Below are 56,576 nucleotides of genomic sequence, written 5' to 3' on the forward strand. Positions count from 1 at the left end.
TTTAAAAGAGATAACGCATGGTTAACTATCTCAGCAATAACACTTTTATTATTTCTTATATTTTTAATCCTTATATCATCCCTAACAGATTCTATTTTTCCGATACCATCAATCCTTTCCATTCTATTTATCATTATTATCGCCATATCATTGAGTATGGTAGTTTATCTCCATGTGAATAATAATCGAAAGTTTACTTATTTTTTGTATGAAAGAGGCGTGCGTATTTTTGATCATGATAATGGCAATGTATTTTTCACTCCATTTAATAAAATACAATACATCCATAAATATCAGACAGGCATAAATCCTAATGGTAAAATTAATACCATGGCATTTCGCACATCAAAAAATAAGCGCTGGAATATTATCGTTAATAACATAAATAATGCTTACCCACTGATTAACACAATTATTCATCACCAAGTTATACATATTGGCATCATCAGCTTAAATAACTTATCGCTAGGTCAATGTGTTGTATTTGATCTGATTAAAAACAATAACTATTGGCTAAACCTTCCTATACTCAGCGATCTTTTAAATCTGATGAAGTTGAGATGGCTTCAGATGGATACAGTTCCAGTGTCGCTAAGTGCACACACATTAGTCACGATAGACAGAATTATTTGTATTGAAGATATTTTTCGTATCGAAATCGCCCGTGAAAAACGCCATGACAAAATAAGGTTATTTGACAAAGATGGTAACATACTATTTTCGTTGGATTATTCAGCATTGATAAACGCAGATCTTTTTATTGCGTTGATTGAGCACATGATTCAAAACCGTATTCCAGCCTATTACGAATAGAATAAGATGAGTGCTATTATTCTTGCTGAATACGAATTGCTGTAGGTGGTAGACCAATTTGTAAAACTGTAGGTTGATACTCACTTTGACTTTCAATTTTACTGGCTAATTTCTTGGCTAATAAAAAACCGACACTAGCTCCCATAAAAGCACCGAGAGCAGTAAAAGCATCGGTGATAAAGAGAGTCTGAAATAAGGCTCCACCACCAATTAACCCGACTAGTGGGGTTAAATAAACCAAAGAAGCAGAACGTAATAAGCTGCCCTCACTGATCCCAACTTCGACTTTCTGCCCTGGTTCTAGTGGTTGCAAAATTGCTATTTGTAGTTGGTGATCAGTTTCCGGTCCTAACTCATTTAATAGGTGGCCACCACACCCACTTCGGGCATGGCAACTTCCGCAACCTGCCTGAGGTTCACAACGTAAAAGCGCAATGCCATTATTCCACGAGATAACCGTGGCCCATTCTTTCATCATTTTGCTGACCCCAAAACCAAGCTATCAGCAATACGTTTCGCCGTTGCTGGAGGCAATTCACCGACGACAGTGATTTCGACATTATTACGAGCTTCCGTATGAACGGTACGACGCCCCTGACGCAAAGATTGTTCTGAAGGAACATCTTTACCCAGTGGATTTATATTCACCGAAAAACTAAATAAGCCATCGCTATACAACCGCGATTCTGTTGGCGTATCCATATTCGGCAATGTACGGCGACTACGCGAAACCTCGGTAACACCTTCGGGTAACCAACGCAGGGACCAAGCAAAATCCACTTTATTCTTAGCAGGTAACGCCAGTAAAGGGGGTAACGACAGTTTGACTAAATCTTTTAGAATCTCTTGGATCGGCTCTCCGACAGCAAAAGAAATCACCCGAAACTGTTCAAGCGTTTCACCATCTTTGTCTAACAGGTCGACCCGCATTGGAAGTTTAGTTGTTTCATCCATCCAAATAATATAGCTATACCGGGTGCTGTCTCGGGATACCACTCGAATAACCTGACAGGGTCTATCCGCGATACGAGCACGACCTAGCGCAATGTAATTATAGTATTTCGATAGTTTTTCAAAATCAGGGAAGACAACAGAGGGCAATGCATCAACGATATGCTCACCGGCAAGGGTGAAAGAGTCAAAACCTGGCTCGAAATAACTGATTTCATTTCCACGCTGTAGGATTTCAGTTCGTGGACCATCCATACGCAGTAATTGCGCCAAGGTTTTTTTATCTAAAATAGCATGTCGATAGCGAAGAGAATCAATCCCTTGCTTATTAACATTGATATACGATAGCTCATAGTTGAGCGACTGGCTGGCATTGCTCATTTCCTGCAACATAGCTATCGGCGTGGTTTCCGCCGAAGCTAGTGTTGGCATGAATAGGCTGCCCGCCAATAAACAAACGGAGAACCAAAATTGCTTCATTACTGCTGTTGCATTCCTAAGGACTGAGTTCCTGGGACTTGAATTGCAGCTTGCGTTGATGTCGAAGGCTGCTGCAACACATCAGTTTGTGGTAAACGACGTTGCAATTCAAAATCTTGCAACTGGGTCATCATATTGACGCGTCTACGTTGCTCTTGAACTTGATGCTGTTGAGATGTTCCGAAAGAACCATCAGCAGGCACACCAAAACTCACCGGTGAGGCTTTGCCCATCATCGGTAATGTATTAAACGCCGGTGACTCAGGCTGTAAATTGCCAGATGTAGGCTGGTTATACTGCTGTACCCCAACAATAACGGCAAGCGAAACACAAGCTGCCACACCCACTTGAGTAATCTGGCTGGCCCAAGGGCGAACTTTGTGCCAGAAAGGCATCTTCTGCCAAGTATGTGGTTGTGGCTGAGATTCAGGTACAGCAATAGGAACAAAACGAGTTGGCTCGTTTTTGAGCGCTTCTGCGACACGGCTGGCGATATCTAGGTGCAAGACTTCACCAACGTCCCCCCGCAGGGTGTCACGGATTAAGTGATAGCTCTCCCAGCTTTGCTGTAGCGTTTTATCTTTCGATAAAGACCCCAACAGCTCACTATCAAGAGTTTCTCCGTCCATCAGAGCGGAAAGCTTTTCTTTCTGCATGCCAAATACCCTTTATGTGTCCGCTTATCGCTGAATTAGCGGCTGAACTTTGTTATCGATAGCTTCTCTGGCACGGAAGATACGGGAACGAACAGTACCCACCGGACAGTCCATAATTTCGGCTATCTCTTCATAGCTTAGACCATCTAACTCCCTGAGTGTAATCGCCATCCGGAGATCTTCAGGAAGTGACTCTATGGTTTTAAAAACTATCTGCCTCAATTCTTCAGACAACATTAAGTTCTCAGGGTTCGATATTTCTTTCAATGCACCCGCATTTTCGTAATTTTCAGCATCATTTGCATCCACATCACTGGATGGCGGGCGCCGCCCCTGAGCGACTAAGTAATTTTTTGCTGTGTTAACAGCAATACGGTAAAGCCACGTATAAAAAGCACTATCGCCACGGAATGATGCCAATGCGCGATACGCCTTAATAAAAGATTCCTGCACGACATCAGGGACATCGCCCTGAGGTACGTATCGGGATACGAGGCTCGCAACCTTATGCTGGTATCGAACTACCAGTAAATTGAACGATTGCTGATCACCTTTCTGGACCCGTTCAACCAGCATCTGATCCGTTAACTGCTCGCTCATCCGAGGTGAACTCTCCCGAAATCTATCCCCATGCTAAAAATAGTACTGCCAGCCATAATGTTATTTTCCTGAGCAAGCACACGCTTGGAGTCCATAAAAATTGCAAAGTTCCATGTTGCCAGATTTTTTGTCTGAATATTATTTAGACATCTTATAGCCATAGCTTTTGCGCTGGCAGATAGGCTAACATGAAATTCACTCTTCTTCTGCACACATCATACGATATGCAATCATCATCTGAACACGTTAGCGATGTATTGATCATCGGGAGTGGCGCTGCCGGTTTATCATTAGCTCTGCGCCTCGCACCACATTGTAAAGTCACCGTTCTGAGTAAAGGGCCACTGAATGAAGGAGCCACTTTTTATGCTCAGGGAGGTATAGCTGCCGTTTTCGATGAAACCGACAGCATCAGTTCCCACGTTGATGACACCCTGATCGCCGGGGCTGGACTTTGTGACAAAGACGCCGTCGAATTTATTGCCAGCAATGCCCGCTCTTGCGTGCAATGGCTAATTGATCAGGGCGTGCTGTTTGATACTGAAACCAGTGCCAGCGGCGAAGAACGCTATCACCTCACTCGCGAAGGCGGGCATAGCCATCGCCGTATACTGCATACCGCTGATGCGACAGGTAAAGAAGTAGAAACTACCCTCGTAGGTAAAGCAAGTACTCACCCTAACATTTTAGTGAAAGAACGCTGCAATGCTGTCGATTTAATTACGTCGAACAAAATCGGCCTGACAGGGACTAAACGTGTTGTTGGCGCTTACATTTGGAACCGAGAGCTAGAAAAGGTTGAAACTTTTAGGGCCAAGGCCGTGGTGTTGGCAACTGGTGGGGCTGCAAAAGTTTATCAATACACCACGAATCCAGATATCTCCTCTGGTGATGGTATTGCCATGGCTTGGCGCGCAGGATGTCGAGTCGCCAATCTGGAGTTCAACCAATTTCATCCTACTTGCCTGTTTCATCCGCAAGCACGTAACTTTTTGCTGACTGAAGCACTACGTGGTGAGGGGGCTCACCTTAAGCGCCCTGATGGTAGCCGTTTCATGCCTGATTTTGATTCGCGAGGTGAGCTAGCGCCACGTGATATCGTCGCTCGCGCCATTGACCATGAAATGAAACGGCTGGGCGCGGATTGCATGTATTTAGATATCAGCCATAAACCCGCTGATTTCGTGATACAGCACTTCCCGATGATTTACGAAAAACTGCTGTCATTGGGTATCGATCTGACCAAAGAAGCTATCCCTATCGTACCCGCCGCCCATTATACCTGTGGTGGTGTGATGGTCGATCAGCACGGGCGTACCGATCTAGATGGGCTATATGCCATCGGTGAAGTCAGCTATACCGGTTTGCATGGCGCGAATCGCATGGCGTCCAACTCTCTACTTGAATGTTTAGTTTATGGTTGGTCTGCCGCTGAAGATATTCTCACGCGCTTACCGCATGCCAAGCTGGCTAAGCATTTACCGGACTGGGATGAGAGTCGAGTCGATAACTCGGATGAACGTGTTGTTATTCAGCATAACTGGCACGAATTGCGCTTATTCATGTGGGACTACGTCGGTATCGTCCGCACCACTAAACGCTTAGAGCGAGCCTTGCGCCGAATTAACACCTTACAGCAGGAAATTGATGAGTATTATGCCAATTTTCGGATCTCTAATAATCTGCTGGAGTTACGTAACTTGGTACAGGTTGCTGAGTTAATCGTGCGCTGTGCAATGGAACGTAAAGAGAGCCGTGGTTTGCACTATACACTCGATTACCCCGAGCAAATAAGCGATCCAAAACCGACTATCCTTCATCCTTAATCCATATCTGGGCGCAGTCAGCGGATTGCGCCCAACTTGCTTCTTATCTCATCAGCCTTAAAACATCACTAATAATTAAGATAAAAATCACTGATGAGTGCGCAGAATTCGGGTGAATAGACGCCTTCAGATTGGCGCAGATCCAAATGCTGGTAGTCTGTTGTTCCGAATTGACGCGATAACGTCAGTAACATCCGGTGCAATGGTTTACCAGGACGATCCCTAATATCAACCCGGGAACGGGTAAACCAGCTTTTTTGCTCTGCTAATCGCACGAGTTCGACACCTAAATCATGAGGTAACACGACACAAAACACGCCATCCTCAGTGAGGAGTTTCTCAGCGCAATCTAATAAAGCATCATGTGTTAGAGAACCGGTATAGCGTGCGGTATCGCGAGCTTCATCCCGACAAGCGACAGCCGGTGCAAAATAAGGTGGATTACTAACAATGAGGTCATATTGATGAAGGTGATTTTTGGCAAACTCATGTACATCTTGGGCATAGATATTTACCCGTTCAGCCCAAGGTGACAATGCCACGTTACTGCTTGCTTGTTGCGCTGCTTCAGGTTCCAATTCAACACCATCAATAATGACTTCTGGTGATGAACGTTGTGCAATCATCAAGGCAATTAACCCACTACCGCAGCCAATATCCAGTGCTTTGCGGGCTTTTTCTACCGGTACCCAAGCGCCAAGCAGCACACCATCAGTACCTACTTTCATTGCGCAACGATCGTGCGCCACAAAAAATTGCTTAAAAGTGAAGCCACCGCCACGCAATACTGGTTTTTTTTTCAATTGTTCGCTCACATTAGTCGCCAGAATCTATAACCGGCGTAGCATAGGGCAATATGATTGAAGGGAAAAGACATCAATACCGCTTAAACAGGTGAAGAATTCGGCTAACCCGTCTATAATCGGCGCCCCAAGTAGAGGAAGACCATGACTGTAACCAATTTTTCCGAACTCGATCTCGATGAACGCCTGATTGACGCACTGCGCGAAAAGGGCTATGAGCGCCCAACCGCTATCCAAGCTGCTGCTATTCCGCCAGCGATGGATGGGCGTGATGTTTTGGGTTCGGCCCCAACAGGTACTGGCAAGACTGCCGCCTTTTTGCTGCCTGCTTTGCAGCATTTGCTGGATTTCCCACGTAAAAAATCTGGCCCACCGCGAATTCTGATCCTAACGCCAACCCGTGAATTAGCCATGCAGGTGGCGGATCAAGCGCGTGAACTAGCCAAGCATACGCAACTGGATATCGCGACAATTACCGGTGGTGTGGCTTATATGAACCACGCGGAAGTCTTTAGTGAGAATCAGGACATTGTGGTTGCTACCACAGGCCGTCTGTTACAATACATCAAAGAAGAGAACTTTGACTGTCGGGCAGTAGAAACCCTGATTCTGGACGAAGCTGACCGTATGTTAGATATGGGCTTTGCACAGGATATCGAAACCATCGCGGCAGAGACCCGCTGGCGTAAACAAACATTGCTGTTTTCAGCGACGTTGGAAGGTGAGGCCATTCGTGAGTTTGCAGAGCGCATCCTTGAAGAACCAGTAGAATTAGAAGCCGACCCTTCTCGCCGCGAACGCAAAAAGATTCAGCAATGGTACTACCGTGCAGATAATATCGAGCACAAAACAGCGTTGCTAGTGCACCTGTTAAAACAACCCGAAGTGCAGAAATCCATTATTTTCGTGCGCACACGGGAAAAGGTACACCAACTCGTCAGTTGGCTACGTGAAGCTGGCATTAACGCTTGGTTCCTCGAAGGCGAAATGGTTCAGGCTAAACGTACCGAAGCCGTTATTCGTTTGAGTGATGGTCGTGTCAATGTATTGGTTGCTACTGACGTCGCTTCACGTGGTTTGGATATCGATGATATTAGTCACGTATTTAACTTTGATCTGCCGCTAACCGCTGACGTCTATCTTCATCGCATTGGCCGCACTGGCCGCGCCGGGCGCAAGGGTGTTGCTATTTCACTCGTTGAAGCGCATGACCATTTATTACTGGGTAGAATCGGACGCTATCTCAAAGAACCGTTGAAACCACGCGTTGTTGATGAACTACGCCCAACCAGTAAAGAGCCAAGTGCAAAATCAACCGGTAAGCCATCGAAGAAAGTTTTGGCTAAGCGTAAAGAGCTAAAAGAAGCCAGCAAAGAAAAAGCGAAGGTAAAGGTACGTCACCGCGATGCTAAGAACGTGGGTAAACGCCGCCAGCCGAAGGCAAAATCGGATACCTAAGGTACCGACTGATTCAATGCACTGACTAAAAGCCGCTAATCAATTGCGGCTTTTTTATTAATAAAAAAGGGAGCCGAGGCTCCCTTAGAATTATCACAAAGAAATCGTTGTGATAAAGAATTACAAACTTTCAGTGAAAGTACGAGTAATCACATCACGTTGCTGTTCTGGTGTCAGTGAATTGAAACGCACGGCGTAACCAGAGACACGGATAGTCAGCTGAGGATATTTTTCTGGGTTTTTCACAGCATCTTCCAACGTTTCACGGCGCAGAACGTTAACGTTCAAATGCTGGCCACCTTCAACACGCACTGTAGGTTGCAGTTCCAGTGGAACTTCACGATATTCGATCTGACCTAATTCACTTGCTGGTACGATCTGGTCCTCTGCGTAGCCTGATTTAGCACAAACACAACGCAGTTCATCTTTTTCACTATCCAGCAGCCAGAAAGAGTTCAACAGTGCTTCATTGCTAGCTTTAGTAATTTGAATACCAGTAATCATTTGGGGCCTCCGTAATACGGCTAAAATTCCTAGGGGGAAAAACCATTTTGGTTATTTGGTAAAACCATTGTTGTCTTATTGTTCTATATACCAGTCACACAGATGCGATTCCTTGATTTAAATCAACATTTTCACCACGCGAATGAGAGTGGCGTTGCCAAATTTATGTTTTATATCAATTTTATCAACCACGCTCATAGCAATTTTTTTTGTAAATTTTAAACATTTTTTATATTCAGTGGTCAAAAAAACATCATCACATCACAGACTCAGGTTTAACAGTTTCGCTCGTAGGATTGAACCGGTAAGCTAACGCACATCAACACCTTACATAAATCAAGGAGTGTGTTTATGTCCGCCTCCCTAAGCTGGCACGATGTTATCGGTCAGGAAAAAGAGCAGCCTTATTTTAAAGATACATTGGCCTATGTAGCTGCGGAACGTCATGCTGGGAAGATTATTTATCCCCCGCAAAAAGACGTGTTTAACGCGTTTCGTCTCACGGAATTAGATAGGGTTAAAGTGGTTATTTTAGGCCAAGACCCGTACCACGGACCTAATCAGGCTCATGGACTATCATTTTCAGTGTTACCTGGCGTCCCTGCCCCGCCATCTTTAGTGAATATGTATAAAGAGCTAGCAACAGATATTCCAGGCTTCGAGCGCCCTAATCATGGCTTTTTACAAAGCTGGGCCGAGCAAGGCGTGTTATTACTCAATACAGTACTCACCGTCGAAGCCGGCAACGCGCACTCTCACGCTAACCTCGGCTGGGAAACCTTTACCGATAAAGTGATTGCAGCGCTGAATGAGCACCGTGATGGGGTGATTTTTATGCTGTGGGGTGCCCATGCGCAGAAAAAAGGCCGAATCATCGATACTCAACGCCATCATATTCTGAAAGCGCCGCATCCATCACCACTCTCCGCACATCGTGGCTTTCTCGGCTGTCAGCATTTCTCACAAGCAAACGCATTGTTGCAACAGCAAGGTTTACCACCAATTGACTGGCAACCCAAACTGCCGTCCTAAGAAAAATGGCCTAACTCACTAATAAAATTCATAAAAAAGGCACCTAAAAGGTGCCTTTTTCACGTTAGAGCACCTTAAGCCTTCGCTTTAGATACCGCAACCATCGCTGGGCGTAACAGGCGGCCATTCAGCGTATAGCCTTTTTGCATCACCATCATCACATTGTTAGGTTCGTGATCGGCAGATTCAAGCATCGTCATTGCCTGATGAACTTCAGGATTAAATGGAACGTTAGTCTCGCTGACAACTTGAATGCCGAATTTACCAACCGCATCAAGTAATGATTTCAGCGTTAATTCAACGCCTTCGATCATCGAAGTCAGTTCGGTATTCGCTTTGTCAGCTGTATCTAGCGCCCGTTCCAGATTATCGATAACTGGCAATAATTCAGCAGAGAACCGTTCCAAAGCAAACTTATGTGCTTTTTCAACATCCAATTCAGTACGACGACGGATATTCTCAACTTCAGCCTTGGCGCGTAGCAAGCTCTCGCGCTCACGCTGTACAGCTGCAGCCAACTGCGCTTCAAGCTCGACAACACGCGGATCTACACCTTCACCCGTCTCTTGTGTTGCTTCCACTTGTTGCTCTGCTGCATTTTCCATTTCTTCCGAGACTTGCTCGTTTGGTGTTTTCTGTTCTTTACTACTCATGGATATCTCCGCGTTTTAGCATTAATCTCGCTACTTGGCTTATTATGGGGATCAAAACCGGGGATTCAAGGGAACCGGTCATAATGTGGGGTAAAAGATGCCCCCAGTAAGGAAAATCACGGCAATGAATAATAAAAGATTCAATTGTATTGGTATTGTCGGTCACCCACGGCACCCGGCCGCACTTGCCACCCATGAAATGCTCTACCACTGGCTAAACACCAGAGGTTATGACGTAATGGTTGAACAACAAATTGCAAAAGATCTCAACCTAACAGGTGCTGTCACTGGCAGTTTGGCTGAAATCGGCCAAAAAGCAGATTTAGCAGTCGTCGTCGGCGGTGATGGCAACATGCTTGGTGCTGCTCGCGTACTGGCCCGCTATGATATCAAAGTGATTGGCGTCAACCGCGGCAATCTGGGTTTTCTCACCGATTTAGACCCGGATAACGCTCAACAACAACTTTCCGATGTGTTGGAAGGTGAATACATCAGCGAGCAACGTTTCTTACTGGAAGCCCAAGTCACACGCACTGCTCAACAGAGCCGTATCAGCACAGCAATCAACGAAGTCGTTTTGCACCCCGGCAAAGTTGCACATATGATCGAATTCGAAGTCTATATCGATGATCGCTTCGCATTCTCTCAACGTTCTGATGGCCTGATCATTGCCACGCCAACCGGTTCGACGGCTTACTCTCTTTCCGCTGGTGGCCCTATTCTTACCCCCACACTGGATGCCATCGTTTTGGTGCCAATGTTCCCCCACACCCTGACAGCTCGCCCACTGGTTATTAATAGTAGCAGTACCATCCGCCTGAAGTTCTCGCAAATTACCAGCGACCTGGAAATTAGTTGTGACAGCCAGATAGCGTTGCCAATTCAAGAGGGGGAAGAGGTACTCATCCGTCGCAGTGATTTTCATCTCAACCTAATCCATCCTAAGGACTACAGCTATTTCAATACGTTAAGTACAAAACTAGGTTGGTCAAAAAAATTATTCTAAAAAGTGCCTTAGGGACTTTACTGTATATAAAACCAGTTTATACTGTATTCAAATACAGACATGTGTTTATGTACAGGAGATTTACCATGCTGGCCCAATTAACCATCAGTAATTTTGCAATTGTGCGTGAGTTAGAAATTGATTTTCAACCCGGAATGACAGCAATTACTGGCGAAACAGGGGCAGGTAAATCCATCGCCATAGACGCATTAGGCCTATGTCTTGGTAGCCGTTCAGACGGCAGTATGGTCCGCTTGGGTGCAACACGCGCTGATATTTGCGCTCGATTCTCACTGGTAGACACCCCTTCAGCCCGACTGTGGTTGGAAAATAACCATTTAGACGACAGCAATGAATGTCTATTGCGACGTGCCATTGGGGCAGATGGCCGCTCAAGGGGCTTTATTAATGGCACAGCAGTACCTTTGTCGCAATTACGTGAGCTGGGCCAACACTTGATTCAGATTCACGGCCAGCATGCCCATCAATTACTGTTAAGACCCGATCACCAGAAACAATTGTTAGATGCTTACGCAGGTCAATCAATACTTTTGTCTGAAATGAAAGCAGCCTATCAAATCTGGCATCAAAGCTGCCGTGCTCTAGCACTTCATCAACAGCAATCACTGGAACGCAACGCGCGCCATGAATTATTGCAATATCAACTGAAAGAGCTGAATTCATTTGCCCCGCAAACAGGGGAGTATGAACAGATTGATATTGAATACAAACGCTTAGCGAATAGCGGTCAGTTACTATCAATCAGCCAACAAGCCTTACAACTACTCTCAGACGATGAACAAAGTAACATTCTTAGCCAGCTTTACTCTGCTAAACATCAGTTAACCGAACTGGCGAGTATGGATGAGCAATTTAATAATCTGCTTAATATGCTGGAAGAAGCCTCGATCCAAATTAGTGAAGCGAGTGATGAGTTACGCCATTATGCAGAACAGCTAGATATGGACCCTAACCGCCTTTATGAACTAGAACAACGACTATCCCGCCAGTTAGCTTTGGCTCGCAAACACCATGTTGCGCCGGAAGAACTTCCGCAATTCCATCAGCAATTGCTCGATGAACAAGAACAACTGTCACAACAAGAAAGTGATCACGAACAACTCAGCCATGAAGTTAATACTCACTACCAACATGCCCTCACTATCGCCAAACGTCTGCATGAGGAACGCCAGCATTATGCTGATGAACTCGCGACATTAATTACTAAAAGCATGCATGAGTTATCAATGCCACACGGCAGCTTTACTATTGATACTCACTTTGAACCAGAACACCTCAGTGCTGAAGGTGCAACTCGGATTGAATTCTGTGTCACCACCAACCCAGGCCAACCACTGCAACCGCTGGCAAAAGTCGCCTCTGGTGGTGAACTATCTCGCATCGCCTTAGCGATTCAGGTCATTACAGCGCGTAAAATGGACACTCCTGCACTTATCTTTGATGAAGTCGATGTGGGTATCAGTGGGCCAACCGCAGCCATCGTGGGCCGCCTGTTGCGTCAGCTTGGCGAGTCAACTCAAGTCATGTGCGTCACTCACCTTCCGCAAGTTGCCGGTTGTGGTCATCAACATTTCTTTGTGAGTAAACAAACCGACGGCACTGAGACAGAAACGCACATGCACCGGCTAGATAAAAAAGCTCGCTTGCAAGAGTTGGCGCGCCTTCTAGGGGGTAGCGAAGTGACGAAAAATACCTTAGCAAATGCAAAAGAATTGCTCGCAGCGTAGAAAAGATTAACTTTTTTCCTTTCTAGAGGTCATACAGGTGCTCTGTAAAGGTTTCCAACTGCTGCAAGGTCTATTATCATCGTCATACTACGCCCTAAAGGAATGTGATTACTATGCGCTGTAAAATGCTGACTGCCGCCGCTGTGATGCTTGCGATGCTTACTGCGGGTTGTTCAACACTGGAGAAGGTGGTCTACCGGCCTGATATTAATCAGGGTAACTATTTATCACCTAATGATGCATCCAAAATCCATAAGGGTATGACCCAGCAACAAGTGGCATATACCTTAGGCACCCCAATGCTACAAGATCCGTTTGGTACAAAAACTTGGTTCTATGTATTCCGTCAGCAACCTGGCCACGAGAAAGTGACGCAGCAAACATTGACGTTGACCTTCGATAGTAGCGGCGTACTCACTGATATCAAAAACGAGCCAACGTTAGCAGGGAATTAATTTTTCCGAAGATTGCCATTTAAATTGAAGAGACGAATTCTGGGTAGGATGATTACATGTTGGGCCTGTTGGTATTAGTGGCAAGGTGTAATAGAGCCTGGTTGTTCAATAGCAATCTGGGGCAGCAACAAAAAATAAGGCGCGTATGTGCCTTATTTTTTTGCGTGCTCAGCGCGCTGGCGGCGTAGCTCTTTAGGATCAGCGATAAGTGGGCGATATATCTCAACCCGATCACCATCATTCAATTTATCGCTAAGTTTTACAGGCCGACTGTAGACCCCCACTTTATTTTTGGTCAGATCGATATCTGAGCGCAACTCAAGCAAACCCGACGCATTAATAGCGTCCTCGACAGTACTTCCCGCTACAAGTGAAATAGAACGGAGATATTGGCGTTCAGGTAAGGCATAGACTACCTCAACACGAATATCAGACACTATAAACCTCTTTCGCCCGCTGAGTGAATGCCTGAACCATATTCCCAACCAACTCTTTGAATATCTTACCAAAAGCCATTTCTATCAGCTTGTTGGTAAATTCAAAATCCAAATGCAACTCGACTTTACAGGCGTCTGCACTCAGTGGAGTAAAATGCCACCCCCCCATTAGCTTACTAAATGGCCCATCCACCAGTTGCATATTGATGCTCTGGTTATCAGTTAATGTATTGCGCGTCGTAAACGTTTTACTGATTCCAGCTTTGGCAACATCAACGGCTGCTGTCATTTCATTTTCGGTGGATTCAAGTACACGACTTCCGGTACAACCTGGTAAAAATTCTGGATAAGAACGAACATCATTAACCAGTTGATACATCTGTTCTACGCTGAATGGAACCAACGCAGAGCGGCTAATCTGTGGCATATCATTTCCTGTGAGACATAAAACGCACAGATAATACCATTTATCTGCCGCCAGACAAAAAATCTGCTATGCATTCAGTGCAACAAATGAGACAAAATGCATCGGCTTCCTGCGGGAAAGGATTTCATTCGCCTTCACATACAGTATAATGATCAACATTATGACAAAGAAAAAAGCATACAAACCCGGTTCCGCCACCATTGCGCAAAATAAGCGCGCCCGCCACGAATACTTTATCGAGCAAGAATTCGAAGCAGGCCTGTCTTTGCAAGGTTGGGAGGTCAAGTCTCTTCGTGCTGGTAAAGCCAACATCAGTGATAGCTACGTCACTTTTAGAAACGGTGAAGCTTTCTTGTTTGGGGCAACCATCACGCCGCTTAACGTCGCTTCAACTCATGTTGTCTGCGAACCCATGCGTACACGCAAATTGCTGCTAAATAAGCGCGAGTTGGATTCGCTTATTGGCAAAGTTAACCGCGATGGTTTTACCGTCGTTGCACTTTCCGTCTATTGGAAAAATGCATGGGTTAAAGTGAAAATCGGTGTCGCGAAAGGTAAAAAAGATCACGATAAACGCGATGACATCAAAGATCGTGAATGGCAGCTTGATAAAGCCAGGATAATGAAGCACTCAAATCGTTAAGCCACTGGCTTAACAGACGATAGTTCTGGTATACTACTTAGGTTCTTTGGGGCTGATTCTGGATTCGACGGGATTCGCGAAACCCAAGGTGCATGCCGAGGTGCGGAGGCCTCGTAAAAAACCGCAAAAAAAATAATTGCAAACGACTCGCAATACGAATCTGCTGCTTTAGCAGCTTAATCAGCCTAAGAAACTGAAGATTCCCTCTCTCCCTAGCCTCCGCTCTTAGGACGGGGATCAAGAGAGGTCAAACCCAAAAGAGATCGCGTGGACACCTTGCTTGGGGTGAAAGCGTTAAACCCAATCAAGCTAGTTTGTTAGTAGCGTGTCCGTCCGCAGCTAACCGGCGAATGTAATGACTGGACTAAGCATGTAGTGCCGACGGCGTAGTAATTTCGGACGGGGGTTCAAATCCCCCCAGCTCCACCAAATGATGATCCGGGTATTACCAGATAAGTCCGGAGAAGTACGGAAAGCCCGCACCCCACCTAGGTTTGCGGGCTTTTTTGTTTCTTCAATTTGTCCCGCGAAGTCTGAAGCCAACTAATTAAATCCGAAGCTCTTAGGCACCTCGTAAAGCATTATTGTTTTTGAGGTGCCTAAAACTCTGGAAACTCAGCAATGGAAAGACAAACCCTTATCTACAAAGGAAATCGATCCGCAGGAGCAAAAGCAACTACGTAGCACTCTGGAAGCCAAAACCTATACTTTCAAACTCGCAGCCGAACGTTGGTGGAATGTGAAGAAAACCAGCGTAGCAGAGGGCTATGCGGAAGATATCTTTTGAGGTGCACATAACACCTCACCTTAGCTGAAAAAATTCAATGCACAATCAATGTATTATGCATTATCTGTGTACGTCCCCAGTTTTCCCATTATGACATTCACGGTTTCTTCAATAGCATCATTATTTGAGACGATAAAAACAGGACAGGCTATTTTTTTGAGCCAGTCTGCATGTTTTTGTGCGTTACGGCTCACCTCAACATCCGAATCGTAAGCCTCTGCCCAGTTCAAGAATATCTGGCTTTTTTGCCACATATTACCGCCAGGATAAATGGCCGAACCGTATCTTTCGGTTTCTCGCTCCCGAAGTCGCTCCATTCTCAGATTTTGATCGACTCTGAGCCAGATAACCAAATTAAAGCGAGGTATCAAAAAGTCACCCCATCCGCAGAGCGATCCACTGAGTACCCAGGCCCCGGATTCTGGCAGAGCTTCTAACAATAGTTTTTTCCTATCCGATTCGGGACGGGGATGGCTGTAGGGTACGGAAGAGTCCTGCCAATAAAAGCTATCTGTATCGAAATGCCGAATGCCTGACAATTTTTCTAGTTGGCGGCCAACCGACGTTGTTCCTGAGCCTGATGCGCCTAACAAGTGAATAGCAGTGTTGTGTATCACGTGTCATTTATCCTCACGTAATGGGAAATAACCTCTGGCCGTGGCGGGAGGCAACTGCCAATATTCGTTACTTCCAGTCAGTCTTATGCGGGCCGCTATTGACTGGCTATTTACCACAGGTCACTTAATCACTGATGATCTTTGCATCGATATGCGATTCCATCAACCATACACAAACAGGATTCGTTGATAAAATCAGTGAATACAGTCATCCTCGCGGGGTAGAGCCCATCCGTAAAAAATTCAAGGAAAACTTCACGGGCTCTAGAAAAATCACTCCTGTTCTTAAGATAAAGAGTGATTTGGACTAGATCATTTAAGCCCGCATTCGCTGATTGAAGTGTTTTGGTTAAAGCAGTAAGGGCTGCCCTGGTTTGATGCGTTACGTCAGTTGAGTTATGCCCTCCAGCGTGATGAGAAAGGAAAATAAAATCTCCAGCAATGACACACGCAGGACAAGTGTCATCATGACAGTGCGTTTCTATTCGTTTAATCATACTTAACCCCTCATTTTGCATGGTTAACATTACTGTATATAAAAACAGCACCAAGAGTAAGGTGCTATTATCATAATTGTGAGCTTTCACCATGAACGGTTAAGAATGGAGGGTGTATTTTTGATTGCGCTGGACTCAAAACCTGGAGCCCAGCAAAGAAATAGACGAATCCTTCTATAGATTTGTTCTAGAGGAATCAATACGAAAAGCGGCATTCGCACCCCAAGTTGCCACCGTCAAACTTCCATCAGGGGCGAGTGCCATCCCTACCGGGCTACGCAGACCATCGGCTATCACAGTGCGCTTACCGTTCCTGTCGACGTGACTCACCGTAGTGCCACCATAATCAACGATATAGACTGAATCTGCTCCCGCACGCACGATACCAGGTCCGGGGCTTGCCAGATCGTTGTTAATACTGCGAGCGAGAATATTGCCAGAAACTAAAGAGATACCACCGGCGATATTACTCACCATAAGAGCACCATCAGGCAGTTCGATAGCCCCCACCGGTGTTTGCAGCCCCTCGGCGACCACATCGATTTTACCATCCGGATGAGCCGCCAGTATCTGGTTGGTTCGCCTGTTGGCAATAAGCAAACGGCCCTGCGCATCAAATGATAAGCCAGCCGGTGTTGCAAGCCCTCGGATAAAAACGCTTTGTTTGCCGGAAGGTGTAAAACGCCAAACCAAATCTTCACTGTATGAGGCGACATAAATATCCCCATTAGCTGAGATGGCAAGGCCTGAAGGGCCGTGCAGCCCTTTAGCAAAAACGCTGCGTTGACCATCAGGGCCAAAACGTAGAACAGTACCTGCCGACCAGTTGGCAACATAGAGGTTACCAATGGTATCGTAGGCCATTCCAACCGGAGAACCCAACCCGTCATGGATAAGTACAGGAGCCTGCTGGGCCACTGTTTGAGTCATACTGTCTGCCCGCGCTTGGACAGGTAAGACCGCAAGAACCATGCTGGCAATACTGAGAGTCAATACTAGTTTTACGGTCGTGTTGTTCATTGACCGTCTCCTTGCGCGAATACCTCTTTTGCCGCCGCCAGCCCATTTAGTGCGGCTGGAAATCCTGCATAGACCGCCATCTGCATAATGGTTTCAACAATTTCTGATTGTGTCACCCCCACATTGAGCGCTCCCTGTATATGCACTTTTAGCTGAGGTTGTGCATTGCCAAGTGCCGTGAGTGCAGCCACGACAGCAATCTCTCGGCTTTTAAGATCCAACCCTGGCCTGGAATAAATATCCCCAAATGGGAATTCAATCAGATAGCGAGCGAAGTCTGGAGCGATATCCTGCAAATTTTCCAGTACGTTTTCTCCAGCCTGGCCGTCGATTTCACGTAGTTTTGCTAATCCTTGTTGGTAGCGGTTTTCGGTATTCATTATCATGCCCTTCATCAGAAAACGAATCCGGCGCTAAAGACTGTTCATACGAGCGGTAATACTCGATTTTTGCCTGCAAAGCCTCTGCGGACTGGCGCATCATCTCAATTTCTGCAAGAACCGCTGTTAAGTGCTGTTCCAGCATCTGACGTCGCTCCAATACCGTCTGGTCCCCAGCGCCGCGGAGTTTTGCAAACCTGAGCATCTTGCCGATAGGCATGTTTGTGGTTCGCAATCGCAGCAGGAATTCAATCCAGGCCATGTCCGATATCGCATAACGCCGTTGACCTCCTGGCGCACGTTGAATTGAAGTAATCAACCCGATGCGCTCGTAGTAACGTAAGGTGTAGGCCGTAAGACCCGTGCGACGTGCAACTTCATTAATGTTCAGATTGGATTCCATGGGGTCATCCTAAAAGTTAGAGTGCACTCTAAGTCAAGCGATTTAATCCAGATAAATGTCATGCGAAGCCCTCAATCGTTCTTAGTAAAATTTCTTGAAGTTCACAAACGCTAATATTGGCATTAAGGTCAATTTTTTGTGCCGGCGAAATAAACGTATGCCTATTTTCAGCCAAAATTTATGACACAACATTCAAGGTTATTGATCGACTTAGACTTTTATTCCAATTAATAGCAGTATATTTATTAGACAGTAAAAAGTATAAGGAGAAAACCATGTCACAACATGAACAGTTCTGCCAGGCTTGCGGTATGCCAATGTCAGCAGAAGATGCGCGTAGTGCGAGTGATAAATACTGCGCGTATTGCAGCGACAGTGCCGGTAACCTTAAGTCCTGGGAAGACGCCGTTTCTGGCCTTGCTGTATTTCTCGATTCCTGGCAAAAAGTCGGTTTAAAGGAAGCGCGCAAACGTGCGAAACGCTATCTGACGGCAATGCCCGCTTGGGCACATAAAGCCGATGACTAATCCATCCAGACACATCATTAACAATAATGCTGTGGTCTTACTGCATGAAATCTATGGTATCAATGACCATATCCGGCGCATACGTGATGAGTGGCTAGGGCGAGAGTTCGATGTCTATACACCGGCGCTGTTTCCCCATATGGCCCCTTTCGGCTATGCACAGCAGGATGAAGCTTATCGACATTTCTCAGAGAACGTTGGTTTTAACCCAATCTCAGTGGTTTCACTGTTGTCGGAATTAAGGGAAAAATACACTCGGCTACTGGTTGTGGGTTATAGCGTGGGGGCCACATTGGCATGGTTGGCAGCCAGAAAGGGCTTATGCGATGGCGTTATTTGTTACTATGGTTCCCGGATTCGCCAGCACAGCGATTTTGCCCCCTCCTGCCCCGCTTTAGTTATCATTGCCCGCTACGAACCAGCATTCGATACCGTTGTGATGCAACAAGAACTTCAAAAATTCCCGTCAGTACAGTGTGCTATGTTCGATGCCTATCACGGGTTTTGTGATGCCGACAATCCCGTATTTGATGATGGGCTTGAGCGTCAGGCATCTGCAAAAGTCAGCGCGTTCACGAACACAATTCTCTCAGCAAAACTATTGACTGAATTTGAGTAAACGAGAAGCTATACGGCATCACGATCGTTTATAACGATCAATATGACGTTATTGATCTGCCGAACCCATTGGACGCTATCTATCCCCGCACTTATAGTTGCGTTGTACACACCTCATACCTCCAACACCGGGGAGCAATGTCTTGGTCTGTACTCGGGCCTGCTTGCAGGCCTTTCTTTTATCCTCAGTGCTGTCCCACCTATCTTAGTAGATGACATTATTGGTGGAAACATAGAGCTGAGCCTTAACCTCCACGCTAGGCCTTCTCTAAAGAATGATGCACATAGGGGTGCCTGATACGGGGTCAGGATGAATCTCAGCCTCAACCCCAAATACCTGTTTTAGATTTTCCGGTGTAATCACTTCTTCAGGGGTGCCTTCGGCGACAATACTTCCTGCCGACATCATCACCAAGTGGTCACAATAGCGACTGGCCTGATTGAGATCATGCAACACAGTAATCAGTGTTTTCCCTTGCAGATTCAAGCGTCTCAACAAGGCCATCAACTCAGCTTGATGATTTATATCCAGATAAGTCGTTGGCTCATCGAGTAAAATCAGTGGGGTGTTCTGGGCAAGTGTCATTGCGAGAAAAGCACGTTGGCGCTGTCCACCAGAAAGCTCGCTGACCCGCGTTTTAGCGAATTCAATGATATGCGCATCCTCCATTGCCTGCTTAATCAAACGGCGATCGGCACGACTAAGCCGCCCCCAGACACCCAACCACGGGCTACGTCCGTAACTGACCAGCTCTTCGACGTCTATTCCTTCAGGTATCACGTGTTGTTGAGGTAATAGGGCTGAGCCCTGCGCCAGTGCTCGCATTGATAATGAAGTAATATCTTGGCCGTTACATGTGATTTGACCTGAAGATGGCGTGACCAAACGCGAGAAACACTTCAATAGCGTTGATTTACCGCAGCCATTCGGGCCAACCAGCGCTGTTATCTTGTTAGCGGGAAGCTGAAGTGAGATGCCCTTCAAAATAGAGCGATTGCCATAACCGGCATAGAGATTATCAGCGTTGAGTATCATCGTCAGCGAGTTCTCATGAGTAACCAGAAAAAGTAAGGAGCACCAATCACGGCAGTAAAAATACCGGCTGGAAGTTCAAGCGGAGGGGCAAGTGTCCGTGCTAATAAGTCTGAAAGTAACAGGATTAACGATCCTATCAGCATGCTGGCGGGTAACATCCACCGGTGACGACCACCCACCAGGCGACGCGCTAAATGGGGCGCAACCAGGCCAATAAAACTAATCGGTCCGCATATCGCCACACTCACAGCCGCCAGCGCGACAGCCAATAGCAGTGACAGCGAAACAACCCATCTGACTGATGTACCAAGCGTCGCGGCGCTCACTTCCCCCAGAGCCATGACATCCAAACTACGGCACAGGCCAAAACTCAAGGGAAGAAGCAATAGTAACCAGGGAAGCGCAACATAGATAAAGCTCCATCCTCGCCCCCAGAGACTTCCCGTCAGCCATAACAGTGCGGTATTTATCTCTAGTGGGTGAGAAAGCATGATGAAATCGGTGAGGCTGGCATAAAGTGCGGTCAGTGCCACCCCCGTCAGTGCCAGACGCACGGGAGGAGATGTTCTACCGGCAGCCAAACGCAGCAATATAAAAGCCAAAAGCCCCCCGACAAATGCCAACGGAGGTAGCCACATAACTGATAGCGCCGGAAATAATGTCAGTGCAATGACGGATGTCAAACCCGCCGCATGATTCACGCCGAGAATATCCGGTGAGGCTAAAGGATTGCGGATAACGCCTTGCACTAATACGCCTGAAACGGCCAGTGAGGCTCCAACCACCAGCGCTAACAGCGTACGGGGCAGTCGATAGTCATAAAGTGTGAAATGGTGGCTGTCCTGCACGTTAAAGGCTGAGACAATTTGTCGCCATCCTAATGTCTGAGTACCAAAACTAAGCGAGCAATACACCGCGAGCAGAAGCAGCAACACCATGACGCCACAGGTTAGGCTTTGTTTCTTCATCCGCGCGTCCTCACTAGCCATACGAAGAATGGCGCGCCAATCAGCGCCAACATCGCACCTGCGGGCAGTTCACGAGGCCAACCCAGTGCACGGGCTAACAAGTCGGCCAATAGCATCAAAATTGCCCCTAATAGCATACTCATCGGCAGACTTTTTCTGAGGTCATAACCTACCCAGTAGCGCGCCATATGCGGGACAAGTAGGCCAATAAAGGCCAGTGGCCCCGCCACGCTTACGCACGTGCCGACCAGCAACAAAACGAGCAGATTAATGTAAAGTTTTAGTCGCCACAGATTGACGCCCAGTGAATGAGCACTTTGATCGCCAACTTGCAGCAAATTGATACGACTTGCGAGCAACTGGGCTAGAGGCGCGGCAATCAGGAGTAGTGGAAATAAGCGCCAAAACTCAGGCCAGCGAACGTTAGCCACGCCCCCCGCTAACCAATGCAGGATACCGTAGGCATTATCTTCCGAAAGGATAAGCGTTGCTTTTGTCAGCGCAGCACAAAGGGCCGAGACGGCCACTCCAGCTAAAATAAGGCGGCTGCGATCGCCTGACTGAGACCACCCTGCCCCTAATAGCATCACGATACCCCAACTCATGCCGCCCCCGATTGCTGCTGCGAGCGATAGACTCACGCCGGACATCCAAGCAGGACTCAACGCAGTCAGGATCACCATACCCAGTGAAGCTCCTGCATTAATGCCCAGCAGGGAAGGTGAAGCCAGCGGATTGCGAGTCAGCGACTGCAAGAGTGAACCGGATAACGCCAGACTTGCGCCGAGCAGCAGTGCGACCAAGCTGCGAGGCAAACGAATGCTACGGACCAACGTTTGCGGCAATGATGGAGGTTCCCCTGGTAGTAATGCGCGTAATGCCTGAGTTGCTGAAATAGGAATGGCTGACCAACAAAATAACGTTAGCCAAAAGACGAGGGCCAAGAGCAGCAAAGGCAATGCCCAGCGCCATGGAGTGGTCAGTCGATGCTGAGCAATCATGGCTCACTAACGACGGCTTGATGGTTAAAAATGTTCACCAGATCAGCAGCGATATGTTCGGCGGCAAACAGACCGCGCATTCTTGCCCAGACATTGCTGTCTACCGCAGCCACCTGATCTTTTTGCGCCGCAGTCATCGCCTGCCACAATGAATCTTGTTGCCAACGTCGCACTACACTCTCCTGACGATAATGCGCCACAATCAGCCAGTCTGGATTGATTGCCAGTAACTGTTCTAGGCTGATATTAGCCAGTGGTTGGTGACCCGTTGGACCCACCACATTTAATCCCAGTGCATTAAGCACGCTTCCGGTATAGGAATCGAGGGTATGCACATTAAATTGCTGCTCGCGTGAGGTACCAAACATCACACTCGCCCCCGCCGGTAAGCGGTTGGCAAAGGCTTGCATACGTTGGTGATGCAGCGCCAGTCTTTGCTGCATTTCTGCCGTTTTACCCATAACTTGACCAATAATGACTGCTGATTGCAGATTTTCGTCATAAGTTTCGGCGCGAGATTTCAGCAGCAGTGTTGGGGCAATACCTCGGAGAGTGGTGTATATGCCAGCATGACGACTGCTGTCGGCAATGATTAAGTCGGGCTTTAGCGCTGCAATGGCTTCAAGGCTTGGCTGTGAACGCGTTCCTACCGATGCCCATGGCTGAATATGTTGGCGAATCTCACTCAGAATACGTTGAGGGTCATTATCATCCGCCACCCCAACAGGGCTAATATCAATCGCGGCAAGCGCATCAACAAATGACAATTCCAATACCACTACTCGTTTAGGAACCGTGTTCAACGTAAACGAGCCTTGCTGATCGGTCACGGTCACTGCCTGCGCGAAGTTAACCAGCCCGATGGACAGACAAGCAGAAAAGAAAAAGCGAAAAATCAATGACATTGTGTACTCCTGGCGATTCTGTCGAAACCAAAAAGCACACCGCTATCTGAACAGCGGTGTGCCTGAAAAGGCCATTTGGCGTTTTAGAATTTCAACGATCCCTGAACATAGATAGTACGCGGCTGACCGGCGTAGAGACCTTTGTTGTTATCGTCATAGGCACGGGTGAAATAGGCTTGATCGAAGATATTTTTCAGACCGACAGCAAGATTCAAATTGGCCATCTGTGGACCAAAATCGTAGTTCGCACGCACGCCCCAGAGCATGAAGCCAGGAATACGACCGGTGCTGCCGTCTGCACTTTCGGCGACAGTATTCGCGTTATCAGCGAATTGGCTAGATTGATATTCACTGTTGAGGTTAAAGGTCCAACTGCCTGGTGTGTAGTCCACGCCCAGCGTACCTTTATGCTTTGGCGAAAATGGCACTTGATTGCCTTTATAGGCTCCATCTTCACGGATCACCGCATTGATGTAGGCATAGCTGGCGTAGGCACTGATATTTTCCAGCTTGGGTGATAACGTTGATAAATCGTAGCGAATCTGACTTTCGAGGCCGGTGTGACGCGTTTTGCCGCGTGCAGTGACGCTGTCCGTCACCTGATTGGAGTCATATTGGTTGTTAAAGTTAATCAGAAACAGCCCAGCTTCAGCTTGAACTTCACCGTTATCAAACCGAGAACCCAACTCCCACGTACGCGCTTTTTCAGGCTCAATATTACCGCTGTCTACAGCCTTACCAATTTGGCTATATTGCACCGTACCAAATGAACCTTCTGTATTGGCATACAGATTCCATGCGCTGTTGAGGCGATAAACGATGTTCAGTGCAGGCAGCGGAGCATTGTAGCTAATCTCCTGCTTAGTTTTTTTAATGTAATTATTTTGATAAGACTGAATGTGCTCGTAGCGCATCCCGGGGGTAATGGTCCAATCGCCAATATCAATGCGGTCGTCGATATACCAAGCGTTAGCCTGCGTCCCAGACTGGGTATCTCGGTCATAGGGGCTGTTCGTGCTCGGTAAAATACCGGTTGAGGCGAGGCTGGTATAGCGTAATTCGTGGCTTGATTCGCTGACATAGCGGTAGCCGATCCCCACTTCATGCGCCGATTCACCTAAGTTAAAACTTTGGCTGTAGCGCGGCTCAATGCCACGAACCCAGTATTCACGCGGTGAGAGGGTTAAGTTCTTGCCCTGATCCAAAAAACCGCTTCGTAACGTATAAGTATAGAAACTCTGGACGTTAAATTTTTGTTGGGCATCAGGTTGGTATTGATAGCCGAAATTAGCCAGTTGGCGACGGCCCCAGAATTTATCGTATGGGCGTGTTGATTGGAAACGGTCAGCATTGTAGTTCGCCCGCGACAAGCCGCCAGGCATATCGGCACGACCTTCATAATATTGCAGCAGACTGTTAAAAGTGTGCACGTCGTTGGGTGCATAGCGCGTTTTCAGCATCACATCATCAATTTTGGTTGAGCTGTGCTCACGCCAGTCGCTACCACGTGTGCCAGAGTAAAGTAGTGCGCCGCCAAAACCGTTATCAGCAGTGCCACCGATCATCAGGTTGCTGGTGCCTTTGGGGTGATTCTGGCTTGATGATGGGCTGAGTTGGCCTTCCATTCCGGCTTCAATCGCGAAATCTTTCGGGATCGCGCGTGTCACAAAGTTAACGACTCCGCCCACACTTTGCGGTCCATAACGAACTGCGCCGCCGCCACGTACCACATCGATCGCATCCATATTGCCCAATGAGATCGGCGCTAAAGATAATTGGGGTTGCCCGTAAGGCGCGAAAGGTACCGGGATCCCATCCATTAACACCGTTGAACGGCTAGCCAAACGCGGGTTTAGGCCGCGAATACCGAAGTTCATCGCCATATCATGACTACCGGTACCGTTATTTTCTGGAGCATAGACACCGGGGATACGATTTAATACGTCGCGCGCACGAGTGGCCCCTACTTTGGCAAAGTCTTCACGGCGAATAACATCCCGTGCGCCACCATGTTCAAAAACATCGTTTTCTCGGGCGCTGCCTAACCAGTCACCGACAACGGTCATTGACTCTTCTTTTGCCGCAGGGGTTAACTCTAGCGTAAAGGCATTATTACCCAGCGATTTTGGCTGCAACCCGCTGCCGGAAAGAAGTTTTTCTAACCCACCAGCCACGTCATATTGCCCGGTAAGACCGGTAGTTTTTTTACCACGGGTTAACGAAGCATCAACTGACAGCGTCATCGATGACTGCGCTGCAAAGTGGTTGAGCGCAGAATCTAAATCCCCCGCGGGTATCTGATATTGCTGTTGAGTGGTTGCTTGCTGTGTGGTGGCCGCATAAGTTGCTGGCACTAACACCACCAGCGGAATGATGGCGCATTGGATAGCCAGAACCAAAGGTGTTGTCTTCAAGGTGTGAATTGCGCGAACGCATAAATCAGGCATACCGTCTCCATGAGAAGTTATTTTTATGTGGTGTTAATTAGGAGTCGGATGAGAAATTAAAAAGGACAATCGAGAATGATTTTATTTATCATCAAGCTGCGACAACTTTAACCCAATATCGGGTAACTGATTGAATTTTGATAGGAAGTGTTTGCGCGAGCACATCCAATATGCGGTCGGTATCTTTTAGCGGGAAGGTACCACTAACACGTAAGTGAGCCACTTCTGGCGAACAAGTGATACTACCGTGACGATAGCGGGCGATTTCTTCAATGACCTGTGAAAGCGGTCTGTCGCTGACGGTCAGTACACCATGTGTCCAATCAGCACTGTTAGATTCCGCTGCCATAAGTTCGCCGAATCTATCGGCTGTGAAGCTTACCTGTTGGCCTTGAGAAACAATCAATGTCGTCTCAGGTGCATTGCGCAGGCTAATTTCTACTGCATGCTGTTGTACTGCCAGCACAGTTTCATCCCCAAGGGCGCGGACAGTAAATTGTGTGCCGAGCGCACGTAACTTGCCCTGTGCGGTGGAAACCAAAAATGGGCGCGGTATGGGGGACGGATCACTTGCGGTGCGAATGGCGATTTCCCCCTGATAAAGCAGGATCATTCTTTGCTGTGCCGTAAACTGAAGGTCTGCGGCAGTGGCGGTATTCATGACCACCAGCGAACCATCGCTGAGACGAAGTGGCTTGATCTCCCCTGTTGCAGTACGCAACTCGGCTCGATATCCCAAAGCCGCCGGTGATTGCCATAACCGCCAACTGGCTCCAACCCCCAACAATACCAGCAAACTTTTCAACACCCGCCTGCGCGTCACTGCGACTTGCTGGTTTGCATTATTGAGCACCTGATAGCTCATTTTCCCAGGCATGGCTTGTAATTGCCCTTGCAGAGCTTCTACCTTGCTCCATGCCCAGCGGTGATCAGCATGCTGCTCGAGCCACCGCTGCCATTGCTGATTCTGCCGCGCGGTGACATCTTCTGCCCCCAGAACCGCAAACCAATGCGCCGCCTGACTCAACGCCTGACGCTGATTCTCAGTGATGATACTGGCGGCCATCAACTGGCCTGCTCGAGGCTGAAAAGCAGACAGTGTTCTGTCGCTTTAGCGATATATTTTTTCACCGAACTCACTGAAACGTCGAGCTTAATAGCAATATCGGCATAAGGCATTCCTTCGAGTTGGGAGAGCAGAAACGCCTGACGTAATTTGCTGCTGAGCTTATCCAGCATGGTGTCTATCTGTTGCAGCGTTTCCCGCCAACATTGCTGTTGTTCGGGCGAAGGGTGTGTTTCTTCCGGCATTAAGGCCAGCATATCAAGCCACGCCTGCTCCAGCGCATTACGACGGAAAAAGTCGATCATCACGCGTTTCGCTACCGTGCTCAAAAAAGCTTTCGGCTCTCGTATCTGCGCGACGGAACCGCCGGTGAGTATGCGCATGAAAGTATCTTGCGCCAGATCCTCAGCATCGAAAGCTGACCCCAGCCTGCGATGAAGCCAGTTTTTCAGCCAGCGATGATGCGAGCTGTAAAGACTTGCCAATGGATCGGCTAAAGTGGACATAAGAAGTGACTTTCATCAGTAGAGTAGAAACGCAGGATGATAATTGAGAATAGTTATCATTACAATAAAATTGCGCGTTTCTGACTATCAATTTAAGTCACTATCAGTCAATTTAAGCCACTCTCACTCAATTTAAACTACCCTCTTTGCACTTAAGCCACTAAGCGTTGAAATCCAGAACACGACCATCAGCTAAGTTGGCCCGCAGGCTATGGGCTGCGATACCGTTGAACGCACGGTCAGAAAAATTGGCAATCAATACTGAGCCGTCGCTGAATGTCGTTTGTTGAACCCAACCTGCTGGATCTAACCAGCGAAAATCTGTGAGCCTCTTGTTCCAAAGTATTTGATGCAGAGGACGGAACTTAGCATCGGCTTTGATGATTTCAGGTAAACGCGCATTGAGGGTGCTACGACTGAGATTGAACAATGGGGGCGTGTTGTATAACTGGCTGAGTAACTCACGCGTTGTTTTAACGTCACTAAATTTGAGGTTGTCGTAGGTCCAGTGATGAGTGCTGATGACCGAGTCATGAAAAACGGCCTGATACAAAGGAATACGATAACGTGGGTCAAACTCGACGGTAAGATAAGGTTGTTTCACCTTTGCTGGTTTAAAGAAGGTCGCTGGTTGAGCGTTGGGCCACCAAGCCCCTAGATAGTAAGGCGATTTTTTGTTCTGGCGCATGTCTTTATCGCCCCAGCCAAATCCCCAAGTCTCCATGCCGTGTGCAAACATGATGTGACGGGCAGTCACCGCATTACCGTCTTCAGATCCTAACGGTAATTTGAGCGTATTGCTGTACCAAGCCATACGAGCATTGCGCGCATCGGCCATCTGAGCAGCGCCGGTAGGATGTTCGGGTTGGTAATCGTCTGACACCATGCCGGTGCCATCAACGTCGAGAAACAGGCTGTTTAGTCCAGCCAATTTTGTTAATTCCTGCATACGTTGCTGCGAATAAGGGAGTACACAGCCGGGATTGAGGTAGTAACCCTCCCCACCAAAACCCGGTTTTTTGCTGCCATCAGCCTTTACTATGGCGCATTTTTCCCGAATTTCAGTCGGTAATTGGGCTGTCAGCCAACTGTCGTTGACACCCAGCGGAATGCCCGTGTCGTAGGAGTCATAACTCGCGATTAGATAACCTGACTTTATCGCATTCGCGACGGCTTCTGGGTGTAGGAACTCAGCAGTCCAGTTATCCGTACCTAGCCATAATCTGGCTAAGCCTGCCTTATGCAATGATTCAATGACCGGCTTAGACAGCCCAAGCCCCCAGCTATCAGGGGAAGTCAGATAAGCGCCAAGCTGGGATTGTGCCAGTTGGCGTACTTTAACCGCTTGCTGCTGTTGTGCCTGTAGGAACGTATCCTGTTCCGGCGAAGCATTAAGGGGAACCTGTGCGACAAGCGCATTATTGATAGATTCAATCAATGATTGCTGCTGCCAGCCTTCAGGCTCGCGCCCTTGCCATTGCTGCAACGCTTTTTTGGCTTCAGTATCCAAGTGCCGCCATAGGGCTGCCCCAGCGGGCGTTTGCAGATAACTCGCCAGCCCTACCCAATCTTTCACATCTTCCTGCGCCAGCAACATACTGCCCCACAGATAGATATGCGTTGCACCTATCAGTTTTTTGCCCTCAGGCGCTATCTTGATCTTATCTTCCAGCGAACTGAACTGGCCGCTTTGTTGCAGGTACTCACAATAACGTATCGCACCGGAGAGTGGCGTGGTGCCAACATGCAGTAAAACCTCGAAAGGTTGCTGCTGGTTAAAGCGATTAAACTCATGGTTGCTTTGCATCTGTAAATGCTTGTCAGCCTGACTGAAAGTGACCTGATTACTAAAGGGAGTGAGGAGTAGCCAACTGTAGAATTTCCCGTTCTGTTCTTGGCTCCACAGTGGCAATTTCAGATCAAAGTTCGTGTCTAGTGGGGTCTGCTCGTCAACCAGATAGGATTGCCAAACGGGGCTATCAAGGGGAATTCGGCTGCCTTCCCCCAGAGGAAGCAACAGCACTTTGGCTTGTGAAGGTAAGCTGAACCAGCTCAGTATTTGTGGTTGCTCGCTACTGAAGCTTAAACGAAGGTCATCACCTTCCAGTTTAGCGCTAACATGCATACGGTGCTGCGGCCAGTACCAGTTTGCCAAGACAGCGGAAGAGGTTAACTCACTCACTTTTTGTGATGTTTGAGGCGAGTTTACCACTGCATCGCCAGCACTAATTTGGAGTGTTGCGGGATCAATATCGAACAGTGCCGTCCCTTGTTGTAACCGAACGGCACTCGCGGGTAAGCAATAAAACAGAAAGAGGCTGGCGAGCGAAGCAATACATAAACAAGACTTTCTCATGACTTTATTTGCACCACAATAGAATGGATTTAATCCTAGGCTACAGTGCAAATTATAAACTGCTCGTTAATAGCGTGGATGTAAATGGTGTTATTGCGTAGCTTCTTTATAGAAACACACGCTGAGTGATTCATTTATTATTGGCCGATAAGCGGGATGTCATTCAACAATCCAAATAGGATCCTAATCGATAACCGCGTTGTTTGATAGCCTGTTTTAGCGCTGACGAGGTGAGAACATCGAGTTCACTCAGTCGCGGATAGCAGTAACCACTGGTCATCAGGGTTTTATCAACAAATGCCGGGTGGCACATCACTTCCAGCGAACGAAACCCTTGCTGATCCGCCAGATCCAATCGCTGTAAAAATGTTTGTTCCGAGAGATCTTCGCCATAAAAACCCGCATCAAACCAATCAGTGCTGCGTGGCTCATTGAGCGTAATGCCATGTTGCTGCGCTTCGTGACGATCAATACGTAATGCGACTGACTTTTCGCGCGCAAAAGCCTCAACCAATGGATAAATTTGCGGCAGCATATGGACGTGGTGATGGCTGTCGATATGGGTTGGCGAGCGGTCAAAAATAGCAACAAATTGATCAAATTGGGCCGCGAGTTCCTGTGCGATCTCAGCCAAATTTAACGTGCCAGCTTCAGCACGTTGCCACAACACTTTGCTCAGTAGGCCATTGGCATCCACTAACGATGGCATGGCGGTTAATGACCGACCATAGGTCAACACAAAATGCATCCCAATAGGCAATGCTGGATTTTGCCGGCTCAACTCTGCTGCATGATGAATATCCGCACAGTTCATCATTGCAGTGGTCGATGAGACGATACCATGGCGGAATGCATCAATAATTCCATAATTTTGGCCTTTGCATAGACCAAAATCATCCGCATTAACAATAAGTAACTTTTCCATCAATGGTGCCTTATATGCTATTCCGGTGAGTAAAATCTCACCGCACACTAATCGGATAACGCCTCTCCGGCGCAGTGGAATTTCTTACGGTAGTTGCCTGGCGTAAAAGAGGTCAATTTCTTGAAGTTTTTGATAAATAACGTGGTATCACTGTAACCCGCATCAAAAGCAATATCTGAGACTAAGTAGTTCGTCACTTCCAGTTGGGTTTTAGCAAAATTGATTCTGATCTCATTGATAATTTGCATCGGCGTTTTCTGGTAATAACGGCGCGTGGCGCGAGTCAGATACTCTTGCGTTTTGCCAGAAAGCTCAATCATATTCACCAAGGCTTTTTCGCCAAACATCGATTTGTCGTGCATTTTGTCGATGCTCGTTTTTAACCACAAAGGAATATCGTCGTTGACCTCACTCTCTTTGTAGTGACTGATACGGTTGGTGACATAAAAGGTCAGTAACTCGACCAGCTCAGTGAGTTCATCTTGCCTAAAATGCGGGGCAGAAATCGCGGATTCGATATAAGAAAGAAAATCGCCTTTCAACCGATAAGCTTGCGAGGCCACAATGGGCCGTGATAGCAAATGAAAGTAGTGCTCTTCAAAAAAAGATTTACTAATGCCAACGTTCAATATACGCGTCGCGCCAAATTCATAAGCGCTTTTATGATGAGAACCGATAGGAATGAAAACAACATCACCACGTTCTAAAAAAACCCGTTTGCCATTAATCTCCTGATAGCACATTCCGGTGAGTATCAGCGTATATTCATAATAATCATGCTGATGCAGCCCCGTCGCACTCTCCGTTTTGTTATAGATAAACAGATGGAATTCTTTTCCGTTAAAAAAGTCTTTCTGACGTACTAACCTGACTTCCATCTTATTTACCTTCACTCTCTCGTTCGCAATAGCCGATACGTTGTACTAACGTTCAGTCTAATTTTTGGTGTAGTTCAATGAGTTCTGCAATTAACTCTCTGGCCAGCATCGCGTTCATTAAATGATCCTGTGCATGCACTAAGACTAATGTGACTCGAGTTTTTCCCTCACCTTGATCGGATTCAATTAACTTGGTTTGAACCAGATGCGCTTCATTGAGTGCAAGGCGGGATTGCGCCATTAACGCTTCTGCTTGAGCAAAATCACCACTTTTAGCCTGCTTCAGCGCCTTATAAGCCAAGCTGCGAGCCTGTCCCGCGTTGATAATCAACCCCATGATGACATCTTCCATTTCATCTGTGGGTGGGACTTCATCAACGATTTTATCTAAATCAAACATACTCTTGCTCCGTTAATTAAAATCATTTTGCCTTGCAATATCTCAACCCCATCAAGGTCAGTACAGGATAAATAAAAAGTGACGGCGTTGGGGCTAAGCACACCGTCACCCTTTGGTGATCACTCTCGCCGGCTAAAACTTCAAGCTATCAGCAATTTCTTCTTCACTCTCAGCCTGACGATCAATTTCGTTTTGTGCTTTATTAGCAATGATAACGAACGGCAGATACATCAGTGTAGCAATGCCCAAGTTGAACAAGCTTAATAACATCGCAGCAATACTGCCGTTGGTATTAAAGAATGCCCCCAAGCCTACAGGCATGGTCCATGGCGCAATATTGGTGATTGGCGGAATAAAACCTGTGTAGTAGGCAATCGAGGTAATAATTGCCAAGACCGGCTGAACCAGAATAAAGGGAATAAAGAACAGCGGGTTCATAATGACCGGTAAACCAAACAGGATAGGCTCGTTAATTTGGAAAATACTCGCTGGCGCACCCAATTTTGCCACCTGGCGGTAATCTGCACGACGTGACCCGATAAAGATAGCAATCACCAGCCCTAACGTTGCCCCAGTCCCGCCTAAGAAGATGTAGGAATCAACGAAAGGTTTAGCCCACATATGGAACTCTTTACCTGCGGCGACTGCTGCGGCAACCGAGCCATATTGGGTGTAGGTCGCGACGTTTTCTAGCGCAAACGGCATCATAATGCCACTTTCCAGCGCCGATAATGCCATCGCTCCGTGTATCCCGAAGAACCACAACAGCGAGGAACACATAACATATACCCACCCCACCACACTGCCCATTTTGGATAGCGGTGCTGAAATGGTGTCCATAATGATCTGGTGGAAGTTCGTGCCGTACAGCCCTAAGACGTAGGCCAAAACCCCCATGAAGGAAAGAATGATAAACCCTGGGATCAGCGCCGAGAAAGAGCGGGAAACGGACGTTGGCACACTATCCGGCAAGCGAATGATCCAGTTGCGGCGAGTGATAAAGGTAAAGACCTCAGCCACCACTAAGCCGATGATAATACCAGAGATAATATTCGCGCCACCTAACCAATTAGCCCCCACCGCATAGGCTTCTCCCACGCTATACGGCGTCACGGTCATAAAGGCGGCAATAGCCAGTAACGCCGCAGCAAGAGGGTCGACTCTCTTCTCTTCAGCTAAGGCCATGCTGATAAAGAACGGCGTCATTAACGACATAATACCGAGAGTACCGTTATAAACGTTGCCACCGATTGCTTTCAAGCCATTGAGCGTAGCGATGGTATCAGCATCAAGGCGCACGCCCATCGAGAAGAAGAATGACCCCTCACCAAAACTTAAAAACACGTTATTAATCAGAACGAACATCGCCCCTGTCAGGGTCAATGGCATCAGCCGAATAAACCCGTTCTTGATAGCATTGATATGTTGCTGTCTGCCAATCTTAATCGCAAAAGGCAAAATGGCCTTTTCCAGAGAATGAATAAATGCGCTCACAGTGCTCCCCTTATTGTTTTGCTTTTTTTATGGCAGCGACAGCCGCTTTTAATACCCCTAAACCGTCGACTTTGCCGTACAAGAGCGTATCGATCACTTCAACGGGCTTATGGGGGAACATTTTGGCAATTTCAGGCAACATGTAAGCGATTTGTGGCCCTAATAAGATCACATCAGCCTGAGCGCCATGTTCTGCTGCCATCGCTTCAGGGTAAGCATTGATAACGACAGGCACTTCATATTTCTCTGCTTGTACTTTCATCTTGGAAACCAGTAGCGAGGTAGACATACCGGCAGAGCAAAATAGATAAATTTTTTTCTTTTCCATACCCAACACCTTTTGATGTTCAAAAGAAACAAGTTATTTATATGCCAGTGCAATGGTGAATTCCCTTTATCTGTACCTTTTGATGCCCCTTGCCCAGCCCATTGTTTCTGGTTGTCGTCAGTATACGGCGTCGATAGCTAAGCCAGTAATTCATTCTCGACAATAATCGTCTCTAATTGACTTTTGATCTTGATGCCCTTCACATTTCTCAGCGATTACAATGTGATGCTTATCGCAAAATTGTTATTTTTTTGCTCGGCGAATTAAGTTTAATTCATTTACATTTCATATGCTTATTTTTATTCGAGAAAAGTAGTCGACTAATCCTCGGCGGAAAAACCGTATTAAAATCAGTGACGAGACAAATTAGTAATGCTTATTGGTTAGAGAATTATCCTAGCGAAGCTCTCACTCTCTGGCAGGGATTGAATGACCACGTTTTATGCGGGGTGAGTAAGATATTTTGACGCATCACATGTCCGACTCGTCATATTGAGAACACAAACACAGCGAACATTGACATCAGTATTAGCTGAATACCGCTTAATATTCTAAAGTTAACAGGTGTTTACCTATTGAGGGAGCGACAGATGACGTTATTCGGCAATATCACACCAGCCCATCGACGCAGATTAATGGGCGTAAGATGGCAATCATCAACCTTGAAATTCGCAGTATCCGCATTATTCAGTTTGGTGATTTCAATGCCAGCCATTGCGGCGCCCGCGGTGACGGTAACGGAATTACAACGCGGCTTAGATCATCCATGGTCACTGGCCTTCCTACCTGATGATGGCGGTATTTTAATTACCGAGCGTTCTGGGCAACTACGTTTGTGGCAACCAGGGAAAGCGATTTCAGCACCGTTAAAAGGGGTACCCACCGTCTATGCCAAAGGGCAAGGTGGCTTATTGGAAGTGGCGCTATCGCCTAAATTCTCTCAGGACCGCCGCGTATACCTCAGTTTTGCTGAAGCAGGAAAAGACGGAAAAGCAGGTACCGCCGTGGGCTATGGACGTCTTAACCCACAGGGCACAGCCATTGACGATTTCACCGTATTTTTCCGTCAGCAACCCAAGCTATCAACTGGCAACCACTTTGGTGGAAAATTGGCTTTTGATGATAAAGACCATATTTTCATCACTCTAGGCGAGAATAATCAGCGCCCAACAGCTCAGGATCTGAGTTTGCACCAAGGTAAAATTGTTCGTCTCACACTCGATGGGAAAGTGCCGACAGATAATCCTTTTGCCAATCGTCCTCCGGCAAAGCCCGAGATCTGGTCCTATGGCCATCGTAATCCACAAGGGTTGGCCTTAAACCCTTGGAGTGGCGTGATGTGGGCAAATGAACATGGTCCTAAAGGGGGCGATGAAGTGAATATCCCAGCGGCAGGAAAAAACTACGGCTGGCCGCTCGCGACCCACGGCGTGAACTATTCAGGCTTAGCGATTCCCGAAGCCAAAGGCACGCATGTCGATGGCACTGAGCAACCCATTTATTATTGGGAGAAATCACCTGGGATCAGTGGAATGGCTTTCTATGATAATCCCCGTTTTCCAACTTGGCAGCATTCACTATTTATCGGTGCGTTAGCGCAAGAGGCATTAATTCGCCTGCAATTGGAAGACGATAAAGTGATTTCAGAGGAACGGTTGTTGGAAGACCGCGGTGAACGAATTCGCGATGTTCGCGTGGGGCCTGACGGTTATCTTTATGTCTTAACCGATGAGCGTGACGGTAAGTTGCTGAAAGTCGGCCTCGACACAAAATAGCCAAATCTTAGCGCTTGTATTTGTACTACAATTATTCTGATTCTAACGAATGGCCATTGAGGGCTTTGTTATGACAGCAATAGATGTAATGTGGGTAGGATTGGGTGGCGGTATCGGTTCTCTTTTACGGTGGTGGATAGGGTTAGGCGTTGGAAAGATATATAAAGGCAATTTCCCACTCGGCACTTTTCTGATCAATATCTCCGGTGCATTTGTAATTGGCTACCTGAGTATTCTATTTAGCGTGGATTGGCGTGATCGTTACGGTGACTTCATGAATGCAGCGATCTTAACCGGCATTTTAGGCGGCTATACCACCTTCAGTAGCATGCAATTAGATGCAGCAAAATTGGCGACTGCCCGCAGTCGAGCCATTGCAGCCGGATATCTGATTATTTCTGTCGTGGTCGGTCTCATTGCCGCAGCATTCGGTGCTTGGTTAGCTTATTGATCGAGTCACGGACTAATTCATAGGAAAATGCTATGCCAAATCTTATTATTCTCGTCTTTGTTGGTGGGGCTTTTGGTGCCATGTGCCGTGAATTCATTATGCTATCAGTACCCAGATTAGCTGATGGATTCCCGATGGATATCTTTGTCGCCAATATCATCGCGGCATTTTTATTAGGGCTAGCCACCTCTTTGTTTAAAAAAGATATTATTAATCAGTATGTGCATCTGATGGTCGGTACGGGGATTATGGGGGGACTTTCCACATTCTCCAGCTTTGTATTTGGTGCTGTGGAAATGATGAAAAACCCGACGGGCGTTTTGGTTTCAATCTGCTATTTGGTGATAAGTCTTATTGTCGGTTTTATTGCGGTCGAGCTGGGCTTAATGGTCGGGCCAAAAGAGAAGCCCAAAGATCCACAAGCCGCAGTTGAATAACGCCAATGACTTATTAATCCGCATAAAAAAACACCCGAGATAGCTGATAAAGTGCTCATTGCACGGAGGACAAGCAGATCGTAAAGACGCCGTAAAATCATCCCTGATGGCTCGAACCATCCTTGGTGCGGACGCTTTACTCTTCTGCCTGCCCTCACCGTTCGAGGTCGAGTCATCTGTGTTTGTCAGCATTGACTCGTTCAGAACGGCACTAATCCAACTTCTGACATTTACCGAAGAACATTTCTGTAATCAGCGAGTTATTAATGGTGTCGCCGTTCAGGGTTCTCACCAGAATTTCACTGCCTAATAATGGCAATGAGAAAACCATATCTGGGTTAACTCGTTTTACTTTTTCCACGTTCTGAGTTTCATTGACCAGTGCCAGTGTCTTGGTCCCCTCTCCTGCAATTTCTTTGGCGGCCAGAATAATAAAGGTGTTATCAGCATCGCTGTTGCACAAGGCAATGATATATTTCGCCTTGGCAGCACCGGCCAGCTTCAATGTTGCAACCGAAGAGGGATCACCTTCGATGATATCGGTATGGGGCGGAAAATTATGTTGGCTACCGACGGCACAAACGACCGTGACGTCATCACCTCGGTCACGCAGACCATTATAGACATTCAGCGCCAAGGAACCGGAACCAACAATAATAAAATGATTTTTACGTTCCACGTGAGAAATCCTACCTTTGACTATGCGTTTAATATTATTACTGATGATCGGACCGGCAACAGAAGCAATCGACGTCGCAAAGACCGTAATACCAGCAATAATCACCGTAAGAGTAAACATTCTCGCGACAGTAGTATGCGGAATAATATCCCCGAACCCCACTGTGGACATACAGACGATGGCGAAATAAAAGGCCGTCGGTAAATCGGTCACGACAGGCGCGAACTCATCGCCCATATAAAGTGTGCCCAACATGCTATAGACGATTAATGAAAAAATACTCGCGATCGCAAAGAATGTTGCACTGCCGAGACTGTAGTGGTCAAACTCTCGCCAATAAAATATTAGCGCGACAAGAATAATGATGGAATAAGTCGTCAGTTTATTCTGATCTTTCAGAATAAAGATATTGATGGCCACCAAAGTAAACAACAATAAGACTGTCAAGAACCATGCTGTACGAATCTTCATCGATACTGCAAATGCCATCAGTATCAATAGTAGACCGATGATAAACTGTGGGATCTCAAATATATCAAGAAAACTTAGCGCCTCCTTCCATGTACTAAAATTCTCTATTGCCTCAGTTGAATGAGTAATCGCCCGAAAAAGGACGGGACCTAAAACCAGACACCCATTAATGGCGACTAAAATCGCCAATAAAATCGGTATCGATACCTTATTTTTAATTTCCTGTAATATTTTCATCAATAGAGTGACTAAAATTGTTATAGGTGAATAAAGTATAGATAATAAATGGGATATTTCATCTTAAAAACCCTTTTTTTTGACAAAAATCAAAAGGTAAGTATATCTAATACTATGGTAGGAACATTAACTCATAGTTTTCTAATATTTGCAGTGAGAAATCAAAGACACAAACCATTTATTTAAAGCTAGATTTACAGGTTGTAAAGCCATCTATACTTATTCAATATTGAAATAACAAGTCAAATAATTGGCATAAGTGCTCATCATGAACAATAATATGCTCGTGCTCCGGCAGATAATACTGCTGAGGCTCGCATTCTTGAGTGATATTCATCACCCTTCATTTAATGCTGTAAATATCTAGCAGTATTGAACAGATAAATAAGGAAATAAGCATGTCCTACAAATCACTTCGTAATATTGCATTAACTGGTTTGTTACTTTCCGCTGCCGCAACAAGTTTTGCAGCCACCACTAAAGCAACAACAACGACCCCGAGTGATATGACCTGCAAAGAGTTCCTGGATCTGAATCCAAAGTCATTTACTCCTGTCGTTTATTGGGTATTGAATGATAATACTCAGTACAAACAAGGCGATTATGTTGATTTGCATGAGACTGACACTATCGTGACACCGAAAGTCGTTGAGGTCTGTAAAAAAGCACCGGAGAGTAAACTATCTGAAATTAAACAAGATATTCTAGGCTTTGCGAAAAAACATATGTAACTTAGCACAATAGACTTAATCAATCAGGCGCTTATGTCTTTTATAAGCGCCTGATTGTTTTTAGTGTACTATTTAATTAATAATGAGTTAACGAGTGACACTCAAATTATCATAACCACGAACATAGTAATTAACGGCAGAAATCAACCAGCAGAGAATAAACATCCCAATAATCCAATAGCCTATCTCCCCCATATTCTCGCTAATATTATTGATAGGAGTCCAAATACCGCCACTGAGGCTCAGCTTATCGGCGATTAATCCCAACGCTTCTATGCCACCGATAAAGAAAGCAATAATAACGGAAGCGGCTGTAATAGTAATGTTGTAATACAATTTCCGAACCGGCTTAGAAAATGCCCAGCCATAAGCACCTATCATGACAAAATTATCGAGTGAATCGATCAACGCCATACCAGCAGCAAATAAAATGGGGAAGACCATAATCGACCATAAATTCATGCCATGGGTCGCACTGGCAGCCGAAATACCTAATACCCCAATTTCTGTGGCAGTATCAAACCCCAAGCCAAATAAAAAACCAACCGGATACATATGCCAGCTTTTATTGACCATATTAAAGACACGCTTAAAAAGTCTGGCTAAGACTCCGCCATTATTAGCCACCAGCAAGTCGAGCTCTTCATCTTGGTACACTTTGCCCGCTTTGACTTGCTTAAATTTTTTGTACACTGATATCAGGATGGTCAAATTAAGAAAGGCGAACAATAGCAAAAAGAGGGATGAAACCAAGGTGCCAATCAAACCGCCCGTTTCATGGAACCATGTCATATTATTCTTAAATGCCATAGCGGTCGCTGCAATGGCTAATGAAGCTAATATGACGATGGTGGAATGACCAAGAGAAAAGAACGTCCCGACAGCAATCGGCGTTTTACCCTGCTGCATCAGTTTTCGCGTAACGTTATCAATGGCGGCAATATGGTCCGCATCAACCGCGTGACGCAAACCAAAGCTATAAGCCAGAAACGCCATCCCCATCAAAACCGCATTATTATTGAATTCAATAAACGCCCAAACCCATGCTAATGCGTTAACAACCACTAATCCAATCAGTAAGTAGATAGCACGAAGCTTTGTCTCGCGATTGCCAAATGCGCTGGTTCTCTCTATTCCTGTCGTCATGTTTGTACTCCAGAATAATATCGTTATTGTCTGTGCGCCGGCATGACATCTTGATTAGGAACCAGGAATAACCATGATGCGAGAACAAAAGGCATTGTGAGGGTCGGAATACCGATCGGGGACAATAATATGTTCAGGGCACCCTGCACAATAACCGTGAAGATAACGCCGATAATGGTATAAGCCAACACACGCCAGCTGGGCTTATTAAAGGTTGAACCCAATGCAATTGCAGTTAATACCGCACTGAATGCGTACATGCCAGCATCGATACTACTAGGATCCGCGCCAAGGAACATGGCAGTGAAAATAGCGAGAATTGAACCGCCGATAGCAAAGACCGCAGCCCAGAGTGATTCCACGGCTAACCCAATGACAAAAAGAATGCCGCCAACCAAGCTACTTAATAAGAAAACCTCAGAAATACCATTAAACAGAGTGACAAAAATATTAGCGCCCGTCGCTGTTCCCGCCGCTAAAACAAATGGGTGCGGGAGCGCAGGCGTGGGTAATCCACTACTATGCAAACCGGCAAAGGCATAGCTGGCCAGTAATATCATCCAAGTCGTTAAGACAAACGGTGCAGTCAGTGCCGCGACTTTCCACGTTTTTAAAATGTCGGCGATACATGCCATGACGATCACCGACACAATGCTGCCTAAGATAATACAGGCCCAAACTACCGGTGTTGCGACCAAAAATGTCGGTAATGCCGCGCCGACCAGGCAGCCGTTATAGCCATATAATCCTGATCGCCAAGAGGCGCGATCACGCATGGTAAGCCCAGTGAGTGTGGCCACCGCGGTCCCCAGCACACAACCAAAGGCAACTGCCGGATTCCCTTCACCATAAGCACCAACAAATATGGCGATAAAAAAGAATAAGCCCGTTAATGGGTTATTTTGGAACATAACCTGAGCACAGCCGCGCAGTGTTGTATCGATAAATTCAATGAAAACATTCGAATTGCTGAGCTGCGCCCAGCCAGATAAATTGCCGGTTTTAGTATTCATCATGTTTACCTTTCTAACTTGAAGTTGCATGCAGCCATACCGGTATCCATGAAGCGGGATACCGTTGGGTTACACCTAACGCCACAAGAATTTTTCCGGCAATGTCACACCCAGAATTTCCTCACGCGCTATCTTCCAAAATTGCCTGATTTCTTCCTTAACACCCGCGCTATCGATACCCAGCGCTTTAAACACGATGCCGCAATCATTAGGTAAGCGTGTCGCACCACTGGCAATACCGCCCTTGATATCAAAACGTGCCGGTACCCGCGTCAAAATGCGGTCATGATGCTCTTTCGGCGTCAATAGAATGACGTTGCCAAAGGCATCAAATGACTGCATAACACCAACGGCATCAAGGCTCTCGGTCTTTGGCTCTAACACATACTTTTCAACAAACAGCTCTTTACCCGCCAAATGGTGGGCGGCAACTCGGGATGAATAAACATCGAAACCAAAACGTTCATCCTCGTGGTGATATTTACGCCCTGACATCAACACTTCTGAATAAATTGCCGTCGCCGTCGGATGAATATTAATGGTGGTATCTGTGATAAACCGTGAATTCCGATGAGGGATCAGTGGGTCCGGCATAAACTCCAAATAGCCCCCCTCTTCTACCGTGAAATTTTGAATCTGCGACGCGTAATTGGCATTCATCATATGAACTTTGGTGGCAGACTGAGTGGTGACATGGGCGCAAGCGCCAGCTTCCACGTGCACATCTGTTGCCAGCCGATCACCTTGCAGAATGCACCCTGATGTTGAAATCATGGTGACACAGGGTAATTCGGGCATTTCTTCATCCCAATACAACGCTTTTTGCACCATTGAGGGCACCCGTCGTTCCATTTCGACCAAAATACTGCGGTGCTCACGTTTAGCAAATCTCAGGTAAAGATAGCCACTTTTTCCTACGGCCCCGCTACGCATTTGCGCCGGTTCGTCCTGATATTCCGCGAGTTCCGGCGCGTGAGTCCCTAATGCGTGAGCGCGAACCCGTGAAGGTGTTTCCACGATATTCTGGCTCTGGGATGTCATGCATTCGCTCCTTGCGGTTGTACGTGAGTAAATAAGAAGTCACGCATAATCATGTCCACCAGCTCTTCAATGCCTTGCCCTGTTTTGCAGTTGGTCAGAATATATGGGCGCTCACCGCGAACCACTTTGGTATCACTTTCCATCACATCTAAGCTCGCCCCAACGTAAGGTGCCAAGTCGATTTTATTGATGACCAAGATGTCTGCCTGAACTAAACCTGGGCCGTTTTTACGCGGGATTTTTTCCCCTTCGGCCACATCGATAACATAGATATAGAAGTCTGCTAGCGCAGGGCTGAACGTCAGTGTCAGGTTATCGCCGCCACTTTCAATCATAATTAGGTCGCTGTCGGGGAAGCGTTCTTCCATTTCTTCTACGGCAGCGATATTCATGCTCGGATCTTCACGTACCGCCGTGTGCGGGCAAGCACCGGTTTCTACCCCGAGGATTTTTTCCTCGTCCAAAATGCCTTTAAGCGTACGTTTCACTTGCTTAGCATCTTCAGTGGTCACGATATCGTTGGTAATAATGAGGGGCTTAATGCCCCGCTTAATCAAAATAGGGGTGATCACTTCAATAATGGCGGTCTTACCTGACCCCACCGGGCCACCAATACCAATGCGAGTAATCTTTTTGCGTTTATCGGTTGAATGGCTATTCACGGAGTAATCCTCTTCTTTTTTATCTGATGTTGCCTATGTGCCAAGTGAACACGTTCACTCAACACTCAGAATTCATTGTGTGTCGGGAGCCTCGCCATTAATGGCGGCTCAATTACTAAAGAGACGAACGTGTGCCTTCACATGCACCGCCGCCAACACATCCACAATAGGGACATAAGAAGACATTTGATTGATATCGCCAATCTCGGCAATATCGCAAAATGTCTCAATGTCATGGTTCAGCTCAAACAGAATGTGCTGAGTATCGAAATGGGTAACGCGCATCAAACGCATGGCCGCACTGAGAATGGTCATCGCCACACCGTATTGATGCATCACCACCACTTCACGTTGCCCTATTCCTTGAGCGGCCATCACCACCGCTTGAGTGACCGGATACGTCCCAGCAGCGTTGCCGCTTTTAATCTGTTCCAGCCACCAGCTAATCAGTGGATGCTCCACCACGTGGATTGACATCTCTGCCAGCTTTTTCCCCATACGGGTCGCCATTAAGCGGCTTTCTTCATTGAGCTTGCGGTTGTTCACGGCCCAATCGGCACGGATGATGCCATCCCGATCATCAGCCATCACGGCGCGGTGGGCGGCTACCACCCCCATCCCATCACAACTGGCTGCCTGTTTAAGCGCCGTCAGGACAAAACCTTTTAATGTCGCCACATCATGAACGACGCCGGTCTGAATGGCGGATTCCACGCCATTGGAAAACGTAAAGGCCCCGACCGGCAGGACGGAATCACCAAATTGCATAATACGAATGAGATCTGATGCGTTCATCGCGGTGCCCTCATTCTTAATCAGTGTTTATGGTCGTGATCATGGTCACCATGACTGTGATCATGGCCGTGATCATGACTATGCCCATCGCCATGGGAATGAATGGCGTGAATATGTAGGCCGGAACCATGGGGCTCATCTAAGGGGCTGGCGACATGAACGTGAGTATCTGTATCTTCCGCGCCACCAAACAGCAGCCGAGCTTCTGAGTTACTCAGCAGGGGAAGAATTTCTGCGCCTTTAACAAAACGGAAAGGAAGATGCTGGAAGCCATGAGTTCTCATCACTGAATCCATCATGGTGGTGGCTACGGTCAGCGGTACATACACCTCATTATTTTTGGTGACGGCTTTCCAATGCTGATTACCTAACGCATGTCCCAGTTCAAAGCAGGTCTTAATCAGTTCATCTGTTGAACGGCTTTTCAACTCGCTAAGATCAATCACCATGACATCCCGCAAATTGATCTGTACCACGACGGCAACACGACTTTCTTCATCCCAAGCCAGTACATCACCATCAGCAAGTACGACATTTCGATCGAGAGAAATCCCCAAATCCAGACCTTGCGTACTGGCTTTACGGCAGCGACTTTTTTGCGCTTCCCGCTGATCCAATACCAATAAGTCGAAAGTGGCATCTTTAAGTTTCTCTTGCCAAACCGGATCTTTTTTTACATTGCCAAGAATGTGTTCTATCAAAATCATGCTGTCACTCCTTGCGTTTATCCATTGCCAGTCATCAGTTGCCCACCGTCATGAAGTCCGTTTCTTGCCAAACATCCCAGTCATTGTTGGTCGCCCGATCCAAAGACGAGATGACACTGACCTGAGCAAGCTGAATTCTGAAAGGGACGGGCCCGTCAAATCGAGGGCCACGTCCAACAACATCAGCCGACTTGTCTGCTAACCAAAGAAACGTCTCTATCAACCAAAGAAATAGCGCTGGTTCATAGAGGCTGTTTCAATCGGATCACAGGTGGCATGTACACCATCCACTTTCACCGCAAAGGTTTCAGGGTCCACTTCAATATTTGGTGTTTGGTCATTACGCACCAGATCGCGTTTAGAGATGGTTCGGCAGTTTTTAACCGCCATCACCTGACGATCCAGCCCAGCCTTCTCTTTCACGCCATCGTCCAGTGCAGCCTGAGAGACAAACGTGACGCAGGTGTCTTGCATGGTTTTACCCAGAGCACCAAACATTGGACGATAGAACACCGGCTGAGGGGTCGGTAATGAGGCATTTGGATCACCCATTGCTGCCCAGTTAATCATGCCGCCTTTGATAACCAGTTTTGGTTTAGCACCAAAGAAGCGTGGATCCCACAGCACCAAATCGGCCATTTTGCCCACTTCAACTGAACCGATGACATGGCTAACACCTTGCGCAATCGCTGGGTTGATGGTGATTTTCGCGACATAACGCAGTACGCGGAAGTTGTCGTTATTGGCATCATCTTCTGGCAATTTACCGCGAGACGCTTTCATCGCATTCGCAGTTTGTATAATGCGCAACCAGTTTTCCCCCACACGGCCCATGGCTTGAGAGTCACTGGAGAACATGGAGATCACCCCCATATCGTGCAGGACGTTTTCTGCTGCAATGGTTTCCGGCCGCACGCGACTTTCCGCGAAGGAAACGTCCGCTGGCACATTCGGGTTGAGGTTATGGCACACCATGATCATGTCGAACAGCTCAGCTTGGCTGTTAACACCATACGGCAGGGTTGGGTTAGTGGAGCTTGGTAACACGTTCATTTGGCTGGCAACGCGGATAATGTCCGGCGCATGGCCCCCACCCGCCCCTTCGGTATGGAACGTATGGATAGTGCGGCCTTCGAATGCATCAATGGTATCTTCCACATAGCCACATTCGTTCAGACTGTCGGTGTGCACGGATACTTGAATATCCATCTCGTCAGCCATCCGCAATGAATGTCGAATAGCGTTAGCCGTCGCGCCCCAGTCTTCGTGAACTTTAAAACCCACCACGCCAGCAATCGCTTGTTCTATCAATGGACCACGGCCAAAGGCATTACCTTTCCCGAGAAAACCGACGTTGATCGGTAGACCTTCAGCGGAACGGAGCATCTGACGAATGTTCCATGGGCCTGGTGTCACCGTGGTGCCGTTGGTACCATCGGTTGGGCCAATCCCGCCGCCGAAGAAGGTCGCCACGCCATTGGATAACGCATGGTAAGCCTGCTGAGGTGAAATAAAATGAATATGTGAGTCGATACCTGCGGCGGTAAGAATCAAGTGCTCACCTGAAATCGCATCGGTACTCACACCGACGACCAGACCAGGGGTCACGCCGTCCATCACACCAGGGTTACCACTTTTACCGATCCCAACAATTTTACCATCACGGACGCCCACGTCGGCTTTCACCACCCCCAGACGAGCATCCACAATGGTAACGTTGGTAATCACTAAATCCAGCACACCATTATCACGGGTCAGTTGGTTATTCGCGCCCATCCCGTCACGCAGGGATTTCCCCCCACCGTAAACCGACTCTTCACCATATCCGCGCAGGTCTTTTTCGATTTCGATAAACAGATTGGTGTCACCCAACCGGATTTTATCGCCCGTCGTTGGGCCAAATAGACCCGCGTATTCTTGCCGAGAAATTTGAGGCATCTGTCGCTCCTTTCTTTTTCCGGTGCGTGTCATGGTTTTTTTCATCACACGTCTGCGAATTTCGATGAGTTGCTAGGTAGATAGCGTTTTATTTAGACGATTTAAAACCACGTGCAGCCGCTCGGCGGATAGCTTCAAGCTTATCTGGGCGCTCACTATTCGGCACCACGCCTTCACCGGTCCAGCCATCGACCAGATTGTTAAAACCGTACAGGGTTTGTTTACCACCGTAAGGAATCAACGAAACTTCAGTTTCATCGCCGGGTTCAAAACGGATTGCGGTGGTTGAAGAGATATTCAGGCGTTTGCCATAGGCCGCAGCACGATCAAATTCCAGTGCGCGGTTAACTTCAAAAAAGTGGAAATGTGAGCCTATCTGGATAGGGCGGTCACCGGTATTACGCACTTTGACTTTGGTAACGGGTTTATTTTCATTAAACGTGATCGGGGCGTCAGCTAAAATACAGCCACCCAGTGGGGTATTTGTTTCTGCCGTCGCTTTAGTACTTTTCTTCGCGCTCATGCTTTAATCCTCTACATTAATCAGTTCAGGTTTTACTCGCATGCTGCCATGACTTATTTAATTGGATCGTGCACCGTAACCAAACGGCTTCCGTCAGTAAAAATGGCTTCAACCTGAACGTTCGGGATCAGATCAGCTACCCCATCCATCACATCATCTTTAGTCAGAACTTTACTGGCTTCTTTCATCACATCTTCTACGGATTTGCCATCTCTGGCCCCTTCCATTGCAGTCACTGTAATAATCGAAACAGCTTCCGGATAATTAAGTTTCAAGCCACGCGCTTTGCGTTTGAACGCCACATCAGACAACGTGTAGATCATGAGCTTTTCAACTTCTCTTGGGGTGAGCTGCATAAGCCCTCCTGTATCGTGTTAAGAAAGTGAAAGTGAGAAAATAACGTACTGAAAATGACAAATAACCGCGATGACACCGCTGTAAATAACAACAGCTAGAGTGAGTCGAGGTTATCCTGTTAAATCAATTTGTATGATGATTTGTTTCGGTGAGTTTTTTTTACCGCTTTTCGTTATTTCAATCAATAAGAAACTTGCGTTCAGTAATAATTTTTTACTAAAACAAAAATGAGTGACTGTATTAATCAACAGTAAGGCATACAGGGAAAAATCGATTAAACGTTTGCCTTGTCTAGCGAATGCCATAACTTAAGAATCCTTTTATTTAACACGGGATTTCGATATAACATTTCTGTAACAGTCAGCTATAAATCAATAAGTTGCCGTAAAGAATAGTCTTTAATCAATATAGACCAAAATTCTGTAAAGGGATCATTAATTATCAATTTAAAATAAATCGTGCCATAAAAAATAAAAATAAACTTAAATATCAGAATATTATGAGGTTATCTTCGTGTATTTTGGCTCATCAAAAATTAAGTTATAGAGATCTGAAAAGTACATTTTCCCCATAGCCAAATAAGACCATGACCTTAATCAAAGTGATTAAAATAATCAGCCAAGAAATACTCTTGTATCAGCTAATTATCACGCTGATTTATTAAGAGATAGTTAAAATTATCTTATCAATTATTATTCCACACGATATAAATCCTACCCCGTTTTTACCATTGCCAAGCCAATATGGGACTTTCCCTGTAATCCACCCGTTATCGAAACATTATTTTCCCTTTCTGGTATCCATATCCGCGAACACACTTTTTCTAATAAAGCTTTATTATGGCTAAAAACGATTAACCCTAGCGGGCGATGGGCCGCTTCTGACAACAAAACTTGCCAAATTTGGGCCTGAATATGAGCATCTAATTGCGCGGTGACTTCATCAGCTATTAAAAAACGCGTCCGTGGGTCCAGTGCCCGTAACAGCGCTATTCGAGCCAACTCCCCGCCGGAGAGCTCATCGGGCCGACGTTTCAGCCAAGCAGGATCCACCACCATCCGCTCGAGCCAATAGTCATCAGGCCGCCAAGCATCATGCAAGCTTTCCCCCGTTGTTCGATAAGGATTAAAACTTTGTTCAGGGTGCTGCGGCACCAGTTGGACAGGGCAATACCCTTTTTTTGCTAAGGGCGCGCCGCCCAGTAGAATTTGCCCTGAAGTAGCAGACTGCCATTGCGCCAATACTCGGCCAAGGGTCGTTTTACCAAAACCGCTCGGGGCTGAGATACCTAATCTCTCACCCGCTTTGAGTGAAAAACTGATCGTATCCCATAGCCGTTTCCCCCCTTGATCGATGGTCAGGTTCTCGACACTAAACATATCCAGCCACCTCCGCAGGTGATATCGCCTTGCTCACAAATTGCTGCTCCGGCAATGCCGCCCACAACGATTGCAACCACGGGCTACCACCGTTATTTCTCAGCTCATCAGCGCTCAGTGTTTCGTGCAACTCCCCTTGATGTAATACCGCGATTTTATCGGCGAAGCGTGCGGCCAACGCGAGATCATGTGTGACCCATAAAATACCGCGCCCTTGCTGACAAAACGCCCGTAAGTGGGTCAGTAGCTGACAGGCATGTTCATCATCTAACCAAGAGGTCACTTCATCGGCCAAGATATAACGAGCATTGGTCAGCGTTGCACAGCTAGTAAGCACTCGCTTGGCCATACCGCCAGAGAGTTGACGCGGGAAATCATTAATCAGCCCCGGTGCTAAATTGTAGTTTTGCAGTTGCATAGCCACATCTTCCAGCCGCAATTTCACCCCGCTCAGTTGCGCTGCTCGGGTCATTTGTGAGCCGACTTTAATCAATGGGTTCAGGGCGCTAACCCCTTGGGGGACGTAACACAAGGTTTTGCCACGTTGCTCAATTTTGTCTTGAGCGCGCAGGACTTCACCATCAAGGATAATCTCACCGTGGCAGCGCATATTATCCGGCAATAAGCCCAGTACACTTTGCAGTAGCAAGCTTTTACCTTCGCCACTGCCGCCGACTAAAGCGACCAACTCCCCAGGATTAATCTCCAAAGAAATATTACTCAGCAATGGATGCCAAGTTTTTCGTCCTAACCAGCGATAATGCGCAACATCAATGGCAAACCTATCAAATTTCAACATCAGGTTATCCTCACCCAGAGCTGCTGCAACGATCGGGCAAACTGGTCAAATATCAGCACTAACCCGACTAAAATTAGCCCTGGGAAAAAGGCCAACCACCATGCCCCACTACTCAGGTAACGTAATGCATCCGCCAATAATATTCCCAACGACGGCTCATGAGGGGATAGCCCAAATCCGAGAAAACTCAGTGCCGCGCTGTGTAACACCGCATGTGGGAACATCAACAACGTGCCAACAATCCATTGTGGCAGTAATAACGGTAGCAGATGGTGACGCCATCGGTAGAAATTGCTGTTGCCTAACCGATGCGACAACATGACATAATCGGTTTCACGAATACGTAAAATTTCCGCACGTAGGATCAAAGCCAGCTTTGGCCAATGGGTTAACGCCACCGCCAGAATGACGCCTTGTTTCCCCCCGCCTAGCGTGAAGCAAATCAGCACTAACAATAGCAAATGTGGCAATGCCAGCATGCTGTCAATCAACCCGCGAATCAGGTAATCCAGCGTTTTATTCACTGCACATAAACTGGCAGTCAGCATTGCCAATATGCCGCTGGCAAAGGCGGCAATCAGACCTATCTGTAAGCTGGTGGTCATGCCCTGAAAACAGCGCATCCACAAATCACGCCCCAGACTGTCGGTGCCAAACCAATAAGCCAACGACGGCGGCTGACGACGAGCCATTAGATCCATTGGGACTTCGAGGGGATAAATAGCCCAACCATAAATAATCAAAATAGACAGTAAAGCTAATGATACAAACAACCGGAACAAAGCTTGATTGGGGTTATAGGTCATAGTTGCCGCGCAGCCCCCCTGTTGAGGCGATGTAACAGCACATTGGCGATGCTATTACCGCAGAAAACCAAGATGGCACAAAACATCACGATCCCCATCAAGAGTGGAATATCGCCATGAAGCCCAGCATCGATAGTCGCTTGCCCTAAACCGGGATAAGCAAAGACTTTTTCAGCCAATAATGATCCGCCTAGCAATTCGCCTACGGACGCAAATTGCAGGCAAAGGGCTGGTGTAATGGCATGGCGCAAAATATGAAAATTCACTAATGACCACCCTTTATCCCCCTGCGCTTGCGCATAGCGAATAAACTCACTGTTCATCACTTCGGCAACACGCGCGCGGGTATGCAGGGCAATATTGCCGACCCCTAGTAGCCCCAGAGCCAGCATCGGTAAAATAAGATGATGCAGCTTATCGCTCCAACTGGCCGTCTCTGCGCTACTTCCCGGTGTCCAAGCACAACAAATGGGTGCCCAATTCAGTTTCACCGCGAATAATGACAACAGTAATAAGCCAATCCAGAAAGTGGGCAGTGAAGCCAATAGATAGGACAGTGTTGAAATCAGCCGATCAGGCCAACGATTGAGATAGCGCCCCGCCGTCAGCCCTAGCAATAACCCGACAATCCCTGAGAACAACCACGCCGAAACCAGTAACGCAAATGAGGTCGCAAAACGCTCACCGATAACTTGCGAAACCGGTGCGTTGTATAGCATCGAATAACCAAAATCCCCTTGTAAGACTTGGGTAAACCAATGCAGAAAGCGCTGCCATAAGGGTAGATCCAGTCCCCAACGCGCTGCGATCAGTGGATATTGCTCTGGCGGAACATGCAACAAATCACTGCCAATGTAGGCGCGGATGGGATCGACTGGTGAGAAACTCAATAGCGTAAACGTGCCTACTGCGGTGACCAGCAGCAGGCAGATTAAACGCACAATGAAAAGTGAAACACCCTTCATTACTTACAGGTCCATTTCCAGCTATCCAGGCTATTGAGCAGTGACCAAGAGCCATGAATCTCCGGCGCTCCCTTACCTAGATCAACACATTCGTTCGCCAGATAAGTATGCTGAATATTCAGTAACCAGGCCCATGCCGCATCGCCACGAATACCGGCCCCTGTCGTACCATCCCAATCCACCTGTTGCCAGAACGGCACGGCTTGCTGCCAAGTTGGCGCATCGAGCGCCTGTTGTAGGTGTTTATCCACCACTGGATTTTGGTAATACCCAGGATTGTAATACTCCACCCCAGCCGCTTTGCTGCTGTAATGATGGTAAAGCTCCATTGGGTCTAAACTGCCCCAGCCAAATAGCGTTGGGTTAGCATGCATATTGCGCTCGACGGTTTCCCAACTGCCGGATTTTAAATCGACATCAATACCAATAGGTTTCAGCATTGACCGCACGGCTTGGGCTAAATCACGACGAGTGGTGTCACCGCTGGTATACCAAAGCGTTATTTTCGCTGGCACACCATTCTTTTCGCGAACACCATTTTTGTTCACTTTCCAACCGGCTTCTTCCAATATCTGTTTGGCTTTCTCGATATCACCATCTTTGATAGCTGAATCTGGGCTATTCCACGGTAATCCCTGTACGCCGGTATAGGCGGGGATGGCATGGCCTTCCATGATTTGCTCAGCCAATAGTTGGCGGTTAATGGCGTAGTTAATGGCGCGGCGGATCGCAACATCAGACGTGACATCATTGCCAATCGGATAACCATTCGCATCTTTTTTGCCCGATGGCGTCGTTGGGAACACAATGCCTCGGTTTTCGACACTCGGTCTGACCCATAACTTCATGTTATTGACTGGACCGGCCGACATGGATGGTGGAATACGTACGACACCCAACTGGCCACTTTGCGCGGCAGCAAAGGCACTATCCTCATCGAGGAAGACAAAAATTAGCTTGTCGAAGTCATTTTTATTCCCCGCGTAATAGGGGTTCGCTTCCACAATCATTTGCTGACCCGGTTGGAAACTGATTAAGCGATATGGCCCCGCACCAATCGGTTTTTGTGCGTACGTCTTAGCATCATATTTATCTGCGGAAACAATCCCCAGTGAGCCTAATACGTTCACAAAGGTACTTTGCGGAGCTTTCAACTGAATACGCACATTGAGGGGGTCTACCTCTTCGGCACTCAGAAAGTTCCCCATATCCACTTTACCGCCACTGGCGGCGGCATTGTTGTATGTGAATACCACATCTTTGGCCGTCAGCGGTGAACCATCAGAGAACTTAAGGTCAGGTTTCAGCGTCAGTAACCAGGTTTTACCGTCGTCACTGGTTTTATAGTCGCTCAGCAAAAAACTGTTCCAGCTAAGGTCATCATTTTGTTTGAGTAACGGGCTGTGCAGTAGCAAATAACTGCCATGACTCCACCCTAACATAGGGTCAAAACCTTCGGTGGGTTCATCACCGATAGCCAGTTGCAGTGTGTGGGGGGTTGCAGCACTAATCGGAAGAGACAAAGCACTCAATAAAGCTGCGGTTAGAAAGGTATTACGAAGCCATAGACGTTTAGACATGTACCATCCTTTGATTATCTAGCTAGCGAATATAGGGCATTCTCTGTCAGGAAAATATTCAAGAAATAGTTAAGCGTAGCACCAAATGTTAATAGGGGTAATGTATGCCCTAATTAGTGGAATTCACTAATTTTCTATCGAATGATTAGAATTAAAAAGTATTTATGTGATAAATATCAGTTTTAGATGAGGTAAATCAAAAAAATGATAATAGAATACAAAGAATTTCAATCAGATAATATTATTTACAGTTCGAAAATTATCATAGTAAAGAGGTGAAGAGAGTGATTGAGTGGGCACTATTGAATATAGGAATATCGCCAGTAATACACACTCGGCCTCATCACCTCACAATAGGATTTAAATATGGCAACCGCAGCTTGGGATACCTGATTGGGGAGTAGTCAACCCCTCCCTTCAAGTTAACACAGGAGGACTCAGATTCTAGCGGATGAGCTTATGCTCAAATTTCGTTATACTCCCAGTGAAATTCGGAAGCCGTCATAAAGGAAAAGCAATGACAATGCGTGAGCTTGAAGTACAGTTTCTCAATGCAATGAGTGAGTTGCAGTCAACTTTTGAGAAACAGCACCAAACATGGCAGGCGAGTTATACAGCGCTGCAACATGAGCTGGAGCAGTCAAAAGCGCGAGAAACAGCATTGCGTGCGAAAAATGATATGTTGCTGAGAAAGCTAAATACGGCCAATACCTTGCCAGAACAACATTCGCTCGTCAGGCAAATAAAAGTACTCGGCGCGCACCTTGATGCTTTGGCTAATGATGCAGCAGCGTTTAATCATCATCTGAACCATCAGCAAAAAAATAGCGATAACTTCAGTGGCAACACACCTTAACTTCTTCGTTGAATTTATCGATTTGGGCGCTTTTACAGCCAGATAATTTTACGTTATTAATTTCACTTTATATGGCGCAAAGAAACACTCAATGACGTGGATAATGATTGCTGTTTTGATCGTGGTTTTTATTGTGGGCTACCGTGTTTTGACATCTGATACCCGCAAGGCGGTGGATACACTGGCTAACTTACTGAAGATTAAACCCATCTATATTGAGTCGATGTTGCAAGAAATGGGGCAACGCCCAACTCAAATGTTTATCCGATCCACCAGCAATGGTTATGCTGAAGATGTGAGAAAGGCGGCCTATTTGGTTTTCATCTATCAAACCTTTATTAAAGATCCTTCCGACGAGAACGTGATGCAATGGCGCAACTCTCTGATTCGCGCCCATATATCGCCTATCCTTTCCGCTGAGCACACAGAAGCAGCATTATTCTATTTTGCTGAGTTGGATTTAGACGCCTTTGAATTAGCGCAATTTCGCCGCCAGTATAATCAGCGATTTAATCCGGAAGCTGACGCCGTACTGCATTGATAGCGGCACGACGGCGCAATAAATTTTATGTCGGTAGGCTCGCGCGTCAAATTTACTGAAACATACTGTTCAGATAGCGCAATAACATTTCTCTTGAGCTAAAACCGTGTGCGATACCATAACGGTCTTCAGCCTCACCCGCCAGATAGAGTGGGAACTCTACATATTTATCACTGATACGAAGCGTTGCTGTCGGCGTGGCAAACAGTAAACTTTTATCTTTGTGCGCAGGATGGATAACCAATGCAGTTCTGCCCATGCGGGCTTCGCGGTTAACATAAACGTAGTGTTCTGCTTTGCGGTAGCCGTATGCCTGATCAACCGTGTAATCCCGCTCAAAGCCAGCATTCTCCAACACTCTAGCCACTTCATCTGGCCGTAAATACATTGACTTCCCCTTTTTTTAACTACTATTGGGGGACCTTACCGCAATAAATAAGGGAAACCACGTATTTATTGGTTCGAAACGGCTATTTCGGAATAGTCTACACGCGAGTAACGTCTGCATCTGTGGCGAGGAAACGGGGGAAAGCAGCAAGCGCGGATCACATGAAAGCACGAAAAACACCCGATCTTCATCAGGTGTTTGGAATAGGTTAGGCGGTGCGGGGCTCAACCCCGCATTCCGAGATCCTTATGCAGCAGGTGCAGTCACTGATTTTTTAGCAGCTTTATGGTGTTTTTTAGCGGCTTGTGCTTTTTGAGCTGGTGCTTTTTTCACGTGTTTTTTAGCAGCCTGTGCTTTTTGAACGGGTGCTTTTTTCTCGTGTTTTTTAGCTGCCTGTGCTTTTTGCACTGCGGCTTTCTTCTCGTGTTTCTTGGCTTTTGCCGCTTGTGCTTTCTGTTCTGCTGTTTGTTTGGTGGCTTTATGTTTTTTATGTTTAGTTGGAGCTGCTTTTTCTACAGCGGGCGCTGCGGTGGTGCTGGTTGCAGCAGGTGCTGTTGGTGTTGCAGCGGCTGCAGTTGTTTCAGCAGCGAAAGCAACAGAAGACAGACCCATAGTTGCAGCAACGATCAGCGCTAATACTTTTTTCATTTTCAAATCCTCAGAGTTTGTTTCGCTAAGCCCCTGATGGGGCCGTTGGAAAGAATCATAGAGGAATGAATTTGCTCTTTCCGTGAGTCATTGGTTTCGCTAAGTAACCAAATGTACAAAATGCCCCCTGTCACGATGGGTGCCATTCGTGCGGCTTACCTTCGGATTACTCTTGAAGCCGATTTACCCGCTGATTGTTAGTCTATGCTTAATGTTCATCAAGCAAATGGAGAGTCAAATGTTCAAGAAATCAGAAAAAGTTGAAAGAGATCTCGATCAGGACGTGACCCTTCTGGCAGATACCCTCGACGATGTCTTGCGTTCATCAGGTGAGAAAACGAAAGAGGAACTGACCAAGGTTCGCCAGAATGCTGAGGGTGTATTACGTGATGCGCGAGCGCGTTTCAGCGGTTCCACCAGCCTGAAGCAACATGCTCGCGACGTGGCTGGCAATGCTGACAACTATATCCGCGATAAGCCATGGCAAGGTGTTGGTATTGGTGCCGCAGTGGGTATCGTACTCGGAGTGCTATTGGCACGCCGTTAACTCATGTGATTAACCGATTAGCCCATCAATCAATAGCCCTCATTGCTGTGTCTACTTCAACTGTGGTTAGTGATCGTTAGCTGTGGTTAATGATAGTTGCTTTATCGGTGGCCCAGATGTGCGACATCTTGGGCCAACATTTTTTATCCCTCCGTTTTATCCCTCAGAGGCAGAACGAATTATTTTTGCCAAACGAGCCACCAGTTGATCAGTTTCTGTCTCCAACGTCAGATTGGTAAACCCCATCAACAAACCATTCTCTCGTTCATCGCGTTTGACTCTCTGCGCCAATCCCCAGTCAGATAGTGCTTGAATCGCCAATCCCTGACGTTGTGCTTCAGCAGCAATCTCCTTGTCAACAAACTGGTTGTCCAACCGAGCCAATAGCTGAATGCCCCCTGATTGGCGCTCAACCTCAACGATCCCCGCAAGCTGGCACATTAAGCTGGTCGATAACCGCTCGCGACGCTCAGCATATAAGTGGCGCATACGCTTAAGGTGACGATAAAAATGCCCCTGATTCATAAATTCCGCCACGCTGGCTTGTATTAGCGGTGGACAAGCACAGGTTCGCAGCTGACAGCGGTGATTAAAAATCGCCACCAGCTCGGGTGGAACCACCAGATAGGCCAATCGCAACGCTGGAAACATTACCTTGCTGAATGTCCCGGCATAGAGCACTCGCCCTTGCCTATCCATACTTTTCAGCGGAGGCAGCGGCCGCCCCTGATAGCGAAACTCACTGTCATAATCATCCTCGATGATCCAAGATTGCTGTTGTTCCGCCCAATCCAATAGTGCTATACGCCGTACTAAGCTCAGCGCAACACCTAAGGGGCTTTGATGGGCTGGCGTGACAATGGCAAAACGCGCGTGCGGGCAAGACTGAATAGCAGCAGCCACATCCATCCCTTCGTCATCCACCTTTACCGGATACGGGATCAAGCCAGCCTCGCGGATCAAAGGTTCAGTGGCAGGATAGCCCGGGTCTTCTAGCCAACCGCAATCACCTGGTTTGAGTAAAGTGCTCACCACCAAATCCAGTAATGATTGATAACCGGCGCAAATAAAGACTTGCTCAGGCTGACAACTGAATCCCCGAGAAAGTTGTAAATAGTGGGCGATAGATTCACGTAAGGCGGGTAATCCGGTGACAGGTGGATGCCCCAGAGATGCCGCGGTCATATTGTGCAACTGCTTAGCCATCATTCGCCCCCATTGCGCGCGAGGGAAAGCATCCAATGCAGGTAGCCCTAACTGAAACGGCAGCGCCATCATACGATTAGCCGATAGCGCGTTGTTAACGGCTATCGGTGGGCAATTATCCACGACACTGTTCAATGGCAATAAAGGGACATCAATGAGCTGGGGCGATACGTAAGTTCCCCCCTGCCCTCGACTCTGCAAATACCCCTCAGCAATCAACTGGGCATAGGCATTTTCTACCGTCCCT

At 47.0% G+C, this 56,576-nt stretch carries 63 protein-coding genes, 1 other RNA gene and 1 pseudogene (1 of these 65 cut by a window edge); 19 read left to right on the top strand and 46 right to left on the bottom strand.

All coding sequences use genetic code 11. The features are described from left to right. Positions 1–813: hypothetical protein (locus tag BN68_RS16195; RefSeq protein ID WP_019212215.1), on the top strand; the 813-nt coding region annotated here is incomplete at its 5' end. A gap of 16 nt (positions 814–829) precedes the next feature. On the opposite strand, the gene rseC is transcribed toward BN68_RS16195, so the two are convergent. From rseC to rpoE, 4 genes are read right to left on the bottom strand one after another with little or no spacing between them, the layout of a single operon-like run. After that, positions 830–1,291: a SoxR-reducing system protein RseC gene (gene rseC, locus BN68_RS16200; protein WP_019212216.1), complete on the bottom strand. Its 462-nt coding sequence runs from the start codon at positions 1,289–1,291 to the stop codon at positions 830–832. Then, the gene (gene rseB / locus BN68_RS16205; protein ID WP_019212217.1) at positions 1,288–2,244 is read right to left on the bottom strand and encodes a sigma-E factor regulatory protein RseB; all 957 of its coding nucleotides are present in this window, start codon (positions 2,242–2,244) and stop codon (positions 1,288–1,290) included. The genes rseC and rseB overlap by 4 nt, the downstream gene beginning before the upstream one ends. Beyond that, positions 2,244–2,900: an anti-sigma-E factor RseA gene (rseA, locus tag BN68_RS16210; RefSeq protein ID WP_019212218.1), complete on the bottom strand. Its 657-nt coding sequence runs from the start codon at positions 2,898–2,900 to the stop codon at positions 2,244–2,246. The genes rseB and rseA overlap by 1 nt, the downstream gene beginning before the upstream one ends. 24 nt (positions 2,901–2,924) lie before the next feature. Continuing rightward, entirely contained in the window at positions 2,925–3,500 is a 576-nt protein-coding gene (gene rpoE, locus BN68_RS16215; RefSeq protein ID WP_019212219.1) for an RNA polymerase sigma factor RpoE, read from the bottom strand. A gap of 224 nt (positions 3,501–3,724) precedes the next feature. Here rpoE and nadB point away from each other — a divergent pair, with 224 nt between their 5' ends. After that, a complete protein-coding gene (nadB, locus tag BN68_RS16220) occupies positions 3,725–5,326 on the top strand; it encodes an L-aspartate oxidase (protein WP_019212221.1) in 1,602 nt (533 codons plus the stop codon). Between the two features lie 68 nt (positions 5,327–5,394). Here the strand turns inward: nadB and trmN are convergent, their stop codons facing one another. Further along, on the bottom strand, positions 5,395–6,141 hold the full coding sequence (gene trmN / locus BN68_RS16225; protein WP_019212222.1) for a tRNA(1)(Val) (adenine(37)-N(6))-methyltransferase TrmN: 747 nt from the start codon (positions 6,139–6,141) through the stop codon (positions 5,395–5,397). Between the two features lie 132 nt (positions 6,142–6,273). On the opposite strand from trmN, the gene srmB reads away from it, so the two are divergent. Further along, on the top strand, positions 6,274–7,587 hold the full coding sequence (gene srmB, locus BN68_RS16230; RefSeq protein WP_019212223.1) for an ATP-dependent RNA helicase SrmB: 1,314 nt from the start codon (positions 6,274–6,276) through the stop codon (positions 7,585–7,587). Between the two features lie 120 nt (positions 7,588–7,707). Here srmB and grcA read toward each other — a convergent pair whose 3' ends face one another. Next, the gene (grcA, locus tag BN68_RS16235; protein WP_019212224.1) at positions 7,708–8,091 is read right to left on the bottom strand and encodes an autonomous glycyl radical cofactor GrcA; all 384 of its coding nucleotides are present in this window, start codon (positions 8,089–8,091) and stop codon (positions 7,708–7,710) included. 351 nt (positions 8,092–8,442) lie between these two features. Here grcA and ung point away from each other — a divergent pair, with 351 nt between their 5' ends. Beyond that, entirely contained in the window at positions 8,443–9,123 is a 681-nt protein-coding gene (gene ung, locus BN68_RS16240; protein WP_019212226.1) for a uracil-DNA glycosylase, read from the top strand. A 74-nt stretch (positions 9,124–9,197) separates the two neighbouring features. Here ung and grpE read toward each other — a convergent pair whose 3' ends face one another. Next, complete coding sequence (grpE, locus tag BN68_RS16245; RefSeq protein ID WP_019212227.1) at positions 9,198–9,776, bottom strand: nucleotide exchange factor GrpE; 579 nt, start codon at positions 9,774–9,776, stop codon at positions 9,198–9,200. 124 nt (positions 9,777–9,900) lie between these two features. On the opposite strand from grpE, the gene nadK reads away from it, so the two are divergent. The 3 genes from nadK (at position 9,901) to bamE (ending at position 12,985) form a co-directional block, all read left to right on the top strand. Beyond that, positions 9,901–10,782, top strand: a complete 882-nt coding sequence (gene nadK, locus BN68_RS16250; RefSeq protein ID WP_019212228.1) for an NAD(+) kinase — start codon at positions 9,901–9,903, stop codon at positions 10,780–10,782. A gap of 86 nt (positions 10,783–10,868) precedes the next feature. After that, the gene (gene recN / locus BN68_RS16255; RefSeq protein WP_019212229.1) at positions 10,869–12,530 is read left to right on the top strand and encodes a DNA repair protein RecN; all 1,662 of its coding nucleotides are present in this window, start codon (positions 10,869–10,871) and stop codon (positions 12,528–12,530) included. 113 nt (positions 12,531–12,643) lie between these two features. Continuing rightward, positions 12,644–12,985, top strand: coding sequence for an outer membrane protein assembly factor BamE (gene bamE / locus BN68_RS16260; protein ID WP_019212230.1), 342 nt, complete (start codon positions 12,644–12,646; stop codon positions 12,983–12,985). A 152-nt stretch (positions 12,986–13,137) separates the two neighbouring features. On the opposite strand, the gene BN68_RS16265 is transcribed toward bamE, so the two are convergent. Both BN68_RS16265 and BN68_RS16270 read right to left on the bottom strand, forming a co-directional pair. Further along, positions 13,138–13,422, bottom strand: a complete 285-nt coding sequence (locus tag BN68_RS16265) for an RnfH family protein (protein WP_019212231.1) — start codon at positions 13,420–13,422, stop codon at positions 13,138–13,140. Beyond that, positions 13,415–13,849 carry a type II toxin-antitoxin system RatA family toxin gene (locus BN68_RS16270; protein WP_019212232.1) on the bottom strand — a complete coding sequence of 145 codons (435 nt, stop codon included), beginning with the start codon at positions 13,847–13,849 and terminating at the stop codon, positions 13,415–13,417. Before BN68_RS16270 ends, BN68_RS16265 begins: the two co-directional genes overlap by 8 nt. A 160-nt stretch (positions 13,850–14,009) precedes the next feature. Here BN68_RS16270 and smpB point away from each other — a divergent pair, with 160 nt between their 5' ends. From smpB to BN68_RS16280, 3 genes and pseudogenes are all read left to right on the top strand, one after another. Next, positions 14,010–14,492 (top strand): SsrA-binding protein SmpB, encoded by a 483-nt coding sequence (gene smpB / locus BN68_RS16275; RefSeq protein WP_042806903.1) that lies wholly within the window; start codon positions 14,010–14,012, stop codon positions 14,490–14,492. 48 nt (positions 14,493–14,540) lie between these two features. Next, positions 14,541–14,921: a transfer-messenger RNA gene (gene ssrA, locus BN68_RS23420) on the top strand. 214 nt (positions 14,922–15,135) lie between these two features. Further along, positions 15,136–15,276: pseudogene (locus BN68_RS16280) on the top strand (integrase); the annotation flags it as partial. Positions 15,277–15,332: 56 nt separating this feature from the next. Here the strand turns inward: BN68_RS16280 and BN68_RS16285 are convergent. The 5 genes from BN68_RS16285 to BN68_RS16305 all read right to left on the bottom strand — a co-directional run bounded on the left by BN68_RS16285 (position 15,333) and on the right by BN68_RS16305 (position 18,196). Continuing rightward, positions 15,333–15,896 carry an AAA family ATPase gene (locus BN68_RS16285; protein ID WP_042806866.1) on the bottom strand — a complete coding sequence of 188 codons (564 nt, stop codon included), beginning with the start codon at positions 15,894–15,896 and terminating at the stop codon, positions 15,333–15,335. A 128-nt stretch (positions 15,897–16,024) separates the two neighbouring features. Further along, complete coding sequence (locus BN68_RS16290; protein WP_315850421.1) at positions 16,025–16,486, bottom strand: RidA family protein; 462 nt, start codon at positions 16,484–16,486, stop codon at positions 16,025–16,027. Between the two features lie 81 nt (positions 16,487–16,567). Further along, positions 16,568–17,413 (bottom strand): Vgb family protein, encoded by an 846-nt coding sequence (locus BN68_RS16295; protein WP_019212237.1) that lies wholly within the window; start codon positions 17,411–17,413, stop codon positions 16,568–16,570. Next, entirely contained in the window at positions 17,410–17,793 is a 384-nt protein-coding gene (locus BN68_RS16300) for a carboxymuconolactone decarboxylase family protein (RefSeq protein ID WP_019212238.1), read from the bottom strand. Before BN68_RS16300 ends, BN68_RS16295 begins: the two co-directional genes overlap by 4 nt. Continuing rightward, positions 17,747–18,196 carry a MerR family transcriptional regulator gene (locus BN68_RS16305; protein WP_019212239.1) on the bottom strand — a complete coding sequence of 150 codons (450 nt, stop codon included), beginning with the start codon at positions 18,194–18,196 and terminating at the stop codon, positions 17,747–17,749. Before BN68_RS16305 ends, BN68_RS16300 begins: the two co-directional genes overlap by 47 nt. A gap of 275 nt (positions 18,197–18,471) precedes the next feature. Here BN68_RS16305 and BN68_RS16310 point away from each other — a divergent pair, with 275 nt between their 5' ends. Both BN68_RS16310 and BN68_RS16315 read left to right on the top strand, forming a co-directional pair. Continuing rightward, complete coding sequence (locus BN68_RS16310) at positions 18,472–18,723, top strand: zinc ribbon domain-containing protein (protein WP_019212240.1); 252 nt, start codon at positions 18,472–18,474, stop codon at positions 18,721–18,723. Next, positions 18,716–19,342: a dienelactone hydrolase family protein gene (locus BN68_RS16315; protein WP_019212241.1), complete on the top strand. Its 627-nt coding sequence runs from the start codon at positions 18,716–18,718 to the stop codon at positions 19,340–19,342. The genes BN68_RS16310 and BN68_RS16315 overlap by 8 nt, the downstream gene beginning before the upstream one ends. Positions 19,343–19,609: 267 nt before the next feature. Here the strand turns inward: BN68_RS16315 and fecE are convergent, their stop codons facing one another. The 13 genes from fecE to BN68_RS16380 all read right to left on the bottom strand — a co-directional run bounded on the left by fecE (position 19,610) and on the right by BN68_RS16380 (position 33,651). Beyond that, positions 19,610–20,377 (bottom strand): Fe(3+) dicitrate ABC transporter ATP-binding protein FecE, encoded by a 768-nt coding sequence (gene fecE / locus BN68_RS16320; RefSeq protein ID WP_019212242.1) that lies wholly within the window; start codon positions 20,375–20,377, stop codon positions 19,610–19,612. Between the two features lie 2 nt (positions 20,378–20,379). Continuing rightward, a complete protein-coding gene (gene fecD / locus BN68_RS16325) occupies positions 20,380–21,345 on the bottom strand; it encodes a Fe(3+) dicitrate ABC transporter permease subunit FecD (RefSeq protein ID WP_019212243.1) in 966 nt (321 codons plus the stop codon). Then, positions 21,342–22,346, bottom strand: a complete 1,005-nt coding sequence (gene fecC / locus BN68_RS16330) for an iron-dicitrate ABC transporter permease FecC (RefSeq protein WP_019212244.1) — start codon at positions 22,344–22,346, stop codon at positions 21,342–21,344. The genes fecD and fecC overlap by 4 nt, the downstream gene beginning before the upstream one ends. Beyond that, positions 22,343–23,251, bottom strand: coding sequence for a Fe(3+) dicitrate ABC transporter substrate-binding protein FecB (locus BN68_RS16335; RefSeq protein WP_019212245.1), 909 nt, complete (start codon positions 23,249–23,251; stop codon positions 22,343–22,345). The genes fecC and BN68_RS16335 overlap by 4 nt, the downstream gene beginning before the upstream one ends. Before the next feature lie 83 nt (positions 23,252–23,334). Further along, complete coding sequence (gene fecA / locus BN68_RS16340; protein WP_019212246.1) at positions 23,335–25,698, bottom strand: TonB-dependent Fe(3+) dicitrate receptor FecA; 2,364 nt, start codon at positions 25,696–25,698, stop codon at positions 23,335–23,337. Between the two features lie 91 nt (positions 25,699–25,789). Further along, the gene (gene fecR, locus BN68_RS16345; RefSeq protein ID WP_019212247.1) at positions 25,790–26,764 is read right to left on the bottom strand and encodes a ferric citrate uptake sigma factor regulator FecR; all 975 of its coding nucleotides are present in this window, start codon (positions 26,762–26,764) and stop codon (positions 25,790–25,792) included. Then, positions 26,764–27,270: a ferric citrate uptake sigma factor FecI gene (gene fecI, locus BN68_RS16350; RefSeq protein WP_019212248.1), complete on the bottom strand. Its 507-nt coding sequence runs from the start codon at positions 27,268–27,270 to the stop codon at positions 26,764–26,766. Before fecI ends, fecR begins: the two co-directional genes overlap by 1 nt. A gap of 160 nt (positions 27,271–27,430) precedes the next feature. Beyond that, a complete protein-coding gene (locus tag BN68_RS16355; RefSeq protein WP_019212249.1) occupies positions 27,431–29,626 on the bottom strand; it encodes a glycoside hydrolase in 2,196 nt (731 codons plus the stop codon). A 163-nt stretch (positions 29,627–29,789) separates the two neighbouring features. After that, positions 29,790–30,551, bottom strand: coding sequence for a chitin disaccharide deacetylase (gene chbG / locus BN68_RS16360; RefSeq protein ID WP_042806868.1), 762 nt, complete (start codon positions 30,549–30,551; stop codon positions 29,790–29,792). A 47-nt stretch (positions 30,552–30,598) separates the two neighbouring features. Next, complete coding sequence (chbR, locus tag BN68_RS16365; RefSeq protein WP_261373405.1) at positions 30,599–31,444, bottom strand: transcriptional regulator ChbR; 846 nt, start codon at positions 31,442–31,444, stop codon at positions 30,599–30,601. Positions 31,445–31,481: 37 nt separating this feature from the next. Then, positions 31,482–31,829, bottom strand: coding sequence for a PTS N,N'-diacetylchitobiose transporter subunit IIA (gene chbA, locus BN68_RS16370; RefSeq protein ID WP_019212252.1), 348 nt, complete (start codon positions 31,827–31,829; stop codon positions 31,482–31,484). A gap of 132 nt (positions 31,830–31,961) precedes the next feature. Continuing rightward, positions 31,962–33,323 (bottom strand): PTS N,N'-diacetylchitobiose transporter subunit IIC, encoded by a 1,362-nt coding sequence (gene chbC, locus BN68_RS16375; protein WP_019212253.1) that lies wholly within the window; start codon positions 33,321–33,323, stop codon positions 31,962–31,964. A 10-nt stretch (positions 33,324–33,333) separates the two neighbouring features. Continuing rightward, positions 33,334–33,651 (bottom strand): PTS sugar transporter subunit IIB, encoded by a 318-nt coding sequence (locus BN68_RS16380; protein WP_019212254.1) that lies wholly within the window; start codon positions 33,649–33,651, stop codon positions 33,334–33,336. A gap of 590 nt (positions 33,652–34,241) precedes the next feature. On the opposite strand from BN68_RS16380, the gene BN68_RS16385 reads away from it, so the two are divergent. From BN68_RS16385 to crcB (BN68_RS16395), 3 genes are all read left to right on the top strand, one after another. After that, entirely contained in the window at positions 34,242–35,426 is a 1,185-nt protein-coding gene (locus BN68_RS16385) for a PQQ-dependent sugar dehydrogenase (RefSeq protein ID WP_019212255.1), read from the top strand. A gap of 70 nt (positions 35,427–35,496) precedes the next feature. Beyond that, complete coding sequence (crcB, locus tag BN68_RS16390) at positions 35,497–35,877, top strand: fluoride efflux transporter CrcB (RefSeq protein WP_042806907.1); 381 nt, start codon at positions 35,497–35,499, stop codon at positions 35,875–35,877. Positions 35,878–35,909: 32 nt separating this feature from the next. Beyond that, positions 35,910–36,314 (top strand): fluoride efflux transporter CrcB, encoded by a 405-nt coding sequence (crcB, locus tag BN68_RS16395; protein WP_019212257.1) that lies wholly within the window; start codon positions 35,910–35,912, stop codon positions 36,312–36,314. 211 nt (positions 36,315–36,525) lie between these two features. Here the strand turns inward: crcB (BN68_RS16395) and kch are convergent, their stop codons facing one another. After that, positions 36,526–37,701: a voltage-gated potassium channel protein gene (gene kch / locus BN68_RS16400; protein WP_019212258.1), complete on the bottom strand. Its 1,176-nt coding sequence runs from the start codon at positions 37,699–37,701 to the stop codon at positions 36,526–36,528. 398 nt (positions 37,702–38,099) lie between these two features. Here kch and hdeB point away from each other — a divergent pair, with 398 nt between their 5' ends. Beyond that, positions 38,100–38,432, top strand: a complete 333-nt coding sequence (gene hdeB, locus BN68_RS16405) for an acid-activated periplasmic chaperone HdeB (protein WP_019212260.1) — start codon at positions 38,100–38,102, stop codon at positions 38,430–38,432. Between the two features lie 87 nt (positions 38,433–38,519). Here hdeB and BN68_RS16410 read toward each other — a convergent pair whose 3' ends face one another. From BN68_RS16410 to BN68_RS16480, 15 genes are all read right to left on the bottom strand, one after another. Continuing rightward, positions 38,520–39,578 carry a HoxN/HupN/NixA family nickel/cobalt transporter gene (locus BN68_RS16410; RefSeq protein WP_019212261.1) on the bottom strand — a complete coding sequence of 353 codons (1,059 nt, stop codon included), beginning with the start codon at positions 39,576–39,578 and terminating at the stop codon, positions 38,520–38,522. 23 nt (positions 39,579–39,601) lie between these two features. Continuing rightward, the gene (yut, locus tag BN68_RS16415) at positions 39,602–40,591 is read right to left on the bottom strand and encodes an urea transporter (RefSeq protein ID WP_019212262.1); all 990 of its coding nucleotides are present in this window, start codon (positions 40,589–40,591) and stop codon (positions 39,602–39,604) included. 75 nt (positions 40,592–40,666) lie between these two features. Further along, positions 40,667–41,632 carry an urease accessory protein UreD gene (locus BN68_RS16420; protein WP_019212263.1) on the bottom strand — a complete coding sequence of 322 codons (966 nt, stop codon included), beginning with the start codon at positions 41,630–41,632 and terminating at the stop codon, positions 40,667–40,669. After that, complete coding sequence (gene ureG / locus BN68_RS16425; protein ID WP_019212264.1) at positions 41,629–42,294, bottom strand: urease accessory protein UreG; 666 nt, start codon at positions 42,292–42,294, stop codon at positions 41,629–41,631. Before ureG ends, BN68_RS16420 begins: the two co-directional genes overlap by 4 nt. A 108-nt stretch (positions 42,295–42,402) precedes the next feature. Continuing rightward, entirely contained in the window at positions 42,403–43,089 is a 687-nt protein-coding gene (locus BN68_RS16430; RefSeq protein WP_019212265.1) for an urease accessory protein UreF, read from the bottom strand. 20 nt (positions 43,090–43,109) lie between these two features. Next, a complete protein-coding gene (ureE, locus tag BN68_RS16435) occupies positions 43,110–43,796 on the bottom strand; it encodes an urease accessory protein UreE (RefSeq protein WP_019212266.1) in 687 nt (228 codons plus the stop codon). A gap of 219 nt (positions 43,797–44,015) precedes the next feature. Further along, positions 44,016–45,734: an urease subunit alpha gene (locus BN68_RS16440; RefSeq protein ID WP_019212267.1), complete on the bottom strand. Its 1,719-nt coding sequence runs from the start codon at positions 45,732–45,734 to the stop codon at positions 44,016–44,018. Positions 45,735–45,822: 88 nt separating this feature from the next. Further along, entirely contained in the window at positions 45,823–46,257 is a 435-nt protein-coding gene (gene ureB, locus BN68_RS16445) for an urease subunit beta (protein ID WP_019212268.1), read from the bottom strand. Between the two features lie 53 nt (positions 46,258–46,310). Further along, complete coding sequence (locus tag BN68_RS16450) at positions 46,311–46,613, bottom strand: urease subunit gamma (protein ID WP_002215288.1); 303 nt, start codon at positions 46,611–46,613, stop codon at positions 46,311–46,313. Positions 46,614–46,724: 111 nt separating this feature from the next. Further along, positions 46,725–46,919, bottom strand: coding sequence for a hypothetical protein (locus BN68_RS24375; protein WP_019212269.1), 195 nt, complete (start codon positions 46,917–46,919; stop codon positions 46,725–46,727). 408 nt (positions 46,920–47,327) lie between these two features. Then, positions 47,328–47,993 (bottom strand): ATP-binding cassette domain-containing protein, encoded by a 666-nt coding sequence (locus tag BN68_RS16460; protein ID WP_019212270.1) that lies wholly within the window; start codon positions 47,991–47,993, stop codon positions 47,328–47,330. Beyond that, positions 47,986–48,792 (bottom strand): ATP-binding cassette domain-containing protein, encoded by an 807-nt coding sequence (locus BN68_RS16465; RefSeq protein WP_019212271.1) that lies wholly within the window; start codon positions 48,790–48,792, stop codon positions 47,986–47,988. The genes BN68_RS16460 and BN68_RS16465 overlap by 8 nt, the downstream gene beginning before the upstream one ends. Next, positions 48,792–49,598, bottom strand: a complete 807-nt coding sequence (locus BN68_RS16470; protein WP_019212272.1) for an ABC transporter permease — start codon at positions 49,596–49,598, stop codon at positions 48,792–48,794. Before BN68_RS16470 ends, BN68_RS16465 begins: the two co-directional genes overlap by 1 nt. Then, a complete protein-coding gene (locus BN68_RS16475; RefSeq protein ID WP_019212273.1) occupies positions 49,595–50,563 on the bottom strand; it encodes an ABC transporter permease in 969 nt (322 codons plus the stop codon). The genes BN68_RS16470 and BN68_RS16475 overlap by 4 nt, the downstream gene beginning before the upstream one ends. Then, complete coding sequence (locus BN68_RS16480; protein WP_019212274.1) at positions 50,563–52,143, bottom strand: ABC transporter substrate-binding protein; 1,581 nt, start codon at positions 52,141–52,143, stop codon at positions 50,563–50,565. Before BN68_RS16480 ends, BN68_RS16475 begins: the two co-directional genes overlap by 1 nt. A 517-nt stretch (positions 52,144–52,660) precedes the next feature. Between BN68_RS16480 and BN68_RS16485 the strand changes: the two genes are divergently transcribed. Further along, positions 52,661–52,999 (top strand): MbeD/MobD family mobilization/exclusion protein, encoded by a 339-nt coding sequence (locus tag BN68_RS16485; RefSeq protein WP_019212275.1) that lies wholly within the window; start codon positions 52,661–52,663, stop codon positions 52,997–52,999. Between the two features lie 91 nt (positions 53,000–53,090). Then, positions 53,091–53,540 carry a DUF1198 domain-containing protein gene (locus tag BN68_RS16490; protein WP_019212276.1) on the top strand — a complete coding sequence of 150 codons (450 nt, stop codon included), beginning with the start codon at positions 53,091–53,093 and terminating at the stop codon, positions 53,538–53,540. A gap of 52 nt (positions 53,541–53,592) precedes the next feature. Here the strand turns inward: BN68_RS16490 and BN68_RS16495 are convergent, their stop codons facing one another. Both BN68_RS16495 and asr read right to left on the bottom strand, forming a co-directional pair. Further along, complete coding sequence (locus tag BN68_RS16495) at positions 53,593–53,928, bottom strand: DUF2002 family protein (RefSeq protein ID WP_019212277.1); 336 nt, start codon at positions 53,926–53,928, stop codon at positions 53,593–53,595. A 246-nt stretch (positions 53,929–54,174) separates the two neighbouring features. Continuing rightward, positions 54,175–54,576, bottom strand: coding sequence for an acid resistance repetitive basic protein Asr (gene asr, locus BN68_RS16500; RefSeq protein ID WP_019212278.1), 402 nt, complete (start codon positions 54,574–54,576; stop codon positions 54,175–54,177). Between the two features lie 238 nt (positions 54,577–54,814). Here asr and BN68_RS16505 point away from each other — a divergent pair, with 238 nt between their 5' ends. Then, positions 54,815–55,123 carry a DUF883 family protein gene (locus BN68_RS16505; protein WP_019212279.1) on the top strand — a complete coding sequence of 103 codons (309 nt, stop codon included), beginning with the start codon at positions 54,815–54,817 and terminating at the stop codon, positions 55,121–55,123. A 156-nt stretch (positions 55,124–55,279) separates the two neighbouring features. Here the strand turns inward: BN68_RS16505 and pdxR are convergent, their stop codons facing one another. Then, positions 55,280–56,576, bottom strand: the 3' portion of a protein-coding gene (gene pdxR, locus BN68_RS16510) for a MocR-like pyridoxine biosynthesis transcription factor PdxR (protein WP_019212280.1). It continues 167 nt past the right edge of the window; 1,297 of the gene's 1,464 nt are visible here — the last part of the coding sequence; its start codon lies beyond the right edge, outside the window — the gene reads right to left on this strand; it ends in the stop codon at positions 55,280–55,282.

Source organism: Yersinia massiliensis CCUG 53443 (assembly GCF_000312485.1).
GTDB lineage: Bacteria > Pseudomonadota > Gammaproteobacteria > Enterobacterales > Enterobacteriaceae > Yersinia > Yersinia massiliensis.

Coding starts and splice junctions, on each gene's coding strand:
- BN68_RS16410 (WP_019212261.1), bottom strand. CDS start 39,578: ATGACGACAGGAATAGAGAGAACCAGCGCATTTGGCAATCGCGAGACA.
- BN68_RS16475 (WP_019212273.1), bottom strand. CDS start 50,563: ATGAAGGGTGTTTCACTTTTCATTGTGCGTTTAATCTGCCTGCTGCTG.
- fecC (WP_019212244.1), bottom strand. CDS start 22,346: ATGATTGCTCAGCATCGACTGACCACTCCATGGCGCTGGGCATTGCCT.
- BN68_RS16300 (WP_019212238.1), bottom strand. CDS start 17,793: ATGAATACCGAAAACCGCTACCAACAAGGATTAGCAAAACTACGTGAA.
- rseB (WP_019212217.1), bottom strand. CDS start 2,244: ATGAAGCAATTTTGGTTCTCCGTTTGTTTATTGGCGGGCAGCCTATTC.
- crcB (WP_019212257.1), top strand. CDS start 35,910: ATGCCAAATCTTATTATTCTCGTCTTTGTTGGTGGGGCTTTTGGTGCC.
- recN (WP_019212229.1), top strand. CDS start 10,869: ATGCTGGCCCAATTAACCATCAGTAATTTTGCAATTGTGCGTGAGTTA.
- BN68_RS16440 (WP_019212267.1), bottom strand. CDS start 45,734: ATGCCTCAAATTTCTCGGCAAGAATACGCGGGTCTATTTGGCCCAACG.
- BN68_RS16460 (WP_019212270.1), bottom strand. CDS start 47,993: ATGTTTAGTGTCGAGAACCTGACCATCGATCAAGGGGGGAAACGGCTA.
- rseA (WP_019212218.1), bottom strand. CDS start 2,900: ATGCAGAAAGAAAAGCTTTCCGCTCTGATGGACGGAGAAACTCTTGAT.
- nadB (WP_019212221.1), top strand. CDS start 3,725: ATGCAATCATCATCTGAACACGTTAGCGATGTATTGATCATCGGGAGT.
- BN68_RS16505 (WP_019212279.1), top strand. CDS start 54,815: ATGTTCAAGAAATCAGAAAAAGTTGAAAGAGATCTCGATCAGGACGTG.
- BN68_RS16270 (WP_019212232.1), bottom strand. CDS start 13,849: ATGCCACAGATTAGCCGCTCTGCGTTGGTTCCATTCAGCGTAGAACAG.
- fecI (WP_019212248.1), bottom strand. CDS start 27,270: ATGTCCACTTTAGCCGATCCATTGGCAAGTCTTTACAGCTCGCATCAT.
- grcA (WP_019212224.1), bottom strand. CDS start 8,091: ATGATTACTGGTATTCAAATTACTAAAGCTAGCAATGAAGCACTGTTG.
- BN68_RS16290 (WP_315850421.1), bottom strand. CDS start 16,486: ATGGTGAAAGCTCACAATTATGATAATAGCACCTTACTCTTGGTGCTG.
- chbA (WP_019212252.1), bottom strand. CDS start 31,829: ATGTTTGATTTAGATAAAATCGTTGATGAAGTCCCACCCACAGATGAA.
- BN68_RS16465 (WP_019212271.1), bottom strand. CDS start 48,792: ATGTTGAAATTTGATAGGTTTGCCATTGATGTTGCGCATTATCGCTGG.
- ureE (WP_019212266.1), bottom strand. CDS start 43,796: ATGATTTTGATAGAACACATTCTTGGCAATGTAAAAAAAGATCCGGTT.
- hdeB (WP_019212260.1), top strand. CDS start 38,100: ATGTCCTACAAATCACTTCGTAATATTGCATTAACTGGTTTGTTACTT.
- crcB (WP_042806907.1), top strand. CDS start 35,497: ATGACAGCAATAGATGTAATGTGGGTAGGATTGGGTGGCGGTATCGGT.
- fecA (WP_019212246.1), bottom strand. CDS start 25,698: ATGCCTGATTTATGCGTTCGCGCAATTCACACCTTGAAGACAACACCT.
- BN68_RS16490 (WP_019212276.1), top strand. CDS start 53,091: ATGACGTGGATAATGATTGCTGTTTTGATCGTGGTTTTTATTGTGGGC.
- srmB (WP_019212223.1), top strand. CDS start 6,274: ATGACTGTAACCAATTTTTCCGAACTCGATCTCGATGAACGCCTGATT.
- BN68_RS16315 (WP_019212241.1), top strand. CDS start 18,716: ATGACTAATCCATCCAGACACATCATTAACAATAATGCTGTGGTCTTA.
- chbG (WP_042806868.1), bottom strand. CDS start 30,551: ATGGAAAAGTTACTTATTGTTAATGCGGATGATTTTGGTCTATGCAAA.
- nadK (WP_019212228.1), top strand. CDS start 9,901: ATGAATAATAAAAGATTCAATTGTATTGGTATTGTCGGTCACCCACGG.
- BN68_RS16295 (WP_019212237.1), bottom strand. CDS start 17,413: ATGAACAACACGACCGTAAAACTAGTATTGACTCTCAGTATTGCCAGC.
- BN68_RS16495 (WP_019212277.1), bottom strand. CDS start 53,928: ATGTATTTACGGCCAGATGAAGTGGCTAGAGTGTTGGAGAATGCTGGC.
- BN68_RS16385 (WP_019212255.1), top strand. CDS start 34,242: ATGACGTTATTCGGCAATATCACACCAGCCCATCGACGCAGATTAATG.
- BN68_RS16450 (WP_002215288.1), bottom strand. CDS start 46,613: ATGCAGCTCACCCCAAGAGAAGTTGAAAAGCTCATGATCTACACGTTG.
- asr (WP_019212278.1), bottom strand. CDS start 54,576: ATGAAAAAAGTATTAGCGCTGATCGTTGCTGCAACTATGGGTCTGTCT.
- BN68_RS16310 (WP_019212240.1), top strand. CDS start 18,472: ATGTCACAACATGAACAGTTCTGCCAGGCTTGCGGTATGCCAATGTCA.
- BN68_RS16355 (WP_019212249.1), bottom strand. CDS start 29,626: ATGAGAAAGTCTTGTTTATGTATTGCTTCGCTCGCCAGCCTCTTTCTG.
- kch (WP_019212258.1), bottom strand. CDS start 37,701: ATGAAAATATTACAGGAAATTAAAAATAAGGTATCGATACCGATTTTA.
- BN68_RS16480 (WP_019212274.1), bottom strand. CDS start 52,143: ATGTCTAAACGTCTATGGCTTCGTAATACCTTTCTAACCGCAGCTTTA.
- BN68_RS16380 (WP_019212254.1), bottom strand. CDS start 33,651: ATGGAAAAGAAAAAAATTTATCTATTTTGCTCTGCCGGTATGTCTACC.
- BN68_RS16470 (WP_019212272.1), bottom strand. CDS start 49,598: ATGACCTATAACCCCAATCAAGCTTTGTTCCGGTTGTTTGTATCATTA.
- fecE (WP_019212242.1), bottom strand. CDS start 20,377: ATGATACTCAACGCTGATAATCTCTATGCCGGTTATGGCAATCGCTCT.
- BN68_RS16430 (WP_019212265.1), bottom strand. CDS start 43,089: ATGAACGCATCAGATCTCATTCGTATTATGCAATTTGGTGATTCCGTC.
- grpE (WP_019212227.1), bottom strand. CDS start 9,776: ATGAGTAGTAAAGAACAGAAAACACCAAACGAGCAAGTCTCGGAAGAA.
- bamE (WP_019212230.1), top strand. CDS start 12,644: ATGCGCTGTAAAATGCTGACTGCCGCCGCTGTGATGCTTGCGATGCTT.
- BN68_RS16485 (WP_019212275.1), top strand. CDS start 52,661: ATGACAATGCGTGAGCTTGAAGTACAGTTTCTCAATGCAATGAGTGAG.
- fecD (WP_019212243.1), bottom strand. CDS start 21,345: ATGAAGAAACAAAGCCTAACCTGTGGCGTCATGGTGTTGCTGCTTCTG.
- rpoE (WP_019212219.1), bottom strand. CDS start 3,500: ATGAGCGAGCAGTTAACGGATCAGATGCTGGTTGAACGGGTCCAGAAA.
- smpB (WP_042806903.1), top strand. CDS start 14,010: ATGACAAAGAAAAAAGCATACAAACCCGGTTCCGCCACCATTGCGCAA.
- BN68_RS16335 (WP_019212245.1), bottom strand. CDS start 23,251: ATGTCATTGATTTTTCGCTTTTTCTTTTCTGCTTGTCTGTCCATCGGG.
- BN68_RS16420 (WP_019212263.1), bottom strand. CDS start 41,632: ATGACATCCCAGAGCCAGAATATCGTGGAAACACCTTCACGGGTTCGC.
- ung (WP_019212226.1), top strand. CDS start 8,443: ATGTCCGCCTCCCTAAGCTGGCACGATGTTATCGGTCAGGAAAAAGAG.
- yut (WP_019212262.1), bottom strand. CDS start 40,591: ATGAATACTAAAACCGGCAATTTATCTGGCTGGGCGCAGCTCAGCAAT.
- ureB (WP_019212268.1), bottom strand. CDS start 46,257: ATGAGCGCGAAGAAAAGTACTAAAGCGACGGCAGAAACAAATACCCCA.
- BN68_RS24375 (WP_019212269.1), bottom strand. CDS start 46,919: ATGGCATTCGCTAGACAAGGCAAACGTTTAATCGATTTTTCCCTGTAT.
- BN68_RS16305 (WP_019212239.1), bottom strand. CDS start 18,196: ATGGAATCCAATCTGAACATTAATGAAGTTGCACGTCGCACGGGTCTT.
- rseC (WP_019212216.1), bottom strand. CDS start 1,291: ATGATGAAAGAATGGGCCACGGTTATCTCGTGGAATAATGGCATTGCG.
- fecR (WP_019212247.1), bottom strand. CDS start 26,764: ATGGCCGCCAGTATCATCACTGAGAATCAGCGTCAGGCGTTGAGTCAG.